This window comes from Stutzerimonas frequens (genome assembly GCF_024448335.1).
In the GTDB taxonomy this organism is placed as follows: domain Bacteria; phylum Pseudomonadota; class Gammaproteobacteria; order Pseudomonadales; family Pseudomonadaceae; genus Stutzerimonas; species Stutzerimonas frequens.
In genome coordinates this window covers 390,409-441,409 of record NZ_JAMOHM010000001.1, presented here as the reverse complement: position 1 = coordinate 441,409, position 51,001 = coordinate 390,409, and the positions used below count along the sequence as shown (strand labels likewise).

Here is a 51,001-nt window from a genome sequence, read left to right as displayed (position 1 = left end):
TCGAGCACGATATGCTCGAAGCGCGTCGGGCTCGCCTGCAGCAGGCTGTCCAGCAGATCACCGGCGACGCTGGTGCGCAGCTCGAGCAGCGCCTGATCCAGCCGCTCCTGTGGGCTGCTGGTGGCAATTTCTGCCTGGGTGATCAGCGCTTGTGTGTCGCTGCTCTCATCCAGCGAGGCGGCGTCCGGCGCCGGCTTCAGCTTCACGCTCATGTAGCTCATCGCCAGATGCTTGACCTGCTCTGGGCTCAGCGGTGCCGGGTTGCTTTGCGCGAAGGCAAGTCCGTCGCCCGTCAGTTTCCAGTAGCCATGCTTGGCGCTGTTGGAAAAGCCGGCGCGCTTGAGGCGGTCATGCGCCCAGCCTGCACGGTTCTTGTAGGTGGCCTGGCCGCTGTTGGTGGTTTCCTGCCGCTGCGCCTCGCTCAGGCCCAATGCCTGGGCAGCCGCTTCGTGGGCCTCGCTCGCCGTGGCGCCCTCCGGGTGGGCGGCGAGAAAACGCAGGATGGGTTCGATGAACTGATCGTAGGTCGGCACGGACATGGTTCGTTTTCTTCCTGATGAAGTGGCTTAGCTCAGCGCAGCGGCCCGGCGACCGCGTTTGGCCTTGGGCGCAGCGGCGCGTTGGGCCTTGATGCGTTCCAGCAGCACGCTGGCCGGTTCATCGTTGGGGTCCTGGGGTACCAATTCGCCGCGGAAGGCTTTGGCGAGGATGCTCTGGGTTAGGCGGTCGATGCGCGCCTGGGCGGCTTTGAGGCGGGCTTCGAGTTGGTCGGCGAAGGCGAAGAGCTGTTCGACGCGACGGACGATTTCGGTTTGTTCCTCAAGCGAGGGAAGGCTGATCTCAAAACTCTTCAGGAACCCGAGATTGATTCGAGGCCGCGTTGCACCATGCACCGCTTCTCTGATCTGGCGATAAGTACGCCTTGCAGCCAACGCATACATTACGAAAACAGGACTTGCAGCCGTTTTATCTATGCGAAGACAGAAACAATCCGCCTTGTTGATGAAGACCTCTCCGCTTTCAGGCAGCTGACAGACCCTTATTTCCTCATCCACAAACGAAGAGAAAAGAATATCTCCTGGCGCAAGCTTGTTTTTGGAAAGCTCTTTGAATTTCTCGAGGCTTATGAACGTGTTCTTCTCAGCAATGAAATTTAGGTGGCCGATATTTTCTAACCGCACCACCCGAACGCCCTCGCTCGTATAGTCATCAGACTTAAGCTTGGAGCCAAATGGACCATCGAATGCGGCGCGGCATACTGAGTCGAGGGCAGTCCTGTCCCAATTTGAGCCCACGCCGTGAGTGCTGCGCCATTCATCCGTCAACCGCCCGGAAACGGCGGCGGCGAGGACTGATTGGCGGAAGCGTTTGAGCAGAGCGGGGATGCCGTCGATGCGGGCTTTCAGGGTATCGACCTGGGCCAGCAGTTCGTCGAGCTTGGCGGCAATGCGGGCTTGTTCGGCGATTGGCGGGATAGGTAGAACAATCTCTCCCAGCTTTCCTCTGGAAATTCTTTTTCGTGTGGTTCCCGAAGAGTTCAGCTCAATTTCTCGTCGGACGGGGGATGAATTTAAAAAGTGCATGAGCCACTTGTTTGAAATTCCAGTCTCCCCGACACGAAAAACGGCAACATCAACTACCGTCAGGCATCGCTGAGGCATAGCAGGCATCAGGCAAGCCCGCCCTAAGGGATCGGGCATTCGGGCGATCAGCACATCGCCCTCTTTTATCTCTGTGCAGTTAAGGCTGGAAAACTTTTCGTCATTTACAAAGCGGGACGATTTGTTGACAAAGAAACCGTCGCCAATATCAGCGAGCTGTAGCAACCTGTTTGAGCCATCGGGATCTTGGTCTTTACTCTCAACCCAGTCCCCATCCGAAAAAAGGCCACCAGCACCAAGCAGTTCATTCAGCGTCGCCGCTGCCCACCCCTCCGGCAACTCACTCATCCCCATTCTCCTGAGCGACCGCCAACCCCATCACCTCTGCCATCAACTGCTTCTGCGCCACCACTTCATCGCCGGCGCCCAGCGCCTTCATCAGTTCTTCCAGCTCATGCAGCGCCTCGGTCAGTTCGGCCATGGCTTCGCCGGCGAGCACGTCCGGGGCGGGGAGGTCGGCGGCGTCGAGGCTGCCTTCGTCCTTGAGCCAGCTGATATCCAGCGAGTCGCCGCGTTCGAGGATCTGCTCACGGGTAAAGCAGCGGAAGCGGCTGGTTTCACCGATGCCCTCGACGTTCTCGGCGCGCGGGCTGCCGCCGTGCGGGTCCTCGCCATAGGCGTCTTCGAACGGCTTGAGGTGGGTGGGGCCGAACGGGGTACGCTTGCCGAAGCTGGGCATGTTGCTGCGCAGGTCGTAGATCCATACGCGCCTGGTGCAGCGCTCTTCCTGGCGTGGGTTGTCGGCCGTGCCTTTCTGGAAGAACAACACGTTAGTCTTCACGCCCTGGGCGTAGAAGATGCCAGTGGGCAGGCGCAGGATGGTGTGCAGGTTGCACTTGTCCATCAGGTCGCGGCGCACCTCGGTGCCGACGCCGGCCTCGAACAGAACGTTGTCCGGCAGCACCACGGCGGCCCGCCCGCCGGGCTTGAGGCCGCGGTAGATGTGCTGGAGAAAGGCCAGCTGCTTGTTGCTGGTCTTGTAGGTGAGGTCGTCGCGGGTCGGCCCGCCGCCGCCCTTGGCGGTGCCGAATGGCGGGTTGGAGAGGATGATGTCCACCTTTGGCAGCCCCGCGCCGGTCTGGCCGAGGGCGTTGCCCAGGTGCACCACGCCCTCGGCGTCGCCTTCCATGCCGTGCAACAGGCAGTTCATCAGCGCTAGGCGGCGGGTGCCGGGCACCAGCTCGACGCCCACGTAGGCCTCGGTGCGCTGGAAGCGGCGGGCCTTGTCGTCGAGATCGTAGAGGTCGTCGGTGTGCTGCTTGATGTAGGCGTCGGCGGCGATGAGAAAGCCTGCGGTGCCGGCGGCCGGGTCCTGAATGGTCTCGCCCGGCTGCGGCTTGATGCAGCGGATGATGCTGTCGATCAGGGGGCGCGGGGTGAAGTACTGGCCGGCACCGGATTTGGTCTCGCTGGCGTTCTTTTCCAGCAGGCCTTCGTAGAGGTCGCCGAGGCCGTCCTCGCGGGCGCTGAACCAGTCGATGCCGTCGAGGCTCTTGATCAGCTGCTCGAGGTGGCGCGGCTCCTTCAGGCGCGTCTGCGCATCGGCGTATATGGCGGCGATCAGCGGGTCCGGGTTCTTGCCCAGGTCGAGCAACATCTGCTTGTAATGGTCGAGCAGGGTGAGCCCGGACTTGCCAGCCAGGTCCGGCCAGCGCGCGCCCTCGGGCAGCTTGTGGCCGAAGCTGTCGTTGTTCAGCACCTGCTCGTATTCCATCTTGATGAACAGCAGCAGCACCAGCTCGGTGACGTAGTCGCTGTAGTTGATGCCGTCGTCGCGCAGGACGTCGCAGAGGTTCCAGAGCTTCTGGACGATATCGGAGTTGGTCATGGGGCTTCCTGGCCAGAAATAAAAAACCCGCACGATTTGTGCGTGGCTGCCGGGGCAGTCAGAGGCATGGCGGGTATGTGCTGGCGAGGGTATTGCCAGGTAGGAGGTTTGGCAAGTTGCGGGCCGGTGCAGCATGGCTCCGACGTGAGCGCCCTGGCTTAGGGACTCAGCAACGCCGTGCGCAACGAGACAATCGAAAGATTGCCGGTGGCATCCAGCACCGGGCGGGGAAACGGCACAGCATAGGCGGCCGCGTCAGTGTGCCGGCCGGCCAGGCGGGGATGCAGGCGGGCCTTGAGCTGCCGGCTGGTTTCGTGACCGCGCACCGGCTCGCCCAGCGTCTCCAGCAGGGCTCCCTCCAGGCACTGCGGTTGCCATAGGATGATTTCATAACCAGCCGCTGCTGCCCGCTTGCGCTCGGCATCGCTGGGCGGTAGATCGGCATCCAGCAGGAAGAGGCGTCGGTCGTAATCCTTGTTCTTGTGCGCACGGATGGCATGGGTGATCACATTGCCGGGCGAGCCTCCATCACCGGGCTCGACCTTGACGCTCAGGCCACTGTTGCGCGGGCAGTACAGCTCCTTCATATGGCTGATGAAAGCCCAGTCGTCGGCCCTTCTCCCACCACCAATAGGGTGCTGCGCATGACGCTGCGCCGTCCCTTGCGCGCTGTCCTGCTCATAGCTCCGGTACCCCGCCCAGCGCACCGGCCATGTATTTGGCGTACAAATTATCGTCAGCTCGCAGCCCCTGTACTTCATCCAGCCGCCAGGCCTCGGAGCGCTGGTCACGCTTTTCGCACAGATAGAGCTGGTGCTTCTGCAGATGATTGAGCAACTCCGGGGTGTGGCAGGTGAAGATTAACTGGGCCTGATGCGGATTGCTGTGTTCGAAGCGGAACCAGTCGAGAATCCGTGGCATCAGGTGGGGGTGCAGGTCGTTGTCGATTTCGTCGATCACGGCGAGGCCGCCATACTCCAGCGCGGTCAGCAGCCGCTCGAGCAGTACGAAGGCCGACTGGGTGCCGCTGGACTCCTCGAAGAAGCTCAGCTCGAAGGTCCGCCCATCATTGCTGTGGTGCTGGCCGAAGGGCATGTAGATCTGGGCGCTCTTGCCATCCTCCGTGGTGATATCCAGCGGGCGGATATCGACACCGGACAGTCCTAGATCCAGTCCGGGCATGGCCGCGACCATGCGGGCCTTGATGACCGGAGAGCGTTCGTAGCTCTCGGCCGAACTGAACAGCGCCCCCTGCTGGAAGTGATGGCGGCCCGTGCTGGCGACGTTGCTCACCACACGACGGAAGTACTCGATGAAGGGGCGGGCTTCCTTGATGTCGTAGCTGTACGCGGCCGCCAGCAACGAGGCATTGCTGCGCAGCCCCTGGGCCTGGGACTTCGGGAACGGAAAGCCCTTCTGCTTGAAGGTGAAGCCATCCCCCGAGCGCTCGCGGCGGAACAGGTAGCTGAACTGGCTGCTGGTTCTGGCCAGTAGAACCTCGCTCACCACTCGCCCGCCATTCATCGTCAACTGATAGCGGTGTTCGACCCCTTGCAGGAGGAAGTCGACTTCCAAGCGGGTGTCCTCGTCCGCGCGCAGCAGATGAGGAGAATAGACGATGCCGGCATCTGGATCGCCCTGCAGGAAGGAGTCGCAGATGAACCATTTAAGGAAGGCCAGCGGCTTGATGAGCTGTGTCTTGCCCGAGCCGTTGGCGCCTACCACGGCGATCACCTTGTTCAGGCGGTAGCCCGCCAGCTCGATATCAAAGCCGGAAGGGGTGGGCTTCTTGCCGAGAGAGAAGTCGACCTGCGCTTCATCGGCGAAGCTGTAGAAGTTGGAGAACCGCAGCGACTTGATCATATTTTCTGGACTTCAACAAAATTTTGTTGATTCTTAGCTTGTTTGCTGATTCTTGCAAACTGAATTTACCAGCGCGGTCTCTGACATGTGGTCCTGCTAGAGCGCTTGTGCTATCGGGCTAATCATGCTTTCAGTGTCCGCGGTCCTGGAGCAGCGGACACTCCCTCCACCAAAGACGGCATGGTGTTCAGCCACCCGAGCACCGATTACGCCTTTCACCCCACCTGCGGCCAAAGGTTGTCATTCAACGCCTCCAGAACCACAGCGAGATGCCCACCAAGCATCTTGTCCAACCGGGTGCTGCCGCCGTCGTTCCTGAACGCCTCGCCGATCTGCTTTTCGTCGATCACGACCTCATGCACTAGCTGCTTGGCCAGGCGCTCCAGCCACTTGCGCTGAACTGGTGTCCATTGCTGCAGGGCGTAGATCTTCTCCATGGCCTTGGCCACGCGTTGCTCGAACGGCAGCAGGGCTTCGCCAAGCGCGGCGCGGCGGATGAAGCCGACGATGCTGGCGGCGATTTCCTGGTTGGTCTGGTTGCGCCATGCGCTTTGCAGATTCACTTCGCTATAGCCATGCCCATCGAGCAGCAGGCGCACTTCGCGCAGCTGTTCGCGGGTCAGGTCCTGCGGGCGGTTGACCACCACGCCGAGGGCCACCGACTGGTTGAGCTGGTTCCGGATGAAATCGTTGAAGCTTTCCAGGTAGTCGGCGGGCTTCTGGTTGGCGCCGTAGTTCTGCTCGCGGACCATCAGCTCGTCCGTGTGAGTGGAGATCACCGGGTAGTTTTCCGAGCCGAGCAGGGCATTGACGGTGGCAAGCTGGTCGAGCAGCTGGCTGTGCTGACGGATGAACTGCGCGGCCTGCTGCGGGCCGAGCCCGTGCAGGTGCTGGTGCAGTTTGTCTGGTGCCACTCCCCACGTGTTTTCCAGCTCGTCGAGTTTGCTCTTGAGGGTCGGTTTGCTCTCGGCCTTGTGGCTGGCCTTGCGCAGGATGCGCATCACCCGCTGGCTGAGCTGGTCGAGCACATCATGGGCATGACTGCTGTCGGGCTGGCTGCCGGGCGCGTCGAGGCTGGCGGGATTGGTCAGCTCGCTGACCAGCTGTTCCAGGCTGATGCTCGGGTCTTTCACCAGCGGCTTCATGGTGCCCACCGGTTCGAGGCTGGCGTACAGGTCGACCGGGTCGTAAATCCGGAACACGGTCTTGCCGATCTCGTCGCAGCGACGCGTGGCACGGCCCTTCATCTGTTCATAGAGGATGCGCGAGCGTACCCGGCGCATGAACACCAGGTGGCAGATGCGTGGCACATCGATGCCGGTGGTGAGCAGGTCGACGGTGATGGCGATGCTCGGGTAGCGCTCGTTCTTGTACTGGCGGATCAGCTGTTCGACCTTGTCGCTCTGCCCGGTGATGATCTGCACGGCGGCCTGGTTGTAGTCATCGCCGTGAACGTCTTTGAAGGCTTCGTCGAGCAGGTTCTTCACGCGCTCGGCGTGGGCCTGGTTGACGCAGAAGATCATGGCTTTCTCATCGCCTGAAGGGTCCAGCTCCTGGGCCAGCTGCGCGCAGATCACCTTGTCGAAACCGGCTGTAATCACGCGGCGGTTGAAGGACTCGATCTCGAAGTCGAGCTCGTCCTCCAGCTCGGCCACGTCCACCTCGCCAGTGGCGGTATCGATGATGCTGACGCTCTCGCCCTTGGCGAAGTGAATGCCGTTCTGGCTGAGCAGGGTCTGGTAGCGGATCGGCGGTTCGTGATCGATCAGCCAGTCGTCGGCCACCGCTTCGCGATAGCTGTAGGTGAAGATCGGCGCGCCGAACACTTCGCTGGTGTGCTTGGCCGGCGTGGCGGTAAGGCCGATGCGGCAGGCGTCGAAGTAATCGAGCACACGGCGGTACTGCGAGAGGTACTGGCTGTGGTCGCGCACCGCCAGCTCACCTTCAGTCATTTCCTGGTCGAGGGTGTAACCGCGGTGAGCTTCGTCGACGATGATGCAGTCGAAGGCGTCGATGGGTGGCGGGTTGTCTGACTGGAAGATGCGCCGGACCATGGCCTGCACGGTGGCGACCTGAACGCGCGTTTCGGCCTCGGCGGCCATGTCGCCCAGCTCCTTGATGTCGTAGATCTGCGCGAGCGTATGGTTCTGCTCGAGCGTCGCTTCGTTGAACGCCTCGATGGCCTGCTGACCCAAGGCGCTGCGGTCGACCAGAAAGAGGATACGGCGGAAGCGTTCGGCCTTCAGCAGGCGGTACATCAGGCCGATGATGGTGCGCGTCTTGCCGGTGCCGGTGGCCATGGCCAGCAGGCATTGGCGGCGGTTGTCGGCGAGCGCCTGCTCGACGGCGCGAATGGCGTTTTCCTGATAGTCGCGCAGCTTGAGATAGGCGAAGCCTTCCTGTTGAAGCATCGCCTCGGCCGCTTCACGGCTGCGTTTGAGCAGGTCGAGCAGCCCATCCGGCCGATGGAAGTCCTGCAGTGGGCGGCGCAGGTTCGTGGGGCTGCGCAGGTCGCGGAACCAGATGCCGGATAGCTCGGCGAGCTGCTTGATGTAGGGCCTGCCATTGCAGGCGAAGGCGAACGGGACCTGGAAATATCCACCCTGGCCGTCGGTCCAGCCCGGCTCTTGCCCGGCGGGTTGCAGGTCAGCAGTGATGATCAGCTGGCGCGAATAGCGCTCGGCCTGTGGGATGCGGTCGGCAATGTTGATGCGCTTGCGCTTGGCTTCGACGATGGCGACCGGAGTGAGCCCGGCGAACAGCACGTAGTCGGCGTTTTCTTTCGGCTTGCTGGTTGGCCATTCGGCGATGGCCCTGTTCTTGCCCTTCTCCGGGCGAGCGCCCTTGCTATAGGTGAGGTCGAGCGAGTCGGCCTGCCATCCGGCATCGTTGAGCTGCTGGTCGATGAGGATGCGGGTGAGGTCTTCGTTGAGGTCGAACTGGCTGCTGGCCTGCTGCGTCTTGCGGGTGACTTGCTCGGCGGCTAGTGGCTGATTCTCCAGTTGCTTCTGCAGCGTCTGCAGGCGCACCTCGAACTCGGCGCGGGCGCTGGCCAGTTCCGCTTCACGCTCCCGGGCGATCTGCTCGTAGACGCGCGCTTCCTCATTCATCTCACCGGCGAGGCTGGCTTGCTCCGCCTTTTCCCGTGCCAGCAGTTCTGCCAGCTGGTGGTTGCTCTCCAACTGCTGACGACTATCGCCCAGCTCGGCACGCAGCTTCTCGATCTGCGCTTGCAACTCGCGCAGCGGAGCACTGGGGTCGGCAGGGGTTATGAACGGGCCCGGTTTGAAGCTGCTGCCGGCGCTTCCGAACGACTGGTGATACCAGATGGCGAGCGCCCGGGCGACCTTCAGCCCATCCAGAGCTTCGCGATGCTGAGTGCGGAACTGGTGAGTGGCCTTGTTGCCCTCGATGCGCAGGGTGTGGAACAGATTGCGAATGTTGCCGTCGAGCTGGATCTCGCGGCTCAGTCGGTAGAGCAGGTCGGATTGGGAGATGGTGGCGTCCAGCTCGATGCCTGCCCGTGCCGCCAGATCCTGCGCCAGTGCCTCGCCGAGTTGGCGCAGCTTGATCAGCGTGGTATTGGGGTCGCTTGCGAAGACGCGCTCGGCGCTGCTGGCTAGCTGAAGGAAGACCGGGTCGTGTTCCTTGAGAAAGTCGAAGTTACTGCTCTCGGCCATGGTCCATCCCTTGAAATCATCCATCCCAGCCATCCTGGATCGGCTATTCGTCAATGGATGATGCCAGAGCAGGCACGGAGGTTGAACCGGGGCCGGGATCTGCACTGCTTCGAGGCTAGCTTAAGCTCGGCAGAAACGAAAAAGGCCCGCATTTCTGCGAGCCTTTAAATCGTGGTGCCGGCACCAGGAGTGTAATCTGACGGATACAGGCTCTATAAATATGGACTTCAGTGAGTGTCACAAAGTAGAAGGGTACTCAAATAGGTACTCATCAAAGTCCCGCAAGCTCTATACCGACGCCGCCCACCCTTGAGCGCCAACCCCTATTGCCGAGGCTCTTTAACGTTTGAGTCAAGCCACCGTCTACAGAGGATTCAGCAAGCAGTAGCGGATCAGTGCCTGTTCGACGCTCTGCTTCTGCCTGATGACCAGCTCAACCGCGATGTCGGAATCATAAATCTCATAGAAGACTCGATAACCGTCAGTATTAAGTTCGCGGTATTGGATGATTCCCAGCTCGCTCGCCTGCTGGCTGACTGGGTAGCCCATTGGAGTGGACCTTAGCTTGTCTGTGATGACATCTACCAGCGAGTTGACTTTCGCAAGGGCGGCTTCTGTGCCTTGGTAAACGGCCAGATGGTGAATCTGGTCTTCGATGCTTTGGGAAGCGGAATCAGTGAAGCGTACGTCGAATGTTGTCATTTATTCTCCTAGTTAGTGTTGGGCAAACCTCCTGGCCAGGCGGGCCTTCAGTTCGTCAGCGGAGCAGTGCTTGCCTTGGGCGTACTCGCGAGAACCAATTGCGAGCAGTTTCACCAGGGCGATGGCTTCGTCGCGGCGCTTACGGTCGGCGTAAGACTCCACGACATAGGCTGGTACACCGTTCTGCGTGACGACCATGGGCTCATCGAGATCCAGATCGGCAGCGTGTCGTTTCAAATAGCTAATCGTTTCAACCCTCATGAGTTGAACCTCCTCACTTGTGGCGGCGCAGGCCAGCTGCGACGCCTAAACGCCCGCACATGCGGGCACATCCATATCAAACAGACGGATTAAACCGTCACGACCTAGTATAGCCTAAATTCAGACCAAATCAAGACCTTTCTTGGATCATGCTTATAGTTGCATGTCAATTAATTTGTTTTGCCTGGCAAGGTCCTGTGATTCTCCTTGCCAAAGCCTACCGCTCGTCAGATAGCTAGGCGCATTCAGGGCTTATCCAAGGGCTATCCCACGCCCCTTAAGAATCCCGCGAGCACAAAGAGCACATTTGAGTAAGACGAGAACGCGAGGACGCAGAGCACAATAAAAATTTACAAGGCACTGTTTTAAAAGGCTTTAGTTTCATAAGTGTGCGTGATTTGGCGCAACACATGTGAGTGTATACATGCTTTATCACGAATTTTGTAGATGTAAGTAATGGGCTTGGCCTATACGAATAAGGTGTCTGAGATGCCTTAATCTAATCATTGCGACCTCTCAATTTTTCGCCGAGACTGGCCTCAACAGCAATGATTCACGAGCAGGTTCCCATATGGCGAATGGAAAGCAGTCCTCGGCAAAGCGCATGAAAATGGCCGAGCGTGCCCAACAGTTGATGAATGTCCACTTCCCAGGCTGCGCGGCTCCATGGGTGTGGCACCGCAAGACAAATGATGGCTACACCACTGTTCCACGTACCTTGCCGATTGCCATGCAAGCGATCGACATGCAGTCGAAAGGCCAGCCAGCGGGGCACACCTTGTTCTGCTTGTGGGCTCGCTCTCCCGATCATCCGGTGATCACCATCGAGAACCCCTCGACGTTCGCCGCCGAGGCCGGATTCCTTGGTGAGCGGGCTGTCGATACTTGGCGCCGGCGGATGAAAAGGCTGCGTGAACTGAACTTCATCCAGACGAAACCCGGCGCATCCGGCGAATTCCACTATGTCCTGCTCATGAATCCCAACGCAGCGCTTGAGTGGATGAAGGCCTCTGGTTTGATCCAGGAAGGTCTATATGGCCGCTTCATTGACCGTCTAATCGAGGTCGGTGCCTTCGGCGAGATCGAGGCCGTTCGACAGTTCTGGGAAGCTCAGCGCGCTGCCCAGGCCGCCGCGACTGCTGCAACACCTACAACATCGACAGCAACAACCACGCCGGCCAAGGCCGAGGCCTAGAGGGGGAAGTAAAAATGTTCAAAAGAAGAGTATGCGGGCATCTGATGCAGGCTTGCCCATCAGGTGCCCCAAAATAGAAGGCCCATGACCAGATCGAGCTACGAAGTCTTAACCTGGTCAGGGCCGTGGCAAACCATCAACCACTGCTGAGTGAGGCTGCGAACCAAGCTCAGCGACCATAGTGTAGCAATGAAAGAGACCCGCCTTGAAAGCGGGTCTCCTTTCTTTACCAACAGGAGCAGTACCTATGCAACTGCACGAAGCAGATGTTGTTTTTGAGGCGTATTCCCTGCAGGACGCCAACAAGGCCATCAAGGATGGCTGGAAGCTGCTCGCGATCACTTCGGTAACCAATCCGCAGACGTCGCCGCAGTTCACCTGTGTCTGCTACGTCCTGGGCAAGAAGAGTCCAGGTCGAGCAACATCAGTCCCGCTCAATATGTAAGCCGCCGACTGCGCATAACGGAGAGAAAGTTAAATAGACCCCCACAGCAAAGCCCGCTCTGGCGGGCTTTTTGCTGCGCCCTGGCTACCAGAACCCTACCATCGGCAGCACTGCTGGTTTTACGCAGTGCCTGACCATACGCCGAGGATGCTCCGTGTACGAACCCCTGAAAGACTCCGCGGCGATCACCGCCGCCAATCAGTTCTTCGATGACCTGGTCGCCCTGGCCGATCCCGACAACCAGTTGCCCCTGCTACGCCCCCAGGTCGAGGAATACCGCTGGGAGACTCTGAACCACAGCCGCCATCCGATGACGCGCAATCAGCTGAACGGCTTCCTCGGTGGGCTGGTGGTCGCCGGAACACTGTCGCCGGAACAGGGCCACGCACTGAGCCAGCGCCTCAACCAAGGACACTCTGCCGGCTGGCTATAGTGCTCCGCTAACGACTTGAACAGAGGTGCCTGATGGCCACGATGGACTTGGATACCCGCGCCGCCCTTGAACGCCTGATCGCTGTCGCCCAGGGCGAAACCGGCCAAAGCCGCCACGTTGCCGACCTGCTGTTGGCCTGGCTCAACACCTGCGAAAGCGGAGGGTTCGACCCCACCAGCTTATGGGCCATCGATGACGCCCTGGTCGCCGACAGCCTGCGCCTGATCACCTGGGTCGCTCGTAACAGGGCGTACCCGGACGAGCTGGGTTATGGCGATACGTTCGAGGCGCTCTGGCAGCAGTGGCGCGCTCACACTCCGCTTCTATAGACGGCTCAATCATGCGTAAAGCCATCGACCAGGACACCCTGCAAGCGCTGATCGAGACCGGCGCCGCCCGTGAATTCCGGGCCACACGTGGGCCAGGCGGGGATGGCTGGACACTAGCCACACGCCTCGGCGCCACCTGGCTACCCGTGCGCTCACGGCGTGAACCCGTGCGCATCTGGGCCAGCCTGACCGCCGTGGAGCGTTTCGCTTCCGGGATTGGGATTCGAGAATTCAGCGTCGAGCTGTAAGCCGCAGGGGCTGTCATCCTGGATTTTCGCGTCCGCGAAAAAAACACAGCGCAGCTCGACCTCGGGCTGGTGGCACGGAAAAAAGGTACTTCGCCTTTCCGCAGGTTGTAACGTGGCCCGCTACAGGGTGCAGATAGAGCGCCTTCTCGATCACGTCTTCATCATCCTCAACACACCACTTGGGTTTTCCCGGTGGCATGTTTTTTTGGAAATGGCAGCTTCTGGCACGCGCAAACGCACCAGAACATGGCCAACGCACGGACGGCACCAACGCCATTTACCGTGATAAAGATCAGGAGAGAAACGATGAAGAATGTACGGATCGAGCTGAAATGGGAGTGGAAACTGGAGGGCGCTTGGGGAGCCACCATCGTCATGGTGGCGCTGCTGCAACTCCCCCATCTGCCACTGTGGTTTGGATTGATCTAGCTACGGCAGGCGAGTGCCATTGGGCACTCGCCGCTCACAAGGAAGGTTGCTGTCAGGGCGTCATGGGTTCCCAGCCATCTTACGGGCGTAGTGACGATCACTGAGGTCCTTTTGGGGGTCTGCCTTGGCCCAACGCACCGGCTTACTACAGTCGATGCAGGTCAGTACGTTTTTGTCAGCGCTGAGGGTGTACAGATTCGTGTCGGAATCTGCGCCGATCTTCAAGCCAGCATCTGTCACCTCAAACCCGGGAGTCTCGTACCCCAGGCGATCCATACTTTCGAACTTGAACGACCAGACCCTGATCTGTTTCTCGCGCCAGATACCCATGATGGTCAACGGATCGTGCTTCGTGGTGCGTTGATAGACCCAATCGCCTTCATAAGGCGTCAGCTTCGGGGCTTCTGATTTCCTGCGTGCCTGCTCTAGAGCCTCCTTCTGCATTTTCTCCAGTTCGGCATTTAATGCTTCCTGGTTCTTGCGGGCTTGCTCTTTGAGCATCTGATCTACGTCATACGGCCCCTCAGGGTCATATTTCCAAACATGCTCATCCGTTCTCATGCCGAGTACCTTGCAGTTAAGGCAGTCAAGGCTTCGTTCATCGACGTTACGGCGCATCACAAGGCGGGTAGAGCTGTTCACGGCATCAAGAAGAAGCTTTTCATCTTTTACCGATGCCTTCATTTTTCCGAGCGGTTTGATACCGTCTTTTCCGAGGTCTCCAAAGAGTTCTGCTTCATCACCATGAACATTGAGAACCATGGTCCCGTTCATGCTGGAATCTTTGAATCGGTAAGCCCCAGTGAAGTCCTCTCCGCCGCAGCCAGAAAGGAAAGTTCCAGTGACAACGGCTGCAGCAAACTTAAGCATCGTACGCATAGCGTCCTTCCATTGGTTTTCTATCGCCTTTCGGCAGGCTGGGATTTGCATCTGCAAATTGGCGTCATTTTGCCACCATTCATTAAGCTGACGCACACCCCTTGCGATTGAGCTGCTCAATGAAAAGCGCGGCGCAGCATTCATCCAGCCATAGCAGTACCGGCATCCAGTACAGACGCAGAATGTTGCCGTCTCTGCCGATGAGCACAGGTCGCGCCTCGGAGGCTGCCCACTGCATGCCAGGGAATAGGCAGCTGACAACCATCAATTCATCCAGGTCAGCCTGCATCATCGTCATGCCCCTCCCGCTGCTCCAGCCACTCCACCACGCCCAACAGGGCAGCCGCCAAAAAGATGAGTAAGCCGATAGCCCACAGCGGTACCACTCGATAAGAGCCCAGCCAGAACCCTCCACCAAAACACATAAAACCCACCAGCAACCTTCCCATAACGAAAACCTCTGCTCATGACAGCTGGAACGCTACCCCGAGGGAGACGCGTGTCATCGAGCAGTCAGGAAAAATCGTCGGTTGCCGTACTGGGAATTGAGGGCGTCGCGCGATACCAGGGAGAACGGCCGTGGTACCCAGAAGAAACGCGACTACGCGAAGATGAATGACGGTTATTTCTCAGTGGTTTTTGTGGGTTTATCAGTGGCCGGGGAGAGCAGGTCTAGGGGGTAGCAAAGGTTTGACGGTGCATATTCAGCGCCGGGTCAGTGGGAATGCAGAATTCGACAGCGTCATTCCTGAGCGCCGCAAATGCCGACCACAGGAAAACGTGGGGTTGCTGAGGGTTTTATGAGTTTTTCTGGTAGGGGTTGGGCCGTGCCGACGTGCCCCACTCACGTGACGTCATCGCCGGCACCAGGACGGTCGGCGCCGTCCCTCTTGCCCGAAACTAGATACTTGGTGTGGTAGGCGGGGTTGGCTTCTTGGGCGGATTAAGCGACTGCGACCCCTTTGCGTTCGCTCCACCTAGCCTTCTGTTTCGAGAGCCTGCCGGAGTGAATTGCGTCATAACTATACGTGTTGGCGATGGAGCCCTGCTAGTACCTGCGACACCAGCAGAATTTCGAGAAGCGGTCTGTCCGCCTGACTCGCTACCTGGGCTACGCCGGCTCACATTGGCTGCGCCTCCCATTCGGCCCAGACGCCCTACCAACATGGCCATCCCAACAGCCTTAGATACGAAGGCACCCGCCTCACTGGCTGTCGCAACCGCCCCCGACAAACTCCCGGTCAACCCGCTCAGCGAAACGCCCAGCATGCTGCCGGTGATCCACGTTGCGAAACCAAGGACGCCCGTAGCCAGTCCCGTCATCATCCCGCGCAACGCGTCGTAGTCAGCTCCAGCCCCCGTCCACCCGCTGGCTGCGCCGGCCTGACCAACCGCTACAGCAGCCATGACCATGGACGCCCCAAAATTCACAATCTGGGCCACCATCACCCCAACCACAGGCAGCAATAGAAGCGCCAGCCACTGAGCGATTATCTGCCCTCCCCGCAACGGAACTAGTAGCAGGAACAACGGCGCAAGTAACAGAACAATCCAGAAAACCCAAGCCGCCAAAATTACGTACCCAGGTAGAAGCGTCTGCAGATCGAGCCAGCCTTTGAAATTTTTGAACATTTGAGCGCTGGCCAGAATGCCCCCGGCTACCTCACTTCCCTCAGCCGAAAGGTCGGTTGTGTGCTGTAGCGACCGAGCCATAAACCTCTGCCAGGCAACCGCCGTACTAACCGCACCAACCTCTGCACTAACGCGCTGGCCACCCGCGATGACCTCACCCGACTCGCGCAGCGCTTGGTAGGCCTGCTCAGCTCCGAGCTGGGCCACCCGATAGGCCTCGACGCAGCTGGAGGGCTGAAAATGGATTTCCTCGAATTCGGCGGGGGCGACCACGACACGTTTCTGGCTAGGTATCAGGCTGATCGGCAAGTACGTAGGCTGAGCCTCCGATTTGCCCGAGAATTTAGCGGCCCAAAAGTCCTGCGCCGGGAGCTTGTAGCGTCCTCCCATGAACGGTCCGACGTGTTCGAGCATACGCAGGCCTTCCTCACGCCTGGTCTGCATGGCTCGTTGATCCAACACCCGCTCCAATCCTTTGCGGGCTTCACCGCCTCCCAGGAAATACGTGGCCCAACCACCGGACACAAATGTCCAGGAAGCAGAGAGAGCCGTACGCGCCTGGGAAATCAGGCTAATTTCCTGATCTGGAATGCCCAGTCCGCCCCCGCCGAGCAATCCAATGGAATGCAGGGCCTCGATCTTGGTGGCACGCTCTGGTCCAGTCAGATTGTTGGTGTGGGGAACACAGCTGGCGTTGTAGTCGCGTATGAGCTGAGCCAGATCACTGCCGGCAAACACGTCTGCCGATCGCCCAACGATATCGTCAATCGCAGCCTGAGCCGGCACGATTGTCCCTGCCGCCGAGTGCGTATTCAGCACCGGCTCAATAAGAGACTGGAAAATTCTGTGCGCCGACATGACAAATTTGAGCGTCAGCGCCTGAGCCTCCACCATCTGCACAGTGGCGCCGCTGGGGAGCTGGACCGCCGCAGGCTTCATGAGATACGGCAGCACCAACGCGAAAATCAGAAGCCCGCCAGCCAGGACACCAGCAATTCCCTCGCGAACCCGCAGGGCAATCAAAAAACACCACGCAAAACCCACCACAACTATTAGTGCCGTACTGAACTGGTGTAGCACCATAAACACCGGCTCGGTGGCAGCAATGATCGTTAATGCAGCGCTATCCCACAGCGCAAAAACCCAGTTGAATCCCGCGAAATTTTCTGCCGTCGCAGTGCTCATCACTGACCTGCCCGACGCCATAGGCGCGCACGCAGACCGAGGAGGAGGCGGGTCAGAATCATAGGCACCCACAGCCACAACATGATCACCCCCACACTGCCCAGGATATGGCCTAGTGGTAGGGCGAGGATCGAGCGCTCAGCCTCTGCTCGTGCGTATTGCTCCAGAACTCTAGCTGTGTAGCCGTCATTCATGGCTGCTGCGGCGATATGGATCATTCCAATAGCGAGCAACACCGCAGCGGTGCGGAATGTCCACAGTGACGCTCTAGGCAACCTCTCATGGAGCCAGTCCAATCCGATGGTGATTTGGTCGATCTTCATAGTGGGCTCCCCCCAATTGACTCACACCCACCGAGCCTAACGGCCACCCGCCTGCGCCTCCACTGAACTCCATGCACTTGCAACAACTCCTCATTTCGCCTGTTGGGAGTTGAGGAGTTGTGGGTGGTCGTGACGCCCACTCTCTTTTCTGAGCCGAAGGCCAGAAAAGAGAGTGGGCCGCAGCAACTGCATCAGGTTCGGTTGAACGGGGCTCGCGGCTTCTCGAAAAATGATCGCTGCAGGTGAAGGAAATTTTTCGCGCACGACTGATGAGCCCGGCAGGGCGAAACTCGCTAGAACCGAGTCTCGTGCTAAGGGTTGTTCGTTTCTCTGGAGCAACCGCCCTCTAGCTATCTGCGTCATCGCAGACGCGAAAGGGTCAACGTGGGTTGAGGCTGTCATCAGCCTGGCCTGCAACAACAGACCAAGGGCGTCCGTTCCAACGCCCCTGGGTCGTTGGATGGATAGGTTCCAATCAACGATGGAGGTGGTTCAAACGCTCGGCTTGGGATCTCGGATCGAGCGGGATGTAGTGATGATGATCCACACGGAGCGCTTAGCGCTTCCCGCCCAAGGGTGTGGCCTGCCAGCGGGGGCAGACAGTGGTCGTGGGTGCAAACCGCACTCGCCTCACTGGCACATACCACGTAACGGCCAGGAGGATTGGAGTCCTGGAGCGCACGTTGCGAAACCGTAGTAGCCGCATCGAGGTGCGAGCTTGCGTTATTGGAGCCTCGACGCGTTCTTCATCGCTGCACGCTTGAGCATTGCTCGCGGCTCGATGATGACGCGACAGGGTTAGCCAGACCGCAAGTCCTTATCAACGATGCAAAACCAGCCCAGCAGGCTGGCCGGAACCCAGATCGGGTTGTCCGCCCTCTAGGGGTGTCCTGTGTGCCAGAAATGGTGCTCAAGGCAGCAAGTTCGCTTTCACGTATCTCCATACGCGCACTTCCCCCAAATCAGAGACACCAGGAGCAGTTATGGCCGGCTGGAAATCTTCACTGGCATCTGTGCTCAAGGAGCACAACGGTATCAAGGCATCAGATGGGACAGTCGCCAGTCACGAGACGCAGCACAAGCGCGCAACCGTCCTCTACCAGGCGTTCACAGACCTGAGAGAGATGGGCTACAAGCTGGGCGATGTCAGGCAGCTCAAAGGCCGCCATGTAGAAGCACTGACCAAGCACTGGCTGAGCAAGGGGCTTTCCTCCTCGACTCTGCAGAATCGCCTTTCCACCCTGAGGACATTTGCCTCCTGGATTGGCAAGGAGGGCATGGTCGAGAGCGCTGAGCGCTATTTCCCGAATCATGAGGCCGCCAGAACGTCGATTAACACCCAGGACAAGGGTTGGGAGGCAAACGGCGTGAGCGTTACGAAAAAGCTCGATGACCTACGCTCCCTGGATGAACGTGTCGCGCTCCAGGTGGAGCTGCAGCTTCGGTTTGGTCTCCGGGTCAAGGAGTCGGTCATGCTGCGCCCTCATCTGGCGGACAAGGGCAGCTATCTGGCCGTCAGCATCGGCACAAAAGGCGGCAGGGATCGTACGGTGCCGATTGATACACCAGAACGACGAGAGCTGATTGACCGAGCTAAAACCTTTGCTGATCGCCGTACGGCAAGCACGGCCGATCCAAGCAAGTCGTTGAAACAGGCGCTTGGACACTACAGCCGAATTGTTGCCAAGGCAGGGCTGACCAAAGCTCAGCTTGGCGTGACTTCACATGGTCTGCGTCATGCGTTCGCCAACGAGCGCTATGCCCACTATTCGGGTAGTCGCTCCCCTGTTGAGGGAGGGAATCTCAGAGCCCAGAACTGGGAGCTGGATCGCTTTGCACGCCTAGCCGTTGTCGAAGAGCTGGGGCATTCCCGTGAGGACGTGTCCACGCATTACCTTGGGCGATGAGGATGGCTTCCCTTGGAAATTGGTTTTTCAAACTTAGGATGTCGAGGTGCGCTTATTTTGAATCCGAACACTGACCCCAGCTGGATCAGCAGTTGCTTGCTGTTCGTGATCGGCGCGCTCCTGATAGCGAATGCTTTACTGGTGCTACTGCTTATCGAAGGGAAAAAAGCGAGATCGCGGATCGAGGCCACGCTGGAGGCCAGTGTGGCTCGACAAAAGGCCCTGATTCGGGAGCACCGTGATGAGGCAGAGGTAATCGAACAACAACATCTAGAGAAGCTGGCCGCGACAGAAAGAAACCATCGCTACGAGATGGACAATCTCCGGGGAATTCTCTCCATTGCTGATCAGGATCGTGATGAGGCTCTGAGCGCTGTGTCTAGAGCCCAAGCGCGCAGCAAGTCCATGCAGAGCAGGATCGATCAGCTAAACGTATTGATGGAATCTTGGGCGGTCGGCACCGATGAAACAGCTGTAGCGGTGAGACATGCCCTCCGGGCAGAACGCACCACCGCAGTGAATTAGACCCGATCAGCATGCGACTAAAGCCGCTAGATGTTCGCAGCCAGACGGCTAGCGATTAAATATGATTAAAAACAGATTACTGGCTCTAGCAAAAATCCCTGCACAGCAGATTCCTTCTGGGCTGCAGGCCGATATCAATGCCTCATGTTTGGAGTGCAGGAACGGTATCTACAGGGGTGCTGGAACGGTATCTCCGGAGTGCTGGAACGGTAGTCGGGGGGGCTAGAACGGCATCACGGGGGGGCTGGAACGGTATCAGCGCTTACTGGTCAGGTGCCGCCGCTGAGATGGGCTAGGAGTGGTTTTGACTCGTACCAGGCTCCCCTCTATTGAATAGCTAAAAGGCTGCCCTGCTGCGTCGCGTGCTTCTTCCACAGAGTCCAGTGCCCGGCGCAAGTCTTTTTTGAAGTCAGATAAGGAGGTTGCTCGGCTTCCACATAGCCGATGTAAAGTTTCGATCCTCATATCGTATGGTCTTGCGTGCGACGCATAGAAGCCATGCAGCCATTGCGCAAGCGGTCGTCCATGCAGCTCTTGCCGGACAGCCCAATCTACATCAGTGAACTGGTCAGCAAGAAACAGGACGCGGAGATTGGGGTTCAATCGAATGACATAAGTCCGCGTCTCATGATCACGGTAGACCTCGTGAATCAGGCTGCCCTCATACGAATGCTCGCCTACTCGAACTTGTAAGGCGGTCGCGCTCATCCTGCTGAGGTGCCGATCTAAGATCGCTCGGTTCTTTCCTGTATCGGTTTTGCCAAGTTCTTTTAACAGTCGGTAGGCGGTTACCCGACACTCTGATCCTAGTTCTTGCGTTCGAGCCAAGTGCAGTACAGTTTCCCAGACATCCAAATCACCCTGATCAAGTAGGGCTCCAGTATAAATTATGCTGATTCCGCCGAGAGCGTTAATCTTTACTCGTTCAAAGTATGGGCGGTATCCCTTACTGACTGCTCCAAACAGTGCTGAACGAAGAGCAACGTTCGGGGTGCGCCGAACTGAGTCTGGCCAGTTCGGCAGTAAGCTACGAAAATTCTCGACCTCAATCTCTTGTGATTTAGTGCGAGAGCGCTTTTGGTTTTCTTCTAGTCTGTCAAAAATGCGACTAGGGAGTGGCATATTTGCAGGCATCGTTAACGAACGGATGCGCTGATTTTTTCTGCTACCCAGGCATGCACCTGCTCGGCAGGCCATGCCACAGAGTTCGCGCCGAGCGAAATACCCGTAGGGAACTCGCCCGCCCGAATCATTCGATAGATTTGAGATTTGCTCAGCCCCACCAGTGCACAGACACTGGGAAGGCGAAGCAGCAGGGGGGAGACAGGTTGACTAGCCATCTGGACGGCGCTCCTTGGGACCGGATTAGATGGCTAGGGATTCAATGACACCTCAAGCGAGGAGTCATGGGAATTCCCGAATTCTCATGGGTTTTCCCGAGTTTTTTGCTATGAGATTTCAATCGTTATCATTGGATTTGGGGCGCATATATCTTCTCAGCGTTTTAGGGTCGCAGCGCATTTCGACGCCAGCATCCTTTGCTAGCAAAATAATGTGGTTGTACCGATCAAAATTAATTCGCGGCGGATTGTTGAGGAGAGCGACACCGCGTTTGATGTCTCGGAGACGGTCTTTGTCTTGTTTCGTGAGTGGTGCCTCTGAGTGAGCCTTATCAACCGCTTTAATCAAATCAAGTAATCCATTTGTGATTCTGCTAACGGTTGCTAGCTCATTCTCTTTAAGTGTCGGTTCTTTGTTTTTCTTGCTGGCTCGTTTGCTTGTGCCCCCGCTCAATATATAGGGTGGGGGTTGAGTACCTGCATCCAAGATCCAATTGCCAAGAGCGATTCTAGATAAGTATATAAAATTTATCGGGATGTTTTTGCCTGTGGAATCGCTTTCGCAATATGAGCGAATTGAATAATTGTCATGGTTGGATAGCGGGTCGCTGAAAAGGTTTAAATATTCTAATAGCCCTTCAAAAAAAAGCTTGTAAGTCCTGATTGATCGTTGTGGTCCGTCAGGTCGACCGACCCAAAATATATTGCTGGGAAGAGCAACTTTCCCCTGGCGCACGCTGTACTCTAAGAATAATTCATTAAACAGCTCATGCAGAATGTGTGCAGCTTCCTGATCATCTATTTCGTAGTAACCAGCGCACTCCTTCACCAGATCAGATATACGAATTACATCATCATTCATACAGCGTGCTCCCGTCTGTCGGCGGAAAATACGGTGCTGTTGCAAGGCAAAGCATCCAAATGATCGGCATACCACTGAAGCATTTCTCGCCGTCCCTCCAGATACTGGGCATGATTGTAGGTGCCGCGAATACTGTTCTTGTCCACATGCGCCAACTGGGTTTCTACCCACTCGCTGGGATAGCCCTGCTCGTGCAGAGTGGTGGACATCGTGTGACGGAATCCATGACCTGTGGCGCGCCCGTCGTAGCCAGAGCGCTTCAGTAGTTGGTTGATGGCGGCCTCGCTCATTGGCTTTGCTGGATCGATACGGCCAGGAAACGCGAGCGTGTAGCCACCAGTGATGCTTTCCAGCTCACGCAGTGCTGCCACCGCCTGCTTGGAGAGTGGGATCAGGTGAGCGCGGCGCATCTTCATGCGCTCAGCGGGAATCAGCCAGAGCGCTTTATCGAGGTCAAACTCCGACCAAGGAGCCCCCCTCAGTTCAGCCGTTCGTACCCCCGTAAGAATCAAAAGGCGAGTGGCAACCTTGACGGTGTCGTTACCTGGGCAGGCCTGGATGGAGCGCAACAGCTCCGGAAGCTCTGTAATGGGCAAGAAGGGATAGTGTTTTGAGGTAGGCGTCTGTAATGCGCCACCAATATCCGCTATTGGGTTGTACTCAGCTCGGCCAGTAGCGATTGCATATCGGTACACCTCTTGGCAGCGCTGGCGCGTCTTGCGTAGGACCTCAAGCGCTCCCCGTGCCTCGATCCTGCGGAAGACTTGCAGCCATTGCATTGGCTTGATGGTGGCGAGGGGCAGGCTTCCCACTTGGGGGAAGATGTCACGCTCGAAGGCTTCCAAAACGTCGCTGGAGTATCCCGCCGACCATCGAGGTGCTTTGTGCTGATGCCATTCCAGCGCCAGTGCCTTGAAGGTATTAGCTCGGGCTATTGCCGCCTGCGCTCTCTTGGTCTCACGTTCAAGCCCTGGATGTTTGCCTTGTGCTACGAGTTGGCGTGCCTCAGAGGCCAGCTGGCGGGCTTGTGCCAGTGTCACCTTGTCGAAGGTGCCCAGGGAAATGTGGGACTGCTTACCGTCCAGGCGGAAGCGGAATCGCCAGGATTTTCCTCCAGCGGCACGAATCCACAGAAATAATCCGCCTCCATCGGCAAGGCCGTAATCCTTGTCGCGTGGCGCGGCGTTCTTCACCTGCAGGACGGTCAGTGGCATCAGTCGAGTACCCAAAGATTATTGAACCAATCAAAGGTACTTGTGTGGGTACTCAAATGGCAAGCGCTTGGATGGCACTTGATGGCACTGCATGAAACAAAAAGCCCGCACTAGGCGGGCTTTTTGGGGTGTTCACGACACTGCTTGGCACTGCATGAAACGTTTTGATGGTGCCGGCACCAGGAGTCGAACCCGGGACCTACTGATTACAAGAAAACCCTTTTCGGGTTGCTGGTCAGGCACTTAGGTGCGGGCTTGTTACGTAAGCGCAGCGCTAGCGGCCGGATTCCTTGCGGAGCCCGGCGCGCTTGTTACGCAGGTTTCGTGGGATCAGAGAGCGGAGGGGGCGACCTTCGGGACGCTCAGGTCGTAGATGTCGAGCATGGACTCGTCGCGGTGGCCGCTGGCTTCCTGCTTGTCGGCCCGGGTACCAGGGGTGTCGGTGATGCCGCGGCGCTTGAGGTCGTGCAGGCCGAAGCGCTGCTCCGCCGTGATGACGCCGGCCGCGATCGCGTTACGCATGAAGCGGTTCCAGGCGGTGTCCAGGCCGGACTTGCCCAGCGGCCCGCCGTGGTCGGCGGTGATGATGAAGCGCTTCTCCGGGAGGACTGGCACCGCTGTGCCCCGGGCTTTCCACACCTGGGCGCGTCGCGCCTTCGCGGCATCCCAGGCGGCGCGCAGGCGCGGCGTCCAGGTGACCACGTTGTCGCGGCTGCCCTTGCGCCGGTTGGTGAGGATGCCCTCGGGCAGCTCGTTGGCGTCGGTGAGGGTGACGACCTCGATGCCGCGCAGCCGGCACAGGTAGGCAAGCTCCATGACGTAGCTCAGGTGTGGCGGCACCGCATCTTTCTGCCCGCGTTTCAGCTGGCCCAGCTCGCGGGCGCGGTCGATCAGGCGTTGCATCACTTCGAGCGACGGCAGGCGGCGCTGCTTGCGCTCTACCGGCGCCTCGATGCCCATGGCGGGGTTGCTGTCCAGATAGCCGCGGTTACGGCCCCACTGCATCACCAGCCGCAGGTACCGCAGCGCGTGTGCCGCCTTCGACGGCGTGCCCTCGTCGGCGATCCGATCGATGAGCCGCTGGATCAGAGCAGGGGTGAACTTGCGCACGGCCAGCTCGCCGAGGGGCTTGCCGAGCTTGGTGGGGATGTTGACCAGGACGTCGCGCGACCAGCTGTAGCTCTCCTGGGTCTTGGGAGCCAGCCGCTTGAACTTGGCGCTGTCGTGGTACTCGCGGCACAGGAAGTTGAGGCTTTCCCGGTCGACGCCGTTGCGCACTTCCATGATGCGGTGCAGCTCGCCGAGCGTGGCTGTGCTGTTGGCGATGTTCTGCCGGCGCTGCCGGCCGGCTTCGTCGCGGTGCAGGGTGTACCAGCTGCCTTTGCCGCGGTGATCAAAGAAAACGGCCGCTGGGATAGCGGCCTGATCAATGTGCGGTGGGATGTGGGGGTTGTGCTTCCTCGATCGCCTCATAGGATATCGACGCCGTACTGCTCCTGGTTGCCGGCTTTCAGCCCGCCGGCCTGGTTGATCAGATCCACGGTGGTCCACGGCCCAGTGCGGCCGCGGAACAGGCGGATGCCCTGCTCGTGCAGGGCCCGCTCCACGTCGGCCCGGCGGGCGTAGCCGGTGATGCGCTTGAGGTCGTCGAAGGTCAACACGCTGGAGGCTTCGCTCATGGGCGGGCCTCCAGTTTACTGCTGCTGGCCGGTGGCCATCGCCGAGAATTGGGGCTCCGGCCTTCTCGCCTCGGTCCGCTAGCCATGCCGCCCTCCCAGCCACTCGCTACGGCAAGCCCATTGCCGGCGCATCTCCTCGATCAGCTTTGCGGCGCCGGCGGCGCCTCGATGTTTGGCGATCAGCGCGGTGAGTTCGGTGATGCGCTCTGCCGTGGTGTAGCCCTTGCGAAGCCAAGTTCTGGCCTCGCATTCCAGCCTGATCTGGCTGCTGTCTTGCTCAGGCATTTGCCACCTCCTCCAGCGGCAGCCCCCTTGAGTGCAGCGCGTTCATGCAAGCCGGGTTCAGCCACAGACATTCGGTGCGGGTATCGCCGCCCCGGCCGGCACTGATGCGAGCCGAGGTGGTGTTCATCGCCCAGCCCTCGAGGCGCTCGGCATATAGGTCGCTGGGGTAGCCGCTCAGCACGACCATGCCCTGCAGCGTGCTCAGCATGTCGAGCAGCTCGGCGTGCTGTCCGTTGTCCAGTTCGTGCCGGTAGTAACGCCCCTTCTGCGCGCCCCGCACGCGGGTGTCGTGCATATAGGGCGGGTCTACATAGTGCAGCGCCTGCGGTGAGTCGTGCGCGAGCATGATGTCGATCGCCGGGCGGTTCTCGATCAGCACGCCTGCAAGGCGCTGGCCGAAGGTGGCCAGCTGTTCAGGGTAGCGCGCCCACAGTTGCTGCGCGGTGCCGTACTGGCGGTAGCAGTCGATGCGGAAGCCCGTGGTTCCCTTGCTGGCTCCGGCAGAGCCGAAGCCCATCTGGGCGCGGATGATGGTGCGTCGCGCGCGCTCTACCGGCTCGTCTGTGAAGATCCAGGACTGCTCGAACTCTTCTCGAGCATAGGGCGTCAGCACCAGGAGCTCTGTCAACGCTTCGCGCATGCTGCTGTTCTGCAGTACGCGGAACAGGTTGACGATGTCGCCGTCGAGGTCGTTGTAGACCTCGCCATGACTGCGCGGCTTCTGCATCAGTACGCCGGCGGCGCCGCCGAAAGGCTCGACGTATACCAGGTGTGGCGGAAAGTGCTCGATCACCCAGGGTGCCAGGCGAAACTTGCCGCCGTGGTAGCGGATGACGGGCGCCGTGATGGTCATGCCGTCACCTCCTTCGACTGCGCTTCCCCAGGATGCACGAACAACTCCACTCCATCGCGCAGCAGATCCCGCTGGGTCTCGCGCAGCAGCGCCGGATCTAGGCCCAGCTTGCGGGCCATGGCTTCGGCGGCCTGCCAGGCGCTGATGGTATTGCTGGCGGTACGTTTCTCGCCGCGCACGGTGGCCACGTAGGTGCCGGTGGTGAAACGGGTGCGGATTTCAACGGGCATAACGGCGGCCTCCCTGGGCTTTCTTGGCGGTGAGGTTGCCCATGTAGCTGGCCCACTCTTCCTGCTTGCGCTGCTGGCGGATGCGGCTGCAGGCAGCATGCTTGCGGGTGGAGCGGGCCTTGTTGCAGATGTCGCAGATGCTGGGCAGGTCCAGCCGGTGGCTGGACATGGTCGGGCGTGCCCGGGTAGTGCTAGCCTTCGCTCCGCTGGCTTCCTGGGGGTTCACTTGCATGGTGCTTCTCCTTGGGGTCGGTCTGGCCCTGGTGAGTTGCCGCTCACCGGGGCCTTCTTGTTTCTGGGGGGTGGGTTACCGAACGCGGATCTTCTTGCCGTCCTGGAGGACGTACAGATTCACGTCCTCGAGGCGGTACTGCCCGCCGACGCCTCCTTTCACCGAGTAGCCGTCCGTGTCGAACACGATGCGCACCTTGAACGGGTAGCCGTAGCCCTGGGTGCGGCACCACTCGGCCTGGTGGGCGTACTTGCTGGACTTCTTGATCTCGGCGTAGAGCTGCTGGCCTTCCTTGCGGCCGTGCGGACCATGCGCGGCCTCGAATGCCTCCCATGCGCGCTGGGTCAGGGCATCAGCAAATGCGTTGTCCTGGTCGTTGCGCTCGACCGGCCAGCCCTTCTCCTTGGCCAGATCCTCGAAGGTGAACAGCAGGTCGAGGTCTCGAAGCTTTTCGCTCACTTGCATGGTGCTGTTCCTCAGTTCGCCACAACGGCGTGGATGGTCAGTTCGGACGGCAGCCGCCGCTGCAGGGCTGTCAGGCGATCGATCTGCTCCTCGCTGCACTCGTCGATGCAGATGACCCTGGCGCCGCGGCCGATGCGGTGGCGCACGAGCAGCTCCAGGTCGGCAAGGTCGTAGGCGTTGCCGTGGATGATCTGGTGCTCGTCCTGCCCGGCCTCGCGGGCTTTCTGCCGCAGGCGGATGGTCTTGCCGGTCATCGGGGCGCCGCGTTCTACGTTCAGTTGCATGGTGCTTCTCCTTGGTAAGGCCCAGGCGTTGCCGCGCCTGGGCGTTGGGGTTAGCGGGCCGCCAGGGCCAGCAGGTTGGGGGCGAGGTAGCCGGCCGCGAGCAGTACCGCCAGGGTCACGCCGCTGCCCAGCAGGGTGAGCAGGGTTTCGCGGCGGCTGGGGCTGTAGAGGTCGTCGTTGTCGTTCATTGGCATGGTGCTTCTCCTTGGGTTGGTACCGGCGTTGCCGCGCCGGCGGGTTAAACGAGCTGGAACAGCCAGCAACGGACGGTCTTGGCGTTGTTCAGCCCGTCGGTGGCGATGTTCGAGTTGATCGGTTTGTTGGTCTCGATGAACTTCGGCGACTTGCTGGTCTTGAGCAGGCGCTTGAGCTCGCTGAGGTTCGGGAGCTGCTGCCGCTTGTTGGCCGCCATCTCGACGAACTCGTTGAGGTTGATGGCGAAGAAGGCCGACTTGCGGGAGTGGTTCAGCCGGCCGCCGGGTTCGTTCAGAGGGCCGTTGAGGAACTCGACCATGTCCCAGAATTCGCGCACGAGCGGGTGGTCAGCGTTGATGGCCTGCTGCCGCTCCTGTGCCATGCGCTCCACCTCGGCGTGCACCTGGGCCGCGCGCTCATCGCTGAGCGGCACGACCAGCTGCAGGGCGTCCACCAGGCTGCGCAGCTGGGCGTGGTTCTTGGCGATCCGCACGGTGCGGATGCCCGGCAGGGCCAGCAGCTGCTGCTCGTAGCCGGAGGTGCGTTCGTCCAGGAGCTTCATCACCTGCGCCTCGGGCTTCAGCGCCTTGACCATGAAGCCGCTGAGCTGCTCGACCGGCATGCGCTCCAGGCGCTCGGCGTGGAGCTTGGTTTCCGGGGTCTGGTGCTCGCGGGTCAGGTGCACATGGCCCAGGCGCTGGAGGATCGGCTCGGAGGCGTTGACGGCGTTGTTCTGCGCGATCAGCAGGGCACCGCGGAACGGCGGTTCGCGGGTGTCGTTGCCGTTGTTCTTCACACCGGTGGAGCGAACGCTGCGGCCGTTGTAGGCGGTCTTGAGTTCGTCCCAGTCGAAGTGTTTAACCGGCGCGCCTTCCTTCTGCTCGCGCTCGGACTCGATCAGCACCACCGGCAGGTTGCCCACCTGGGCGAAGTTGCGCGCGCGGCTGGCCGGGGTCGCCTTGGACGGGTCGAAGCCTTCGTATTCGGTGCGGCCGGTGAGTTTCCAGAGCAGCTCCACCAGCGTGGTCTTGCCCGCGCCGGCCTCGCCGATCAGCTCCAGGAACAGGTAGGACTTGTGCAGCTGGCGGATCTGCTCGGCGTACAGCGCGCCCAGCCACCAGGCCAGCACCACCGCGCCGCGCACGCCAAAGCAGCGCCAGAACAGGTCGAACCACGCTTCGTCGTAGTCGGCCAGGTTGGCGTTGATGTGCAGCACCGGTGACAGGCTCTGCGACTTGATGCTCAGGGAGCCGACGTCGAAGAAATCTTCCTCGTTGAGCTTGTGCACCTTGCCGCCGGCGATCGCCAGATCGTTGAACACATAGACGCCGTGCTCGCGGGTGTAGCCGATCCAGTCGATGGTGTTGACGGTCTTGAGGCTGTCGAGCTGGTAGCCAAGCATGCGCTCCAGCTGCTGCGGCGTGCCGGTGAACATGGCCCCGTTGCAGACGTTGAGCAGGCGCTTCTTGAACTCCGGCGCCGAGGCGATCTGCGCCGCGGTAAAGGTGCTCTTGATGGTGGGCGCTTCGGGCCGCTCGACGCGGAAGTAGTACCAGGCCTCGTCGGTCACCTCGTTGCGCATGTAATACAGCGCGTCGAAGTAGCAGTTGGCGATGCGCACCACGGCGGCGCTCTGGCGCAAGGCCTTGTCCCGGCGCTGCTTGTCGTTGAGCAGCTGGTCGTCATGGTGCTCGGAGCCGTCAAGCTCGCGGGCGGTGCGCTCGTACTTCTCCATGTCCAGGTTGAACCAGTACAGGCGCGAGCGGTAGGTGAAGTGGAATTCCTTGCGCTCGTCCCATTCGTACATGAGCAGGCCCTTTTCCTCGGCCGACTCGGCCAGCAGCAGGGCGCCCTGGTGGCGGGCCTCGGCCAAGTCCAGCTCGATGCGCTTGGCGCGCTCCTCGTCGCCGTCGATGAAGGCCCAGCGCTGGTGCAGGTCGTTCCAGTCGACCTTCTTGGCGCCGCGCTGCGGGATGACAGCCGCCTCGCACTTGAAGCCCAGGGCGCGGGCCTCCTTCGCCCAGCGGCGCATGTTGGCCTTGGCGACCGGCTCGTTATCCAGCGCCCAGACCAGGCGCGGCAGGCGCTTGTCCGCTTCGTGGCATGCGTTCTTGAGCGCCTTGAGCGATTGCTCGGGCAGCGGCGCGCTGCTCATCATCGAGACGGCAGGGACGTCGTGGTGCAGCAGTGCAATGGCGTCGAAGATGCCCTCGACGATGTACAGCTCCTCGACCTCGACCAGGTTGAGCGACGGCGGGCACCACCAGACGCCCTTGTAGCTTTCGCCCGGTTTGAAGCGGGCCTTCTGCTTGCCGAAGCGCTCCGGCCGGTCGATCAGCCGTTCCCAGTAGCCGCCCTTTTCCAGCGGGAAGCGCACGGTGGCGCTGCCGGCGTTGATGTCGCGGCTCCAGTAGTTCTCCTGGCTGTACCAGCCGGCGATCAGCTCCAGGCGAAAGCCGCGGGCGAACTGCAGGTAGGCGCTGGCGGTGGCCATCGGGTCCTGGGCGGTCGCTGGGGCGGTCTTGCTCCAGTCGTTGAACAGATCGTCGTACAGCTCTTTCACGTGGACGCGGTGGCCACACTTCTCCGGACGTCCGCAGATCAGCATCCAAGGCGAGTCGTGGAAGGTGTAGAGGGTTTTCTTGCCGCAGTTGTGCGCCGGGCATTTGCCCTTGCGCATGTAGTTGGTGCCGCCCATGTGCTGGAGGCCGAAGTCGCGCTCGATGCGGCGCAGCACCTCGGCCCGTAGGGTTTCTTTCATCTGCATGGTGTGGCTGGCCTTACTGGTTGGCGCCGAGGGCGGCTTTCAGCGCCCCGATGGTGCGTTTGTGGCCGGCGAGGGCCGGGTAGTCATCGAGGATGCGGCGGCTGCGCAGGAACTCCGGCACGGTGCGGTAGCGATCGTCGTACCAGTGCTCGGTCAGGCCACGGCGCAGCTCGCAGCGCAGGCTGCTGAGCAGGGCCTCGGCTACGGGCTTGGGCATGTCCAGCTGGATGGCAATGGCTTGTTGCATGGCGGCAACCTCGAATTTCGGGTGCAACTTCCCCAAACCCGCTGGCAGGCGGGTCTGGGTAACGGTGATTCAGGGGGTAGTGGTCAGTGCGCGGCTGCTGCAGCCGGCAGTGCCGCGGGTGGCTGCAGGCGCAGCGGCAGATAGCGGGTGGGGATGAAGGCCCGTTCCCCGGTGCGTACCAGCACCAGGCACAGCCGGGTCTCATCACCGAGGCCGCGATCGATACCCACGCGGGAGGAGAGTTCGGTCATCGCCAGATGGACCAGCCGCGGCGCCATGAACGCAGGCACGTCCAGGCCTTGAACCAAATAGCGGCACGCGCGGTCGTACAGGCGCTCATCGTCGGCAAGGTGCTCATCCTGATGGCGCAGGAGGTAGGCCTTGGCGGCGGCCTGCATGCTGCTGCGGTAATCCTTGGCAGAGGGTTCGCGGTTCATGCGTGTGCTTCCTTGAGTGGCTGATCGAACAGATCGGGTTGATCGGATGCAGGCCGGCTGTCACGCAACGCCTGCATTTTCGCCACGGATGGCGCAATCGGCAGCACCACCCTCGGCTTGTCCATGCCCGAGGTATTGATCTGGTAGTCCCAGCTCATCGAGCCCGTGAGCACCAAGCCGCAGGCCAGATTCATGCACTGGCCATAGATGGTGCGGAATGTCGGTGTTTGCCCCTCGGAGTTGCGAATGCGCATCCGCTCTCCGCACGCTGGGCATACCAGCTTGTAAACGCTCAAATCCCTTCCCCCTCGGCCGTGGCAGCGGCCGTACAGCACTTATTTTTTGTCGTTGCAGGTATGCAGAACGATGACTGCTGCTATCTCCGCGTGGCGGGCGGAGACGTAGCGGCGGTGGGCATCGAGGATGGCGTTGGCTTCGCCTTCGTCGATCGCTCCGTCCTCCAGGGCCTTGGCGATGATCAGGTCCACCCGGCCGCGGCGCTTCGCGGTATCCACGGCGCGGTGGTAGAGCTCCATGTTGTCCAACTCTTCGGCAGCCGGCAGCGGGACGAACACACCGCCGTATTGAGCAGCGATGTACGCGGGCAGGTAGGCCGTGCCGATCTGCTGTTCGAGCAGCAGGATCTGCTCGTCAGTCAGCGGGCGGTGGCCGGCGCTCTCATAGGCGTGGTTGTCGAACTTCTTGATTTCCAGGCCCAGGCGGGCCGCGGCGCAGTCACGGCCGCCGGGGTAAGCGGCGATGATGGCGCTGACCACCTTGCGCCGACTGTCGAGGATCGCGTGCTTCATCTTCTCGTTTCTCGCCTTGGGGTTTGCCATTACTTTGGAATCACTGCGAAGTCAGTCTTGCGGCGCCCGTAACGCGGCGCGTCGCCGGCTACTACGCCTTCCTTGATGCCGAGCAGTACGGCGGCGCGGTGGGCTTCACCGCGCAGGCACTTCTTCTGCCCGTTGAGCACGGCGTAAACCGTGGACGGGGTGATGTCGTTCTGTTCGGCCCATTCCTTGGCGGTCAGGCCGAGCTTGCTGAGGCGTTCACGCGCAGCGTTGCGCGCTTGCTCGCTGGGGTATCCGTTCGGCATAGTTCAAATTCGTGTGATTTCGTGTGATGTGAAGCGGATATTGGTTCAGTTATTTGAACCTGTCAATGCTTGAGGTTCAAAAATATGACCATTGGCGAGCGGCTGAAGGAAGAACGGTCGCGCCTGAAACTCAGCCAAACCGATCTCGGTGCGATCGGCGGCGTGGGCAAGACGACGCAGATCAACTACGAAAAGGAAGCGGGTAGCCCGGACGGCAGGTACTTGGCCGCGGTGGCGGCAGCCGGCGTTGACGTGCTGTACGTGATCACTGGAGAACGCAAGCCGCAGCCTGCTGACAGCATCAGCGCGCGAGAAGCGAAGCTGCTGGGCTTCTTCCGTCAGTTGCCCGAGGGCGAGCAGGCCAACCTGGTGCGCACAGCCTCTGCCTTGGCTGCCACTCTCGAGCACTAGCGAGGCGCTGCTATGCCACTGCACCTGGATGACGATCCCGAGTTCGGCGCCCGCCTGCAGGAAGAGCGCGAGCGCCTCGGCCTTGCGGTTCATGAGCTCGGCCACCTGGCCGGCAAGCCCGTAAATATCCAGAAGCGCTACGAGAAGGGCACCTCCACCATTCCCATCCGCTACCTGCAGGCCCTCGCCCTGCGCACCGACATTGACCTGCTGTATGTGATCAAGGGAAAGCGGAGCGCGCCTGGTGACTGAAGCCGAACTCTTCCAGCACTACGAGAAGCTCTACTTCCATGAGCAGCAGCGGAAGGAGCAGATATTCAGCCGGTTGAGCATCCCCTTGGCCGTGATGGTGGCCTTGGTGGGCTTCTACGCAGTGATCATTGCCACGGACTACAAGAAGCTGGAAGGGTGCGCGGCTTTTGCCTTCGGCTTCTGTGCGGCCTGTTCTGCGGAGTTATCGATCATCGGCGCCTACTTCTTCACGGATGCCCTGCTCGGAAAGATGGACCAAGCGCTATCGACCCCGAACAGTCTGGAGGCCTGGCGCCGCGATCTGCAGGCATATTACGCGGGAGAGACGGATGCCGACCGGCTCGTTGCCGACTCCATCCGAAGCGCTCTGTATGCCGATTACATGAACTGTGCGTCCCTGACGACAGTGAACAACGACCGCAAGTCATCGAGCCTGTACTACTGCAATATGGCGCTGATCTTTTCCTCTGCCACCGCTCTGGTGGCCTATGCTGTCGCCAAGTTCCCCAGCCTATAGGAGACGAAATGAGCCAGAAGCCGCCACCACCACCTCCGCCGCCAACGCGCAACGTGCGGGGTGATGTTCGTCCGCCACCACCACCACCACCTCCTCCGGCCCCGCCGATCAGTCGGAAGCCATGAAACGAAGCCCGACCCTGCGTCGGGCTTTTTGTGCTTTTGCTGTGGGCGAAGGTCGCAATTCAGGCGAGCCGGGCGAACCTACCGTTATGGTCAACACTTACTGCCATTAACGGAGTATGCAGATGAGTTGCGAGGTAGCTGTTGCGGTTGCGTCAGAGGTCAACGGGGCGAGCGTGCCCGAGTCTGTGGCGCTGACGGCCGAGGAATGGATGATTGTCCGGTTCTACCGTGGCCTTGATGAGCATGACCAAGCCTGGATGCGGCGGATGCTCTCTGCCCTGGCGGTGCGACCGAAACCTGACTGACATGAGAAGGCCCCTTTACGGGGCCTTTTGCGCTTCCTGCAACCGCTTCCACTCCCGATCGACTGCCCGCTGGGCATTGGCCTTGCTCGCGTAGAGGTGCGTCAGGCGCTTGGGCTTGGTCTGGTCGCCGGCGGTGAGTTTCTTCTGCTCGCCCGTTTTCTCCTCGCGGTACCAGGCGACGACGCCGGTGTAGTCGCCGTCGTGGTCGGCCAGTAGATCCACGTCATCGCCATCGGGCAGCTTGGATTCCAGCTCCAGGCTGGTGGTGTAGCTGTCCGGCGTGAAGCTGTGGCGCAGGTTGCCGCCCAGCCAGACGATGGCCGAGATCTCGGCCTTGATGCCGAGCAGGCTGTAGGTCTGGTCGGGGGTTAGCTCCGGGCGCCCCTTGGCCAGCATGTAGCTGAGCGTGGCGGTACCGCGCTGCAGGCGGCCCCACTCGGCGCGGGCCGCGCGCAGGGCGCTAGCCTGGTCGGTGTAGCTGTGGCGCAGCTCTTTGAGGTTGTCGCCGCCGCCGGCGATGGCCTCCTTCTTCTCCGCGCTGTTGATCTCGTAGTAGTACGCCTTGACGCCGGTGTAGCTGTCGCGGTCGGCCTGCAGGAAGCGGTGCTGGTCGCCGTCGGCCCGGGTGAGGGTGACGTGCGGCAGGCTCAGGCCGCTGGCGGTGGTGCTCTTGCCGGCCGGCATGAACAGCAGGCGCCCGGCCTTCACGGTGCTGATGGCGTCGTGTTGCAGGCCCAGGCGGCTGAGCAGGTTGGCGTCGCTCTCGTTGGCCTGGTCCAAGTGCAGCAGCTCGATGGCCGCCAGGATCGGGCTGACGATGGGGGCGAGGCCATGGGCGGAGGCGATCGAGGCGATGATCGCGCCCAGGGTGGCACCGTCCCAGCTGCGTTCGCGCTTGACCTTGAGGCCGCCGCGCAGGTCCGCGCTGCGGGCGCGGATGCTGAGCACGTCCGGCGCGCCGCTGTGTTCGGTCTCGTCGACGGTGTAGCTGCCCTTGTCGACCAGGCCGGTATCGCTCCAGCCCAGCCAGAGGCGCACGGTGGCGCCCCGGGGCGGGATGGCCAGCAGGCCGTCGTGGTCGCTGAGGGTGATGTCGAGCTGGTCGGCCTCCATGCCGCGGTTGTCGGTCAGCTCGATGCTGACCAGGCGCTGCTCGATGTCGAGGGTGATGTCGCGACCGTTGACCACCACGCGGCAGATCGGCTTGGGATAGGACGTCGCCTCGCGGTAGCGGTTGGCCGCGTCACCGAGCAGCGCGCCGGCTTGGCTGAGCAGGCTCACAGCAACCCCCGCAGGATGCCGCCGACGCTGCCGGTGAGGCTGCCCAGCAGATCGACGCGGCCGTCGTCGATGCGGCCCAGCTTGAGGTTGAACTCGATGCGGCGCGCGGCACCGTCACGGAAGAACAGCGTGCGCGTCTCGCTGAGCGATTCGATCACCCACAGACCGAAGATCCGGCCGTCGCCTTGCACCAGGGGCCAGGCCTTGCCGGTGTCGGCCATCATGCGCAGGGTGTCGAGGCTGAGCGGGCTGCCAACCAGGCCGGGCAGCAGCACGCCGGGCAGGGTGATGCTGTCCTCGCCGCGCCCGAGGTACTGGCGCGCCGGGTTGGTACCGATGCGGCTGGTGGAACCGTGGCGCCAGTCCGTCTGCCGTTGGAACTCCTGATAGGCCAGGGTCTCCAGGCTGAACACGAACATGCCGAGGGCCATCATCATGGGGTGTTACTCCTGGTCGCCAAAGGCCGAGCGCACGCGGGCAGCCTTGCCGCGCTCGCGCTCGTCCAGCAGCTGGTTGAACATCTGGCGCAGGCCTGCGGTGTCGGTACCGGGCGCCGCGTGGATGGTGATCTGGTAGGTGTCGCCCTGGACGACCATGGGCGCGCTGCTCGCCGCGGCGGATAGCGGAGGGCGGTTGTCCATGGCCATTGCCGGGCCGCTCATGCCGAAGCTGACGGCCCCGGCTGCTGCCAGTTGCTTGGCCATGGCGGTGACCGCGCCCAGCGGGCCGCCCTGGCCACCCACCAGCCCCTGCTCCAGGCCCTGCATGGTGAAGCCGCCCAGCTCGGCGAACACGCGCGACGGCGAGTGGATGCCGAGCTTCTCCTTGAACCAGCCAACGGTGCTGTCGCCAACGCCGCTGATCGCGGCCTTGACGGCGCCGAGCTTGTTCTTGATGCCGTTGACCAGCCCGTCCAGGAGCATGCCGCCGAAGTCGGAGAACTTGGCTGGCAGCTCAACGCCGAAGTAGCCCATCAGGCCGGCGAAGGCCCGGTAGAACAGCCCCTGCGGGGAGAAGTTGAGGATCAGCGTGGCGATGCCGGTGAGGCCGCCAGCGAAGCCCTGCTTGATCTCCGCCCACAGGCCCAGGAAGAACGCCTTGACCGGCTCCCAGTTGCGATAGATCAGGTAGGCCGAGGCCGCGATGGCGGTCACCGCCAGGCCGATGGGGTTCATCATCAGCGCGCGACCGATGAACAGGATCGCCTTGCCCACCATTGGCAGCACGGCCTTGCCCAGGTTGAGCAGAACGGTACCCAGGCTCGCGCCCTTGATGCCGAACAGCGTCAGCGCATAGCGCGCCATGGCGAACGGGCCGAGGAAGCTGGCCAGGCCCAGGGTGACGGCGCCGAACCCAGCGGCCAGCGCTGCCACGCCGGCCACTGTCTTGATGATCTGCCCGGCGAGTTCCGGGTTGGCCTTGACCCAGTCGGTCACGCGGCCGATCACGCTGTTGAAGCTCTCGAACAGCTCCACCAGCGTGGGGCGCAGGGTCTCGCCCAGGGTGGCCGAGAGGTTGAAGGCCCGGTTCTTGGCCATGTCCATGCGCGCCGATATCAATTCCGCGCGGATGTCCGCTTCGCGTTGCATGGAGCCCGAGCCGGCGGTGGAGTTGGCCATGTCCAGCTGACGGCGGTACTCGCCGATGTTCTGGGCCAGCTTGGCGGCGTCGTCGCCGAACTCCTTGCCGAACAGCTGCGTCGTGACGCCGAGCTGCTCGGCCTTGGGCAGCTTGTTGATGGCGTCCAGGACCTGCTGCAGCGTGCCCGTCGCGTTCTCCGCCATACCGCTCTGCAGCGCCTCGGCCTCGAGCCCGAGCGCCTTGAGCCCGGCCTGGAAGCGCTTGGGCTGCTGTGTGGCGATCGCCAGCTCGCGGATCATCGCGTTGGTGGCGGTGCCGGCCACCTCGGCGGTGGCGCCCAGGGTGAGAAAGGTCGAGCCCAGGGCGGCGGCGTCCTTGTAGCTCATGCCCACCGAGGCGGTGACGCCCGCGGTGCGTTGCAGCACCTCGATGATGTCCGCCCCCTTCGACTTGGCGTTGTCGTCCAGGTAGTTGATGGCGTCGCCCAGCTGGCTGACGTTCTGGATCGGGATCTTGTACAGGTCGGCGATGCGCGCGAGGTTCTCGCCGATCTGGTCGGCCGGCAGCTCGAACGCGGTGGCGGCATTGGCGGCCACCTCGGCGAACGCCAGCAGGTTGTCCTTGCCGGACACGCCCATGCGCGCCGCGCCTTCCACCAGGGCGGCGATTTCGGTGGTGGCCATGGGGATGCGCTCGGCCATGGCCTTGATGGCGTCTGCCATCTCGAAGTAGGTGCTGGTGAGCTGCCCGTTGCCGTCGCGGGCGCCTTCCACCTGCTTGGCCACGCCCGCCATGGCGTCCTCGAAGCCCATGTAGCTCTGCACGGTGCTGAGCACCGGCACGCCCATGGCGGCCCCTGCCGCGGCGGAGCCTGCACCGGCGCCGGCCATGCTGCCGGCGAGCTGCTGGGTCTTGTCGTACTGAGCCCGGGCCATCGCGAGCTGCTTGGTCTGCGCGGTCAGGCGCTGCATGCGCCGGCCCTGCTCGGTGATGGTCTGGTTGGTCTGTTCGATGCGTTGGCGCAGGTCGCGCTCGTGCTGGCTCAGGTTGCGCGTGCTGATGCCGGCGGCGCCGAGCTTGTTGCGCAGGCCTTGGAGCTGCACCTGCTGCTCCTGGTGCTGCCGCTTGAGGGCGGTGGCTTCGCGGATGGCGCCCTTGAGGTCGCGGGTCATCTGCCGGGTGGGCACGCCAGTGGCAGCCAGGTCCCTGCCGAGGGCCTTCACACGCTCGCGGGCCGCCTGCAGGGCGGTTTCGGTCTGCTCGCTCGCCGCGCGCAGGGTGCGCCAGCTGCTGACGTCGCGCTGCTGCGCTTGCAGGGTCTTGAGCTGGTCGCGGGAGTCCTTGAGGGCGCGGCCGAGGCCGACGCTCCCCTGGGTGATGGCGCGGATCGGCCGGGTGGCTCGGTCAATGGCCTGGAGGATCACCTCCATCTTCAAGTCATTGGCCATGCTTCAGCTCCCAGCGTGTTCTGGCCCGCTCGCGCCATTCGATCAGATCAGAAAGGGCCAGCGGGTCCATGTCCGCCGGCGCCCAGTGAAAGACCACGGCCAGGTCGGCCATGGCGTCTTCTACGCAACGAGGGCAGCTTCCTTCGCCGATTTCTGCAGCAAAAAACCGGACACCGCGACACCGCAGGCCATCAGGTCGGCCGGGTCCATGGCGCCGATCTCGTGATCGGTCAGGCTGGGGGTGCTGATGCGCGGCAGCACCTTGCGCAGCGCGAGGACGTCCATCTGCACCAGATCGACCAGGGTGACGCCGCGCAGCTCGCCGCTCATGGGCTTGCGCAGGGTGATGCTGTCGTGGGTGGTCTCGCCGCGCTTGATGGGGGTGTCGAGCGGGATGACGGTCTCATTGGGGTTCTTGGCCTTTTCGGCGGTGGTCTCGGTGGTTTCCATGGGGTTGCTCCTTGGGTGCGTTGGGGCCGCCAGCAGCGGCGCTGCTGACGGATTGCGGAAAGGGGGGCGCTGGCTGTGCACGGCTTAGATGCCGAGGGCCCTGCGGTGCTCGGCGAGCAGGTCGACGCCGTTGACGGTGTAGACAAAGTTGAGCAGGTCGATCTCGACCAGGACTTCGCCGTCGACGCTGAGCTTGTAGTAGGTCAGGACGGTGGTGATCTTGTGCTCGGTGTCTTCGCCTGGCTCGGCGTCGCCGAAGTCGATCTCCTCATGCCGCCCGCGGGCGACGATTTCCACGGCGCTGACTTCGCCGGTGTCGTCACGCTGCACCGATCCGGTGAAGCGCAGCTGTACGCCGTCGACCCTGGTGGCGCCGAACTGGCGCACGGCGATCAGGTCCCAGCCGCCTAGCGTCCACTCCAGCTGCAGGCCGTCGTCGCTGTGGCCGAGGTCGACCTTGACCGGGCCATCCATGCCGCCGCCCCGGTAGGCCTCCAGCTTGCGGCCGAGAACCGGCAGGGTGAGGGACTTGGCAATGCCGAGGTAGCTGTTGCCGTCGTTGAACAGGTTGAGGTGCTTGAGCTTCTTGGGCAGGGCCATGGTCGGGCTCTCCTACGGCGCGGCCTGGGCCGCGCAGGTAAATGGGGGTCAGGCGTTGACGGCGGCGGCGAACTGGACCAGGTGGCGGTCGGTGATGCGCTGGCGCAGCAGCAGGTTTTCCAGGGGCGGTACCGGGGTGTAGTCGTAGTCCAGGTAGAGCTTGCCGGCCTTGAGGGTGTCCTTGTCGTTGGCGGCCTCGTCGTACCAGCACTCGAAGCCGAGCAGGTAGCCCAGGCGGACCAACTCGCGGCCCTTGGCGTTGATGCCTTCGACGATGTCGCGCACCAGGGAGGGGTGCATGGGCTTGTCCACCGCCCAGAAGTGCGCCTCGGCCATGGTGTCCGCGAGGACCTGCGCCGAGCGGGTGTAGTTCTCGAAGGCGAACAGCGGGTCAGCCGAGCAGGTGCGCGAGCCCCAGAAGCGGAAGCCGTCACGGCGGATCAGCGTGGTGACCTCGTCGGCGTTGAGCAGGCCGGCGTCGGTGGCGGGGTTCTGCAGGTCGAAGTAGATGTCCTTGCTCAGGCCCGACACGCCGTTGACCGGCACGTTGGAGAGGGTCTTGTGCCAGCCGACCTGCTCATCCAGCTTGGCGCGCAGGCCCAGGGCGCGAGCGATGGCGCTGGCCGGTGCGTTGGCGTTCGCCACGGTGTCCCAGGAGACGAAGTCCGGCCAGATGAGCATCAGCTCACGCGCACCGAAACCGGCGCGGTAGGCGATAGCATCGCTGACGGTCTCGCAGCCGTAAGCGTTGGCGTAGGCGAAGCCGCGCAGCTTCTCGGCGATCGATACCAGCTCGGTGGTGACCGGCAGCGAATCGAGACCAGGCACGCCGAGGATGCGCGGCTTGACGCCGAGTTGGGCCTCAGCAGCCAGCAGTGCCTTCATGCCCTGGTATTCGCCAGTGGCGCTCACGCCGCCGATGATCTTGCTGACCTGGTCAGCTTCCTTCGCGGCATCGTCGACGCCTTCGCCATCAGCCACACGCACCACGACGGTGACGGGCGACGCCTGGTCGGCGATGGCGTCCAGGCTGCGCGCCAGGGTGCCCAGCTCGCCGGCGGAACCGGAGGCGGTGAGCACGTCGGTGAGCAGTACCGGCTTGTTGAGGGGGAACTTGACCGCATCGGCATCCGACGCGGTGCAGACCATGCCCACCACGGCGGTGGAAACGGTGCGAATGGGGCGGGTGCCTTCGTTGATTTCGAGGACGCGGACGCCGTGATGGTAATCGGTGGCCATGGGGTTGAGGCTCCTGGGCGAGTGCCGGATCAGTGAGCCTTGAGGGTGACGCGCGCGCGCAAGGGGCGCACGCGGCGGGCCGTGTAGCGGTGGGGGTTACAGCACGGACAAGAAAAAGCCCCGACTGGCGGGGCTGGTTCTGACCATTGCGAGGTGGTGCTCGGGATGGTCAGGCGTTGTTGCCGATCCCAGCCACGGCGGCCTCGATGGCGGCGATGGTTTCGGCGGCGATGTCTTCGGCCTGTTCCTGGTTGCCGGCGGCCATGGCGGCGCGGATGAGCTCCTTGGCTTGCAGGCGAGTGGTGCGCAGTTGCACCAAGGCAGCAGTGTATTGCGCGGCCTCGGCCAGGATGCTGTCGGCGGCCTGTTGGGCTGTGCGGCCGCTGATGGCCCATGCGGCGACCATGGGGGGCACGTCGCCCTGGTAGCCGGCGGCAGCGAACTGCTCGGCCTCGACGCGGGCGCGGTCGTACTCCACGGCGCGCAGGGGGTCACCGGCTACGGCACGGCGGGCACGGTCGGCGGCGGTGTCTACGCGCTTGCAGAGCAGCTCCAGGCTGGGCGGGGCGGGCTGTTGCAGGTAGGGCTGGCCTTGTTCGTCGCAGGCGATGTCGCGGCCCTTGGAGTTGCCCTCCAGCAGCTCCTGGTACTTCTCCTCGGTGATGGCCACGGCGGTGGCGGGGATGTCCGTGTGGAAGTCCGCGTCGTAGAAGCCGGCGGTGGCGGGGTCGTAGTACAGCTGCATGGTCGGCTCCTTAGTTGCCAATGGCCCAGGCCGAGGCGGCGAGGCTGACGGCGGTGTCTGAGTTGGCGTAGTAGGTCACGCCGGTCTTGCTGGGGGTGTCGTGGCCAAAGGCTTGCACGGCGCTGCCGTTGCCGACGGAGCGGTCGGTGATCTGTACGCCGAAGCATTCGTTGGGGAAGGCCAGCGGGAAGGTCCAGGTGCCGGAGGTGGCGTTGCCGCTGAGGGTCGTCCACTGGAACAGGAAGCCGCTAGGGAGCCTGATGCGGCCACTGGTACCGAAGGAATAGGTGAAGGCGTTGACGATGGTGGACGAGTTGTAGACCTCGCTCCAGTCATTCCACGCGCCTGTGCCCTTGGTGCGCATGAACATGACATTTGAGGTGGTGCGCCAGGCGACCTGCAGGTAGTTCGAGGTGTTGCCCTTGATGGTGAGCAGCACGCCGTTGTTGCCGAAGGGGGCATTAGCGGCGCCAGAGAAGAAGGAGATAGAGGTGGTGAGCACGGTGTCCAGGTCGCTCGTGCCGACGTTGACGGCCACGGCACCCAGGCCGATTGCGGTGAGGGCGGCCTGGATGAAGGCGGTGGTGGCGAGTTGGGTGTTGTCGGTACCGAGGGCTGCCGTTGGGCCTGTTGGCACGCCAGTGAGGCCGGGCGAGTTGAGCGGGGCGGCACCGAGGGTGGCCAGGGCGGCAGCCGCGTTGGCATCGCCCAGCAGGGTGCGGGCGAAGGCGGTGAGGTCGCTGGTGGCGAAGGTATCCGAACCGGTGGCGTAGATCAGTTTGTTGGCGGTGGTTGCCAGCCCCGCCAAGGCGGTAAGGGTGGCGTCCAGGGGTTGGGCGCCGAGTGTGGTGCGCGCTTCGGCCGCACTGGCATCGCCCAGTAGGGTGCGGGCGAAGGCAGTGAGGTCGGTGGTGGCGAAGGTGTCCGCCCCGGTGGCGTAGATCAGTTTGTTGGCGGCGGTGACCAGGCCAGCCAGGGCGGTAAGGGTGGCGTCGAGCGGCTGCTTTTCGTCCTGCAGCTTTTTGCCCATGGCGGCGGTGAGCGCCTGGGTCTGGCTGCTGCTGGTGAGGGTGTTGACCAGCTGCACCAGGCCGGCACGCACCAGGCTGGCGGTGAGTGAGGCGAGGCCTGCCGGGGTGACAGCGCGGGCGCCGTCGGTGCCGGTTTGGGTTTCCAGGGCGGTGGCCAGCTCGACCACGCCTTGCACCTCGGTGGTGGCGGGCGGGTTGATGAAGGTGATGTCGCCGAAGGTGAGGCTGGTGGCGTCCAGGCTCTCCAGGATGATGTCGGTGGCCAGCAGCAGGGTGGAGGCGCCGGCCTTCTGGATGATCCAGCCGGCGGCGGCGAGCTGGGAGTAGACGGCAATGAGGGTGCCGCTGCTGCTGTAGAGGCCAAACTCGCCGACGTTGTAGGCGTCTGCGCCTTCGTCTTTGATCATGACGTGGATGGTGTCGTCGGCCACGGCCAGGCCGGCGATGGTGGCCAGGCGTTTGACCTCGGCCTGCAGGGTGAGCTGCTCTTTGTCTGGCGTGTACTGGCCGGTACCGACGCCGACTTCGCTGATGACGACGGGGCCGGTGCCGGTGTTCTGGGCGTTGATGATTTCTGCCCGGCCGGCGTCTGTGATGGTGATGTTGAGCGGCATCAGGTGGCCTCTGTGAGTTGCAGTCTGCGATAGATCACGGGGCGAGCGGCGCCTTGCAGGCCGAGCCCGCCGGTGGCCGACAGGCCGAGGGTGAGGGTGAAGTGCGAGCGCACGGGCTTGGTGCGCTCGATCTCCTTGATGATGTCTTGCTGGTAGGCGGCGGTATTGGGTACGCCGGCGCCAAGGGTGAGCACGACCTCGAAGGTGTGCGGGGTGCCCATTGGGCTCAGCTGCCACCATTCGCGCAGCGCCAGGCCGCTCCCGAACGAGCTGACCACGTCGCGCACGGATTTGGCGGTGCCTTTGCGCCGCTGGATTTCTACCGCTGCCTTGATGCGCGCACGTTTTACGCTGAGCGGCCAGTAGGGTTGCCAGTTGTCCAGGGACAGGGACCAGGCCAGCCAGGGCAGCAGGCTTTCGGGGCAGGTGTCGGGGTTCCACAGCTCGCGCAGGGGCACCGGCAGGCCGGCGAGACGCGCGGTGGCTTGCTCCACGGCGCGCTCGGCAGCGCTGGCGTTGGGCGGCAGCAGGCTGGGCACGTTACTCATCCAGGCCCCCGTCGGTAAGGCTTATGGCGGAGCAGTAGGAGGCGCTCTGGCGGTCGACCACCAAGTTGGCGGTTGGCGTGGTCAGCTCCACGCGCTGCACGCCGGGTTGGTGCAGGGCTGCGTAGATGCCGGAAATGGTCACGTCCAGGCCCAGGCGGTGCTGGCCGGTGGTGTAGGCCTCGATGGCGGCCTGGGCGTTGGCCATGATCACGGCGCGATCGGGGCCGGCGTAGAAGTGCAGGGTGGCTTCTACCTGGTAGTCGAGGATGGTGGCGCCCTGAACGGTGACGAAGTCGGTGAGCGGGCGAACGCTCTCATCGGTGAGGGCTGCGTCGACGGTGGCTAGCAGTTCGGGGCTGGCCGTGCCATCGGCCTCGCGGGACAGCACGGTGATGAGCACCTCGCCAGGCTCTGGGCTGATGGCGCTGGCGTCGAGCACCAGGCCGTCGGCGCTGAGGGCATGGAACACATAAGCGCCCTCGGGGCCGGCGGTGCTGAGGCCCTCCAGGGAGAGCTGGATGCGGTAGCGGTAGTCGTCGTCGCTTTCGTAGACCGCTGCCACGGGCGGGACGGCGACCAGATTGGCCGGGGTGATGAGTAGGCGGGTGACGCCGAACAGGCTGCCGAGGTTCTCCAGATCGGTGCCGGTTGAGTAGGGCAGCATGACGGCGCGGGCGGCGTCGTTGACGCGCTGGCGTAGCACGGTTTCGCGGTAGGCGGCGACCTGCAGGATTTTGATGACCGGTTCGGACTCCAGCAGGGCGTCGAAATCGGGCATGCGCTCGATGAAGTCGGCCAGCATGGCGGCGTAGACCTGCTCGAAGTCGAGCTCTTCGATGACCTTGGGGGCGGCTACCAGGGCGAGGTTGATGGCGGTGAATTGGCTCATGCCAGTGCTCCCAGCTGTAGCGGCACGCGCAGGTTGAGCGGCTCGTTGCTGTCGGTGATGGTGCCTTCCAGGTCGAGCACGGCGGCGCCAGGCTGGTCGCCCAGGCTGAGCTGCACGCGGCTCAGGCGCAGGCGCGGCTCCCAGCGCATGAGGGCCATGGCGGTGGCGGCGTAGGCCTGCAGGCGGGTGGCGCCGTTGTGGGGCCAGTCGATCAGGTCGGGCAGGTTGCTGCCGTACTCGCGGCGCATGACTCGGCTGCCGATGGGGGTGGTGAGGATGTCGGCAATCGACTGCACCAGGTGCTGGCGGTCGGTGATGGTGCGGCCGGTGGCGACGTTCATGCCGGTCATGGGACGGGCACTCCGGTCTGGCTCGGGCCGGTCTGCACGCCAGTGTGCTTGTGTCCGATGAAGCTGATGGCGCTGGGGCCGGCGACCACGTCTTCGCTGACGGTGACGAGGCCGGTGATGTTGACATCGCCGAGGATGGTGATGCCGCCAGTGGCCTGCAGTTCGGCCTGGCCACCGTCCGGCAGGATGGCCAGCAGACGCTTGGCGATGCTGTCGTACTCGATAACGGCGCCGTCGCGGTAGGTGCGGCGGTGCAGGCCTTCGCGGTCGCCGTTGGCCGGGATCAGGTCAGAGAAAAGGCCTGTCAGCGCCACGCCCTGGGCGAGGTTGCCGGATGGGCTCAGCAGCACCACCTGCTCGCCGACGGTGGGCGGGTCCCACTCGCGGTCGGCACCGGCGCGCAGGTTCAACCAGGGGCGCCAGGCGGTGGTGATGTTACCGCTTTTAACCTGGACGCGAGGCGGCTGCATCTGGACCGCTTCGATGGTACCGAAGCGGACGATGTTTTCGAGCAGGCGGGCAAGGTCGGCAATGTTCATGCCGCTGATGCTGCAGCTCGCGCGCGCGGGGCGCACGGTGCTGAGCCTGTAGCGCGGGGTGCTACAGGGTGAGGTCAGCGGGTGAGGTGTTCCAGGAGCTGGTCGCGGATCAATTCCAGGTCGGCAGGTGTGAAGCCAAGCAACTCGCGGCGCTCGTACTGCACGTCGGCTTGGCCGCGCTCGGGGCGGTCGCGCAGGCCGTACTGGTGAACGCGGGCGATGCGCGCCACGCGGCCCATGAAGCCAATGGCGATGGCGTCCGGGGTGCCCTGTAGCTTGAGGTGCTTGGCCTGGCGCAGCTTGGTGAACATCTGCCGCTTGATGCGGCCCCTCTTGGCGCGCAGCTGGCGGGGTTTGCGCGGGGCAAAGGCGCTGCCGTCCGGGTTGCGCTGGGCGGCGACGCGCTGCTGCTGGCTGCGGCGCAGTTCGCGGCCGATCTGCTGGTTGAGCTGGCGGCGGGCACCGGGCTCCAGCTTGGCGAGCAGGGCGCCGGCCCAGTCTTCGAGGGCGCGCAGGTTGTCAGCCATGGCGCACCGGATGCGGGCTGGAGATGTCGCCGCCGTCCTGGGCGGTGCTCTGCCACTCGGCCAGCAGCATGCCATCGGCGAACAGCTGCCAGGTGCCCGCTTCCAGGAAGGGCTCCAGCTGGGGTTCGTCTGGATGGGTGACGTCAAGGGCGCCTGTTGCCTGCTTTTTGACGATGACGCGTTCGGTCAGCGGCAACTTGATAGAGAGGTCGACCTTGCTGTTGTCCAAGACGTCAGCCTCGAAGGCGATGGCGGTCTTGCCCTTCTCCTGGTTGGCCAGCAGTTCGTGCTGGTTGACCATGACCCAGGCGAGGAGGGGGATAGCGACGGCATCTGGGTGCCCGGCGAAGTCGGTAAGGATGACGTTGAGGGTGTAGCTGTACTCGAACGACAGCCCATGGGCGGCGGTGCTGCGGATGGTGCCGTTGTCGATGAACACCAGCAGACGGTCGGGGTTTTTGTGCAGCTCGGGCACGGCGGCGAGCAGGTGGGCGCGCAGGGAGTTGGGCTTGTTCATCGCTGGGTGCTTCGTGCGTTGTGGTCGACGATGATGTCCACCTTGGCGGCACATTCGCCCCAGGCGGCCATGAGGTAGTCGGTGTCGTCGCTGAGTTCGCCGTTACTGCCCGGCGCCGCCGGGGCCAGCGTGCAGCGCGTCACGACCGGACAGCCACTGACGGTAACCTGCGGCTCCGGTGATGGCGGGGCGCTTGTGCAGGCGGCGAGCAGCATCAGGCAAAGGCTGAGCAGCCCAAGTCGCATGGGTTGGGTCTTCACGGCGGCGTTCCTTCTTCTTGAGCTGATCGGTGGCCTGGGCCTGGCGTAGGTCGCTGAGCGTCTGCTGCAGGGCGAGCTGGTCGAGGCGCTGGGTGGCGACCTCGCCGGTGAGGCGGGCGATGGTGGCGGCCTGGCGAGTGTTGCGTTGCTGGGCGGTTTGCAGGTGCTCGGTGGCGAGATCGGCCTGCGCCTGCGCGGTGTCGATGCGCTGTTGCTGCATCCAGATCAGCAGGCAGAGCGCGCCGACCAGGGCGAGACCGTAGGCGAGTTGGCGGGCGGTGGTCATGCCGCGCGCTCCTGCTCGCCGGCGAACTGCGCATAGGCCCGGGCGAGCTTCACGTCATAGAAGTTGCGGGCGTAGTTCGGGCCGTTGTAGCGGCGGGCGAACTCGGCCCATTTCTTACCCTTGAGTGCCTTGTGCAGGGCGGGGTCGGTTTCGATGAAGGTGACGAAGGCGTCGAGCTGGGCGGCCTCGCTCAGGGCCATGGTGTCCGCGAAGTGCTGGGCATCCAGGTAGCCGAGGCGCTGCCAGTGGTAGCCCATGATCTGGAACAGACCCCAGCTGGCGGACTCGAGCGCGGCGGTGGCGTGGATCTGCTGCGCCTGGGCGAGACGCTGATGCTCGGCGGTACCGCCGATGTAGCCGCCGGACTTGCGGTTGACCAGGGCGGGATGCTTGGCGGCCAGTGCGTCCGCCTGTGCGGCGCTGACGCCATGGGCCTGCAGGCGCTCGAACATCACGTGCCGCTCGAACAGGATCACCGGGCGTCCGTTGCTGGCGAAGCCCTCGCCGCGGCTCTCCACCTGGTTGACTGCCATGACGCTGGCCAGCGGTACGCCGAGGCGGTCGGCGGCCTGCTGGAGGTCCTGCCGCTTGAGGTAGCGCGAGGTGTCGTAGCCGTTGAGCGCAGCCATTGTCTTCGGGCCCGCGACGCCATCGTCCACCAGACCGGCGCGGCGCTGGTAGGCGGCCACGGCGCGCTCGGTCTGCTCGCCGAAGTCGCCGTCCACGGCTACAGCGAAGCCGGCCAGCGTGAGTGAGGCCTGCAGGTTGCGCACGGCGAGGCCGCGCGAGCCGATGATCAGGAGTTCGCTCATACGCTTTCCACCTTACGCTCGAACAGGCGCTTGGCTCCGGCGCGAACGCCCTCTGCGCCGATCAGGCCGATGATGCCGCCAAAGAACGGGGCGTATTCCTGCGGAATGCCAAACAGCGCCAGACCATTGCTGGCAGCCAGGGTGATCAAGCCGCAGACGACTGACTCGATGGCGATGCGGCGCAGCGATCCGCCGCCAAGCATCAGCCGCGAGCCGGCGATGGCAGCGGACAGGCCTGCCGCATACAGGATCGGGTAATTCTCCTGGAGCCATGTGGCGAGCCAGGCCATTTCGGGACGGTCATGCATGCGTTTCATTCCACTGTCCGCTGGGCGTGAGGGTGTTGATGTGCTGGACCACTTCGCCCAGCTGAGCCGGGCTGTAGCGTTGCGGCATGGGGAAGCCGAGCGCGGCGGCGCAGAACTCGCTGCAGAACCAGCGACGCCGGCTATGCAGCCCGACCGGCAGCAGCTGGCTGCCGAACAGGCCGAAGAAGTCGTAGCCCTGACCGGCGTTGGCGCGGAACACACGGGCGATCTGGCGATAGTCAGCCCAGGGCAGCGGGATGAGGTCCCAGTGTTCGAGGTTCAGCTCGATGTGCTTGGCGCGCACGCCACCGTCCATGGCCGAGGCGGACAACCAGCGGCCATCGGCCAGGACCAGTTCGCAATGGCTGTACTTGGAGCGCGTCCAGAGGCGGACCAGGCGGTTGAACAGCGTGCCGCGACCCTTGTAGAGGGCGAGGTAGATCAGTCCCATAGGTTCACCACTTGGCGTTGTTCGGCTTGCGGGGCGGCATCCGGCAGGGTGACGGCGGTGCCGTGGGGAATTACGGGGCCGAGATCGGCGAGACCGGGGTTGGCGTCGAGGACGGCCTCGGTGACTCCAGCGGTGCGGCCGTAGTACCGCCAGCAGATGGCGTCGACGGTGTCGCCCTGGTTGGCGATCACGGTGGTCATCAGAGCAGCTCCACCGTGGTGTGGCTGATGCCGAGGATGCTGCGCAGGGCGTGGCGCGCGTCGCGGCGCAGCTCGTCGATGTTGGTGCTGTCCTCGGTGGCCTTCTGCTCGCCGCTGTTGGTGGCGTCGAAGCTGCGGTAGCGCTCGACCAGTTCGGCGGTGGCGCGGCAGTAGATGGTGCGGCGGTAGAGGTGCAGCAGCTGGCTTTCGCCCTTGATCTGAGGTGCCGGCACGTCGGACAGGGTGAGGTGGCCCTCTTCAGTACGGGCGCGGCGGTATAGGTCGAGTTCGCGGTTGGCCTCGATCATGGCGTTGATCGCGGCAACCTCGATGCGCTCGGGGGTGACGCTGGCGTCCAGGCGCATGGCGGCGCGCAGGTCGAGGCAATCGATCGCCGGCCAGAAGGCGTCGTTCTCGATCATGTGTTCTGCGGTGGTGGTGCCGGTGGCGATAAATCCGCTCATGCCTATCGCTCGAATGGGTCGGCGGTGGTCGGGACTTCACGACTAGGCCAAGGAGAAAACCTGTCGATCCGCCCCGAGCCGCCGGGTGCGTGGGGACGCTCAGTTAGCGGAGGGTTCGCCGGTGCCGGTGCTGGCATCCGGAGCGCCCTGGTCGGCTTCGGCGCCCTTGGCCTGGTCGGGCTGGGGCTGATCGTCTGCCGGGGGCTCGTCGGTACCGGTATCGGTAGGCGCACTTTCCGCGTGTTTCTTGAGGAGGCGCTCGGCGCGCTCCAGATCCTTCTTGCCACCGCAGCTGTTGTGCAGCTCGATGGCGCGTTTGAGCAGGTCGATGCCGAACTGCAGCCAGGCCCGTTCGTCCTGGGTGAGCGCTTCGGCGTCGTAGTTGAGATGGGCCAACTGGGCGCGTCCTTGGGCGAGAACCAGCTTCGCGCGGGCCTCGTCTGGCATGTCCTGGTCGGCGGTGAGCTCGGCGGTGCGGTTGAGGGTCACCAGCGGGAAGGTTTTGCCGGCCTTCTGGGCGTTGAGCGCGGCAGTGGCGACTTCCTCGGCTACCAGGCAGCCGGTGGTGCGGTTGAAGCGATCCGGCATCACCAGCTGGTGGCGCAGCACGTACTCGGCGATCTGCAGGCCGCCGTCGAAGTCGCTGGCGTCGAAACGCCAGACCATGACGGTGACCAGCACGTCGTCCTGGGCGCCTTGGCCTGCCGCGAGTACGCCCTCGATGTAGGGGACGTAATCCGGCAGCAGCTCGGCCTTGAGCTTCGCCTTGCCTTCCGTGGACTGCACCTGCTTGAGGCGGAACTGGTCTTGCTGCAGCTTGGCCAGCATCACCTCATAGCCGGTAGCGCCATCCATTAGCGCGGCGGGGGCGGCGGCTGCCGCCTCCTGGGCTGCGCGCTTGCGCAGCTGGTTACGTTGGGCAAGGGTCAGGCTCATGGCTTAGACCTTCTCTACGTTTTCAACCAGGGCGACCAGGCCGAGGTCTTCCACGACGTAGGCGTCGTTGGAGGACTGGTAGTCTGCGATGCGGTCGTACTCCGGCTCGTCCTTGAGGTGGCGGCGGCGGGCGCCTTCCTGCCAGTAGATCGACAGGTTGCTCAGGGTGGTGACCAGCACGGTGCCATCCGGGAAGTAGGGGGCGTCGACGATCGGCAGGCCGCCCAGCCGGGCGCGGGTGACGATCTCCTGTGCGGCGTTCTCTTCCTGGTTGGAGGTGGCGCCTTTCTCGACCGCGGCCAGCAACTTCTCGTGCATCAGGTTGCGCGAGACGATGACGATCAGGTCAGGGTGGCTGCGGTGCCACGGGTCCAGCATCTGGACGGCATCGAAGACCAGACCATCGAGGGTCTTGTAGTCGCCGGCGGCGCCGACGGTGACCTTGCCAACGGTGGCGCCTTCGTCGAGCACGCGATCCGGAGCCTTGGTGCGAATCTTCTGCAGCCAGCCGATGTTGACGTCCTGGCGCAGCGGGTAGGTTGCCGCGTTGGTGGCCGCGGCGGCGGAGACGCCGTTCCAGCCGATCATCAGGCGGTCAAGGGCCTGCCGCTGGGCGATGGCCGCAGTGAGGCGGGTCTGGAAGTCCGGGAATTTGGCCCAGGCATCGAGCAGCACGTAACGGAAGGCGCTGTCGAAGTTGGTCTGCTTGCAGGTGTAGTCGTCCTTGGACAGAGCCTGATGCTCGCCAGGGTTACGGCGGTTGCCGCCTGCGGTGTCGGTACGGCTGGCGATCGGGCCGTTGACGCCCAGCAGCAGGGCCTCGCCCGACTGCTCCATGACGCCGATGACGTTGATGCGGCCGAGCAGCGCGGTGGATTCCTGGATGGCAGTCTCGAGGTTCTGCTGCACGCTGGGCTCGACGTTGAACTTGACGGCGGCGCTGTCGACGCCGTTCAGCTTGGCTACCTGTGCCAGGTAGCCGTTGTAGGCGATTCGGGTTTCGTTACGCATGGTGTGCTCCGAGTGGGCGCTGGTGATGGGTCAGAACTTGGCCAAGGCTTTGCCGTCGCCGCCGGTGGCGGGCGGGCGCTGCTGTTGGCTGTGGTCCTCGGTATCGCTGAGGCGCGTGACCAGGTCGGTCAGCTCGGTTTCGAGCTTGTCGACCTTGGCGCTCAGCTCCTGGCGAGCCGTCTGTTCTGCGGTGAAGGCTTCGCCCTGCTCCTGAGCGTGCGAGGCGAGGGCCTCAACCGCTTCGGTCAGCTCGGAGAACTGGGCGTCGTCCTTGACAGCTTTATCCTTGCTCTTGCCGAGGGCTTCCATCACACGGGAGAACAGGCCGGCGACCTTGCTCTCGCTGTCGGTGACTTCCTCGAATTCGAGGGCAACTTCGATGGCCTCGGAGAACAGGTTTTCCGGGTCATTCTTCCGTGCCTTGAGGGGGTTGGCGTCGGGGTGCTGGGCGCTGAAGGTGAGCATCTCGGTACCCAGGCTGGCCGGGGTATCGGTAACGGCGATGCCGTCCAGGTAGGCGCGACCGGTGTCGGCGAACTTCGGGCGGATCTCGATGCTGGTGAAGATCTTCTGCCGTGCCTTGTTCA

66 protein-coding genes and 2 pseudogenes (2 of these 68 running past the window's edge) are annotated in these 51,001 nt (G+C 62.8%); 12 read left to right on the top strand and 56 right to left on the bottom strand.

The features are described 5' to 3' along the window. The 8 genes from NAO55_RS02195 to NAO55_RS02160 all read right to left on the bottom strand — a co-directional run. Positions 1-539, bottom strand: partial view of a restriction endonuclease gene (locus NAO55_RS02195; RefSeq protein ID WP_061339128.1) — the 5' portion only. Its footprint begins 397 nt before the window's first position; the window shows 539 of its 936 coding nt (coding positions 1-539); the start codon lies at positions 537-539; the stop codon falls past the left edge of the window. 27 nt (positions 540-566) lie between these two features. Continuing rightward, positions 567-1,949, bottom strand: a complete 1,383-nt coding sequence (locus NAO55_RS02190) for a restriction endonuclease subunit S (RefSeq protein ID WP_146030720.1) — start codon at positions 1,947-1,949, stop codon at positions 567-569. Further along, positions 1,942-3,489: a class I SAM-dependent DNA methyltransferase gene (locus NAO55_RS02185; RefSeq protein WP_102839339.1), complete on the bottom strand. Its 1,548-nt coding sequence runs from the start codon at positions 3,487-3,489 to the stop codon at positions 1,942-1,944. Before NAO55_RS02185 ends, NAO55_RS02190 begins: the two co-directional genes overlap by 8 nt. A 158-nt stretch (positions 3,490-3,647) precedes the next feature. Beyond that, entirely contained in the window at positions 3,648-4,076 is a 429-nt protein-coding gene (locus NAO55_RS02180; RefSeq protein ID WP_232244576.1) for a hypothetical protein, read from the bottom strand. Between the two features lie 91 nt (positions 4,077-4,167). Beyond that, positions 4,168-5,352 carry an AAA family ATPase gene (locus tag NAO55_RS02175; protein ID WP_102839340.1) on the bottom strand — a complete coding sequence of 395 codons (1,185 nt, stop codon included), beginning with the start codon at positions 5,350-5,352 and terminating at the stop codon, positions 4,168-4,170. A gap of 215 nt (positions 5,353-5,567) precedes the next feature. Then, entirely contained in the window at positions 5,568-9,032 is a 3,465-nt protein-coding gene (gene hsdR, locus NAO55_RS02170) for a type I restriction-modification system endonuclease (protein WP_146030726.1), read from the bottom strand. Between the two features lie 363 nt (positions 9,033-9,395). After that, positions 9,396-9,734: a type II toxin-antitoxin system RelE/ParE family toxin gene (locus NAO55_RS02165; protein ID WP_102839342.1), complete on the bottom strand. Its 339-nt coding sequence runs from the start codon at positions 9,732-9,734 to the stop codon at positions 9,396-9,398. A 12-nt stretch (positions 9,735-9,746) separates the two neighbouring features. Further along, positions 9,747-9,995 carry a type II toxin-antitoxin system Phd/YefM family antitoxin gene (locus NAO55_RS02160; RefSeq protein ID WP_102839343.1) on the bottom strand — a complete coding sequence of 83 codons (249 nt, stop codon included), beginning with the start codon at positions 9,993-9,995 and terminating at the stop codon, positions 9,747-9,749. 571 nt (positions 9,996-10,566) lie between these two features. Here NAO55_RS02160 and NAO55_RS02155 point away from each other — a divergent pair. From NAO55_RS02155 to NAO55_RS02130, 6 genes are all read left to right on the top strand, one after another. After that, the gene (locus tag NAO55_RS02155; RefSeq protein WP_232244577.1) at positions 10,567-11,190 is read left to right on the top strand and encodes a hypothetical protein; all 624 of its coding nucleotides are present in this window, start codon (positions 10,567-10,569) and stop codon (positions 11,188-11,190) included. A 247-nt stretch (positions 11,191-11,437) separates the two neighbouring features. Next, the gene (locus NAO55_RS02150; RefSeq protein WP_102839344.1) at positions 11,438-11,635 is read left to right on the top strand and encodes a hypothetical protein; all 198 of its coding nucleotides are present in this window, start codon (positions 11,438-11,440) and stop codon (positions 11,633-11,635) included. A 154-nt stretch (positions 11,636-11,789) separates the two neighbouring features. After that, positions 11,790-12,068 (top strand): hypothetical protein, encoded by a 279-nt coding sequence (locus tag NAO55_RS02145; RefSeq protein WP_102839345.1) that lies wholly within the window; start codon positions 11,790-11,792, stop codon positions 12,066-12,068. 32 nt (positions 12,069-12,100) lie between these two features. Continuing rightward, positions 12,101-12,397: a DUF7673 family protein gene (locus NAO55_RS02140; RefSeq protein WP_102839346.1), complete on the top strand. Its 297-nt coding sequence runs from the start codon at positions 12,101-12,103 to the stop codon at positions 12,395-12,397. 11 nt (positions 12,398-12,408) lie between these two features. Further along, the gene (locus NAO55_RS02135; protein WP_102839347.1) at positions 12,409-12,645 is read left to right on the top strand and encodes a hypothetical protein; all 237 of its coding nucleotides are present in this window, start codon (positions 12,409-12,411) and stop codon (positions 12,643-12,645) included. 306 nt (positions 12,646-12,951) lie between these two features. Then, entirely contained in the window at positions 12,952-13,074 is a 123-nt protein-coding gene (locus NAO55_RS02130) for a hypothetical protein (RefSeq protein ID WP_256069998.1), read from the top strand. A gap of 60 nt (positions 13,075-13,134) precedes the next feature. On the opposite strand, the gene NAO55_RS02125 is transcribed toward NAO55_RS02130, so the two are convergent. From NAO55_RS02125 to NAO55_RS02110, 4 genes are all read right to left on the bottom strand, one after another. Further along, positions 13,135-13,953, bottom strand: coding sequence for a hypothetical protein (locus NAO55_RS02125; protein WP_102839348.1), 819 nt, complete (start codon positions 13,951-13,953; stop codon positions 13,135-13,137). An 82-nt stretch (positions 13,954-14,035) separates the two neighbouring features. Next, entirely contained in the window at positions 14,036-14,251 is a 216-nt protein-coding gene (locus NAO55_RS02120; protein WP_146030721.1) for a hypothetical protein, read from the bottom strand. Between the two features lie 602 nt (positions 14,252-14,853). Further along, entirely contained in the window at positions 14,854-16,770 is a 1,917-nt protein-coding gene (locus tag NAO55_RS02115) for a hypothetical protein (RefSeq protein WP_102839350.1), read from the bottom strand. Beyond that, positions 16,770-17,093 carry a hypothetical protein gene (locus tag NAO55_RS02110; RefSeq protein WP_102839351.1) on the bottom strand — a complete coding sequence of 108 codons (324 nt, stop codon included), beginning with the start codon at positions 17,091-17,093 and terminating at the stop codon, positions 16,770-16,772. The genes NAO55_RS02115 and NAO55_RS02110 overlap by 1 nt, the downstream gene beginning before the upstream one ends. Before the next feature lie 983 nt (positions 17,094-18,076). On the opposite strand from NAO55_RS02110, the gene NAO55_RS02105 reads away from it, so the two are divergent. Then, positions 18,077-19,000 (top strand): phage integrase N-terminal domain-containing protein, encoded by a 924-nt coding sequence (locus tag NAO55_RS02105; RefSeq protein WP_102839352.1) that lies wholly within the window; start codon positions 18,077-18,079, stop codon positions 18,998-19,000. 12 nt (positions 19,001-19,012) lie between these two features. After that, positions 19,013-19,525, top strand: a complete 513-nt coding sequence (locus NAO55_RS02100) for a hypothetical protein (RefSeq protein WP_146030722.1) — start codon at positions 19,013-19,015, stop codon at positions 19,523-19,525. A 255-nt stretch (positions 19,526-19,780) separates the two neighbouring features. Here the strand turns inward: NAO55_RS02100 and trfA are convergent, their stop codons facing one another. From trfA to NAO55_RS02005, 19 genes are all read right to left on the bottom strand, one after another. After that, positions 19,781-20,647 carry a plasmid replication initiator TrfA gene (gene trfA / locus NAO55_RS02095; protein WP_232244590.1) on the bottom strand — a complete coding sequence of 289 codons (867 nt, stop codon included), beginning with the start codon at positions 20,645-20,647 and terminating at the stop codon, positions 19,781-19,783. Between the two features lie 14 nt (positions 20,648-20,661). Further along, positions 20,662-20,865, bottom strand: a complete 204-nt coding sequence (locus NAO55_RS02090) for a helix-turn-helix transcriptional regulator (RefSeq protein WP_102839355.1) — start codon at positions 20,863-20,865, stop codon at positions 20,662-20,664. A 118-nt stretch (positions 20,866-20,983) separates the two neighbouring features. Further along, complete coding sequence (locus tag NAO55_RS02085; RefSeq protein WP_146030723.1) at positions 20,984-21,727, bottom strand: hypothetical protein; 744 nt, start codon at positions 21,725-21,727, stop codon at positions 20,984-20,986. Next, complete coding sequence (locus NAO55_RS02080) at positions 21,724-22,941, bottom strand: tyrosine-type recombinase/integrase (protein WP_102839356.1); 1,218 nt, start codon at positions 22,939-22,941, stop codon at positions 21,724-21,726. The genes NAO55_RS02085 and NAO55_RS02080 overlap by 4 nt, the downstream gene beginning before the upstream one ends. Positions 22,942-23,271: 330 nt before the next feature. Next, positions 23,272-24,414: a site-specific integrase gene (locus NAO55_RS02075; RefSeq protein WP_102839357.1), complete on the bottom strand. Its 1,143-nt coding sequence runs from the start codon at positions 24,412-24,414 to the stop codon at positions 23,272-23,274. Beyond that, positions 24,411-24,620: a DUF4224 domain-containing protein gene (locus NAO55_RS02070; RefSeq protein ID WP_045158069.1), complete on the bottom strand. Its 210-nt coding sequence runs from the start codon at positions 24,618-24,620 to the stop codon at positions 24,411-24,413. The genes NAO55_RS02075 and NAO55_RS02070 overlap by 4 nt, the downstream gene beginning before the upstream one ends. 78 nt (positions 24,621-24,698) lie before the next feature. Next, the gene (locus tag NAO55_RS02065; RefSeq protein WP_102839358.1) at positions 24,699-24,905 is read right to left on the bottom strand and encodes a DUF7696 family protein; all 207 of its coding nucleotides are present in this window, start codon (positions 24,903-24,905) and stop codon (positions 24,699-24,701) included. Then, the gene (locus NAO55_RS02060) at positions 24,898-25,758 is read right to left on the bottom strand and encodes a DNA adenine methylase (RefSeq protein ID WP_102839359.1); all 861 of its coding nucleotides are present in this window, start codon (positions 25,756-25,758) and stop codon (positions 24,898-24,900) included. Before NAO55_RS02060 ends, NAO55_RS02065 begins: the two co-directional genes overlap by 8 nt. Beyond that, the gene (locus NAO55_RS02055; protein WP_102839360.1) at positions 25,755-25,988 is read right to left on the bottom strand and encodes a hypothetical protein; all 234 of its coding nucleotides are present in this window, start codon (positions 25,986-25,988) and stop codon (positions 25,755-25,757) included. The genes NAO55_RS02060 and NAO55_RS02055 overlap by 4 nt, the downstream gene beginning before the upstream one ends. Further along, positions 25,978-26,220, bottom strand: coding sequence for a hypothetical protein (locus tag NAO55_RS02050; protein WP_102839361.1), 243 nt, complete (start codon positions 26,218-26,220; stop codon positions 25,978-25,980). Before NAO55_RS02050 ends, NAO55_RS02055 begins: the two co-directional genes overlap by 11 nt. Positions 26,221-26,295: 75 nt before the next feature. Next, on the bottom strand, positions 26,296-26,685 hold the full coding sequence (locus NAO55_RS02045; RefSeq protein ID WP_102839362.1) for a hypothetical protein: 390 nt from the start codon (positions 26,683-26,685) through the stop codon (positions 26,296-26,298). Between the two features lie 11 nt (positions 26,686-26,696). Next, the gene (locus NAO55_RS02040) at positions 26,697-26,969 is read right to left on the bottom strand and encodes a hypothetical protein (RefSeq protein WP_102839363.1); all 273 of its coding nucleotides are present in this window, start codon (positions 26,967-26,969) and stop codon (positions 26,697-26,699) included. 50 nt (positions 26,970-27,019) lie between these two features. Next, the gene (locus tag NAO55_RS02035) at positions 27,020-27,163 is read right to left on the bottom strand and encodes a hypothetical protein (protein ID WP_155397245.1); all 144 of its coding nucleotides are present in this window, start codon (positions 27,161-27,163) and stop codon (positions 27,020-27,022) included. Between the two features lie 44 nt (positions 27,164-27,207). Further along, positions 27,208-29,925 carry a toprim domain-containing protein gene (locus NAO55_RS02030; RefSeq protein WP_180981622.1) on the bottom strand — a complete coding sequence of 906 codons (2,718 nt, stop codon included), beginning with the start codon at positions 29,923-29,925 and terminating at the stop codon, positions 27,208-27,210. Positions 29,926-29,944: 19 nt separating this feature from the next. After that, positions 29,945-30,178, bottom strand: coding sequence for a hypothetical protein (locus NAO55_RS02025; RefSeq protein WP_033996905.1), 234 nt, complete (start codon positions 30,176-30,178; stop codon positions 29,945-29,947). 83 nt (positions 30,179-30,261) lie between these two features. Beyond that, positions 30,262-30,615 (bottom strand): hypothetical protein, encoded by a 354-nt coding sequence (locus tag NAO55_RS02020; protein WP_102839365.1) that lies wholly within the window; start codon positions 30,613-30,615, stop codon positions 30,262-30,264. Continuing rightward, on the bottom strand, positions 30,612-30,950 hold the full coding sequence (locus tag NAO55_RS02015; RefSeq protein ID WP_369806271.1) for an ogr/Delta-like zinc finger family protein: 339 nt from the start codon (positions 30,948-30,950) through the stop codon (positions 30,612-30,614). The genes NAO55_RS02020 and NAO55_RS02015 overlap by 4 nt, the downstream gene beginning before the upstream one ends. Continuing rightward, on the bottom strand, positions 30,951-31,424 hold the full coding sequence (locus NAO55_RS02010; protein WP_180981612.1) for a YmfL family putative regulatory protein: 474 nt from the start codon (positions 31,422-31,424) through the stop codon (positions 30,951-30,953). Positions 31,425-31,453: 29 nt separating this feature from the next. Next, positions 31,454-31,717, bottom strand: a complete 264-nt coding sequence (locus NAO55_RS02005) for a DNA-binding protein (RefSeq protein ID WP_102839366.1) — start codon at positions 31,715-31,717, stop codon at positions 31,454-31,456. An 84-nt stretch (positions 31,718-31,801) separates the two neighbouring features. On the opposite strand from NAO55_RS02005, the gene NAO55_RS02000 reads away from it, so the two are divergent. From NAO55_RS02000 to NAO55_RS01985, 4 genes are all read left to right on the top strand, one after another. After that, positions 31,802-32,128, top strand: coding sequence for a transcriptional regulator (locus NAO55_RS02000; protein WP_102839367.1), 327 nt, complete (start codon positions 31,802-31,804; stop codon positions 32,126-32,128). Between the two features lie 12 nt (positions 32,129-32,140). Further along, complete coding sequence (locus NAO55_RS01995; protein WP_102839368.1) at positions 32,141-32,380, top strand: helix-turn-helix domain-containing protein; 240 nt, start codon at positions 32,141-32,143, stop codon at positions 32,378-32,380. Next, the gene (locus NAO55_RS01990; protein WP_102839369.1) at positions 32,373-32,897 is read left to right on the top strand and encodes a hypothetical protein; all 525 of its coding nucleotides are present in this window, start codon (positions 32,373-32,375) and stop codon (positions 32,895-32,897) included. The genes NAO55_RS01995 and NAO55_RS01990 overlap by 8 nt, the downstream gene beginning before the upstream one ends. Before the next feature lie 247 nt (positions 32,898-33,144). Beyond that, positions 33,145-33,327 (top strand): hypothetical protein, encoded by a 183-nt coding sequence (locus NAO55_RS01985; protein WP_102839370.1) that lies wholly within the window; start codon positions 33,145-33,147, stop codon positions 33,325-33,327. Between the two features lie 15 nt (positions 33,328-33,342). On the opposite strand, the gene NAO55_RS01980 is transcribed toward NAO55_RS01985, so the two are convergent. The 25 genes and pseudogenes from NAO55_RS01980 to NAO55_RS01855 form a co-directional block, all read right to left on the bottom strand. Beyond that, a complete protein-coding gene (locus tag NAO55_RS01980; RefSeq protein ID WP_102839371.1) occupies positions 33,343-34,608 on the bottom strand; it encodes a phage late control D family protein in 1,266 nt (421 codons plus the stop codon). Continuing rightward, complete coding sequence (locus NAO55_RS01975) at positions 34,605-35,045, bottom strand: phage tail protein (protein WP_033996919.1); 441 nt, start codon at positions 35,043-35,045, stop codon at positions 34,605-34,607. The genes NAO55_RS01980 and NAO55_RS01975 overlap by 4 nt, the downstream gene beginning before the upstream one ends. Before the next feature lie 6 nt (positions 35,046-35,051). Beyond that, a complete protein-coding gene (locus NAO55_RS01970; RefSeq protein ID WP_102839372.1) occupies positions 35,052-37,637 on the bottom strand; it encodes a phage tail tape measure protein in 2,586 nt (861 codons plus the stop codon). Further along, complete coding sequence (locus NAO55_RS01965) at positions 37,627-37,749, bottom strand: GpE family phage tail protein (protein ID WP_045158054.1); 123 nt, start codon at positions 37,747-37,749, stop codon at positions 37,627-37,629. Before NAO55_RS01965 ends, NAO55_RS01970 begins: the two co-directional genes overlap by 11 nt. 8 nt (positions 37,750-37,757) lie before the next feature. Next, complete coding sequence (locus tag NAO55_RS01960) at positions 37,758-38,087, bottom strand: phage tail assembly protein (protein WP_102839373.1); 330 nt, start codon at positions 38,085-38,087, stop codon at positions 37,758-37,760. 84 nt (positions 38,088-38,171) lie between these two features. Further along, on the bottom strand, positions 38,172-38,687 hold the full coding sequence (locus NAO55_RS01955) for a phage major tail tube protein (protein WP_102839374.1): 516 nt from the start codon (positions 38,685-38,687) through the stop codon (positions 38,172-38,174). Between the two features lie 48 nt (positions 38,688-38,735). Next, entirely contained in the window at positions 38,736-39,926 is a 1,191-nt protein-coding gene (locus tag NAO55_RS01950) for a phage tail sheath protein (protein ID WP_102839375.1), read from the bottom strand. 169 nt (positions 39,927-40,095) lie between these two features. Beyond that, on the bottom strand, positions 40,096-40,671 hold the full coding sequence (locus NAO55_RS01945) for a phage tail protein (RefSeq protein ID WP_102839376.1): 576 nt from the start codon (positions 40,669-40,671) through the stop codon (positions 40,096-40,098). A 10-nt stretch (positions 40,672-40,681) separates the two neighbouring features. After that, a complete protein-coding gene (locus NAO55_RS20895) occupies positions 40,682-42,316 on the bottom strand; it encodes a gp53-like domain-containing protein (protein WP_102839377.1) in 1,635 nt (544 codons plus the stop codon). Further along, entirely contained in the window at positions 42,316-42,864 is a 549-nt protein-coding gene (locus NAO55_RS01930; protein WP_102839378.1) for a phage tail protein I, read from the bottom strand. Before NAO55_RS01930 ends, NAO55_RS20895 begins: the two co-directional genes overlap by 1 nt. Next, positions 42,857-43,753 carry a baseplate assembly protein gene (locus tag NAO55_RS01925; protein WP_102839379.1) on the bottom strand — a complete coding sequence of 299 codons (897 nt, stop codon included), beginning with the start codon at positions 43,751-43,753 and terminating at the stop codon, positions 42,857-42,859. Before NAO55_RS01925 ends, NAO55_RS01930 begins: the two co-directional genes overlap by 8 nt. Beyond that, complete coding sequence (locus tag NAO55_RS01920; protein ID WP_102839380.1) at positions 43,750-44,103, bottom strand: GPW/gp25 family protein; 354 nt, start codon at positions 44,101-44,103, stop codon at positions 43,750-43,752. Before NAO55_RS01920 ends, NAO55_RS01925 begins: the two co-directional genes overlap by 4 nt. Continuing rightward, positions 44,100-44,642: a phage baseplate assembly protein V gene (locus NAO55_RS01915; RefSeq protein ID WP_102839676.1), complete on the bottom strand. Its 543-nt coding sequence runs from the start codon at positions 44,640-44,642 to the stop codon at positions 44,100-44,102. The genes NAO55_RS01920 and NAO55_RS01915 overlap by 4 nt, the downstream gene beginning before the upstream one ends. 74 nt (positions 44,643-44,716) lie before the next feature. Further along, positions 44,717-45,169, bottom strand: coding sequence for a phage virion morphogenesis protein (locus NAO55_RS01910; protein WP_102839381.1), 453 nt, complete (start codon positions 45,167-45,169; stop codon positions 44,717-44,719). Beyond that, positions 45,162-45,686 (bottom strand): phage tail protein, encoded by a 525-nt coding sequence (locus tag NAO55_RS01905; protein ID WP_102839382.1) that lies wholly within the window; start codon positions 45,684-45,686, stop codon positions 45,162-45,164. The genes NAO55_RS01910 and NAO55_RS01905 overlap by 8 nt, the downstream gene beginning before the upstream one ends. Then, a pseudogene (gene lysC / locus NAO55_RS01900) lies at positions 45,683-45,874 on the bottom strand (Rz1-like lysis system protein LysC); the annotation flags it as partial. The pseudogene lysC and the gene NAO55_RS01905, both read right to left, overlap by 4 nt. Beyond that, a complete protein-coding gene (lysB, locus tag NAO55_RS01895) occupies positions 45,789-46,232 on the bottom strand; it encodes an Rz-like lysis system protein LysB (protein WP_102839383.1) in 444 nt (147 codons plus the stop codon). The gene lysB and the pseudogene lysC, both read right to left, overlap by 86 nt. Further along, entirely contained in the window at positions 46,229-47,044 is an 816-nt protein-coding gene (locus tag NAO55_RS01890; protein ID WP_102839384.1) for an N-acetylmuramidase domain-containing protein, read from the bottom strand. Before NAO55_RS01890 ends, lysB begins: the two co-directional genes overlap by 4 nt. Then, a complete protein-coding gene (locus NAO55_RS01885; protein WP_176698477.1) occupies positions 47,041-47,361 on the bottom strand; it encodes a phage holin, lambda family in 321 nt (106 codons plus the stop codon). Before NAO55_RS01885 ends, NAO55_RS01890 begins: the two co-directional genes overlap by 4 nt. Then, positions 47,345-47,803: a hypothetical protein gene (locus tag NAO55_RS01880; protein ID WP_197932488.1), complete on the bottom strand. Its 459-nt coding sequence runs from the start codon at positions 47,801-47,803 to the stop codon at positions 47,345-47,347. The genes NAO55_RS01885 and NAO55_RS01880 overlap by 17 nt, the downstream gene beginning before the upstream one ends. Next, positions 47,794-48,003, bottom strand: a complete 210-nt coding sequence (locus NAO55_RS01875) for a tail protein X (protein WP_045158032.1) — start codon at positions 48,001-48,003, stop codon at positions 47,794-47,796. Before NAO55_RS01875 ends, NAO55_RS01880 begins: the two co-directional genes overlap by 10 nt. After that, the gene (locus NAO55_RS01870; protein ID WP_102839385.1) at positions 48,003-48,467 is read right to left on the bottom strand and encodes a head completion/stabilization protein; all 465 of its coding nucleotides are present in this window, start codon (positions 48,465-48,467) and stop codon (positions 48,003-48,005) included. The genes NAO55_RS01875 and NAO55_RS01870 overlap by 1 nt, the downstream gene beginning before the upstream one ends. Before the next feature lie 228 nt (positions 48,468-48,695). Then, positions 48,696-49,403: pseudogene (gene gpM, locus NAO55_RS01865) on the bottom strand (phage terminase small subunit); the annotation flags it as partial. Positions 49,404-49,406: 3 nt separating this feature from the next. Then, on the bottom strand, positions 49,407-50,414 hold the full coding sequence (locus tag NAO55_RS01860; protein ID WP_102839387.1) for a phage major capsid protein, P2 family: 1,008 nt from the start codon (positions 50,412-50,414) through the stop codon (positions 49,407-49,409). Between the two features lie 30 nt (positions 50,415-50,444). Further along, positions 50,445-51,001, bottom strand: the 3' portion of a protein-coding gene (locus NAO55_RS01855) for a GPO family capsid scaffolding protein (RefSeq protein ID WP_102839388.1). Its footprint extends 304 nt past the window's final position; the window shows 557 of its 861 coding nt (coding positions 305-861); the start codon falls outside the window, past its right edge — the gene reads right to left on this strand; the stop codon is at positions 50,445-50,447.

What these genes read in the sequence shown, in the direction of transcription:
- NAO55_RS02185 (WP_102839339.1), bottom strand. Translation starts at nt 3,489, where the DNA reads ATGACCAACTCCGATATCGTCCAGAAGCTCTGGAACCTCTGCGACGTC.
- NAO55_RS02160 (WP_102839343.1), bottom strand. Translation starts at nt 9,995, where the DNA reads ATGAGGGTTGAAACGATTAGCTATTTGAAACGACACGCTGCCGATCTG.
- NAO55_RS02000 (WP_102839367.1), top strand. Translation starts at nt 31,802, where the DNA reads ATGACCATTGGCGAGCGGCTGAAGGAAGAACGGTCGCGCCTGAAACTC.
- NAO55_RS02005 (WP_102839366.1), bottom strand. Translation starts at nt 31,717, where the DNA reads ATGCCGAACGGATACCCCAGCGAGCAAGCGCGCAACGCTGCGCGTGAA.
- NAO55_RS20895 (WP_102839377.1), bottom strand. Translation starts at nt 42,316, where the DNA reads ATGCCGCTCAACATCACCATCACAGACGCCGGCCGGGCAGAAATCATC.
- NAO55_RS02075 (WP_102839357.1), bottom strand. Translation starts at nt 24,414, where the DNA reads ATGAGGCGATCGAGGAAGCACAACCCCCACATCCCACCGCACATTGAT.
- NAO55_RS02180 (WP_232244576.1), bottom strand. Translation starts at nt 4,076, where the DNA reads ATGAAGGAGCTGTACTGCCCGCGCAACAGTGGCCTGAGCGTCAAGGTC.
- NAO55_RS01890 (WP_102839384.1), bottom strand. Translation starts at nt 47,044, where the DNA reads ATGAGCGAACTCCTGATCATCGGCTCGCGCGGCCTCGCCGTGCGCAAC.
- NAO55_RS01905 (WP_102839382.1), bottom strand. Translation starts at nt 45,686, where the DNA reads ATGAACAAGCCCAACTCCCTGCGCGCCCACCTGCTCGCCGCCGTGCCC.
- NAO55_RS01970 (WP_102839372.1), bottom strand. Translation starts at nt 37,637, where the DNA reads ATGGCCAATGACTTGAAGATGGAGGTGATCCTCCAGGCCATTGACCGA.
- NAO55_RS02155 (WP_232244577.1), top strand. Translation starts at nt 10,567, where the DNA reads ATGGCGAATGGAAAGCAGTCCTCGGCAAAGCGCATGAAAATGGCCGAG.
- NAO55_RS02085 (WP_146030723.1), bottom strand. Translation starts at nt 21,727, where the DNA reads ATGAATGATGATGTAATTCGTATATCTGATCTGGTGAAGGAGTGCGCT.
- NAO55_RS02130 (WP_256069998.1), top strand. Translation starts at nt 12,952, where the DNA reads ATGAAGAATGTACGGATCGAGCTGAAATGGGAGTGGAAACTGGAGGGC.
- NAO55_RS02080 (WP_102839356.1), bottom strand. Translation starts at nt 22,941, where the DNA reads ATGCCACTGACCGTCCTGCAGGTGAAGAACGCCGCGCCACGCGACAAG.
- NAO55_RS02110 (WP_102839351.1), bottom strand. Translation starts at nt 17,093, where the DNA reads ATGAAGATCGACCAAATCACCATCGGATTGGACTGGCTCCATGAGAGG.
- NAO55_RS01880 (WP_197932488.1), bottom strand. Translation starts at nt 47,803, where the DNA reads ATGGGACTGATCTACCTCGCCCTCTACAAGGGTCGCGGCACGCTGTTC.
- NAO55_RS02090 (WP_102839355.1), bottom strand. Translation starts at nt 20,865, where the DNA reads ATGGCTAGTCAACCTGTCTCCCCCCTGCTGCTTCGCCTTCCCAGTGTC.
- NAO55_RS01975 (WP_033996919.1), bottom strand. Translation starts at nt 35,045, where the DNA reads ATGATGATGGCCCTCGGCATGTTCGTGTTCAGCCTGGAGACCCTGGCC.
- NAO55_RS02165 (WP_102839342.1), bottom strand. Translation starts at nt 9,734, where the DNA reads ATGACAACATTCGACGTACGCTTCACTGATTCCGCTTCCCAAAGCATC.
- NAO55_RS01985 (WP_102839370.1), top strand. Translation starts at nt 33,145, where the DNA reads ATGAGTTGCGAGGTAGCTGTTGCGGTTGCGTCAGAGGTCAACGGGGCG.
- NAO55_RS01950 (WP_102839375.1), bottom strand. Translation starts at nt 39,926, where the DNA reads ATGGCCACCGATTACCATCACGGCGTCCGCGTCCTCGAAATCAACGAA.
- NAO55_RS01930 (WP_102839378.1), bottom strand. Translation starts at nt 42,864, where the DNA reads ATGAGTAACGTGCCCAGCCTGCTGCCGCCCAACGCCAGCGCTGCCGAG.
- NAO55_RS02040 (WP_102839363.1), bottom strand. Translation starts at nt 26,969, where the DNA reads ATGCAACTGAACGTAGAACGCGGCGCCCCGATGACCGGCAAGACCATC.
- NAO55_RS01875 (WP_045158032.1), bottom strand. Translation starts at nt 48,003, where the DNA reads ATGACCACCGTGATCGCCAACCAGGGCGACACCGTCGACGCCATCTGC.
- NAO55_RS01915 (WP_102839676.1), bottom strand. Translation starts at nt 44,642, where the DNA reads ATGAACATTGCCGACCTTGCCCGCCTGCTCGAAAACATCGTCCGCTTC.
- NAO55_RS02115 (WP_102839350.1), bottom strand. Translation starts at nt 16,770, where the DNA reads ATGAGCACTGCGACGGCAGAAAATTTCGCGGGATTCAACTGGGTTTTT.
- NAO55_RS02035 (WP_155397245.1), bottom strand. Translation starts at nt 27,163, where the DNA reads ATGCCAATGAACGACAACGACGACCTCTACAGCCCCAGCCGCCGCGAA.
- NAO55_RS02150 (WP_102839344.1), top strand. Translation starts at nt 11,438, where the DNA reads ATGCAACTGCACGAAGCAGATGTTGTTTTTGAGGCGTATTCCCTGCAG.
- NAO55_RS02135 (WP_102839347.1), top strand. Translation starts at nt 12,409, where the DNA reads ATGCGTAAAGCCATCGACCAGGACACCCTGCAAGCGCTGATCGAGACC.
- NAO55_RS02175 (WP_102839340.1), bottom strand. Translation starts at nt 5,352, where the DNA reads ATGATCAAGTCGCTGCGGTTCTCCAACTTCTACAGCTTCGCCGATGAA.
- NAO55_RS02045 (WP_102839362.1), bottom strand. Translation starts at nt 26,685, where the DNA reads ATGCAAGTGAGCGAAAAGCTTCGAGACCTCGACCTGCTGTTCACCTTC.
- NAO55_RS02125 (WP_102839348.1), bottom strand. Translation starts at nt 13,953, where the DNA reads ATGCGTACGATGCTTAAGTTTGCTGCAGCCGTTGTCACTGGAACTTTC.
- NAO55_RS02105 (WP_102839352.1), top strand. Translation starts at nt 18,077, where the DNA reads ATGGCCGGCTGGAAATCTTCACTGGCATCTGTGCTCAAGGAGCACAAC.
- hsdR (WP_146030726.1), bottom strand. Translation starts at nt 9,032, where the DNA reads ATGGCCGAGAGCAGTAACTTCGACTTTCTCAAGGAACACGACCCGGTC.
- NAO55_RS02120 (WP_146030721.1), bottom strand. Translation starts at nt 14,251, where the DNA reads ATGACGATGATGCAGGCTGACCTGGATGAATTGATGGTTGTCAGCTGC.
- NAO55_RS02055 (WP_102839360.1), bottom strand. Translation starts at nt 25,988, where the DNA reads ATGCCCGTTGAAATCCGCACCCGTTTCACCACCGGCACCTACGTGGCC.
- NAO55_RS01955 (WP_102839374.1), bottom strand. Translation starts at nt 38,687, where the DNA reads ATGGCCCTGCCCAAGAAGCTCAAGCACCTCAACCTGTTCAACGACGGC.
- NAO55_RS01965 (WP_045158054.1), bottom strand. Translation starts at nt 37,749, where the DNA reads ATGGCCGACCTGGCCGTGGTCTTTCACTGGGCGCCGGCGGACATGGAC.
- NAO55_RS02060 (WP_102839359.1), bottom strand. Translation starts at nt 25,758, where the DNA reads ATGACCATCACGGCGCCCGTCATCCGCTACCACGGCGGCAAGTTTCGC.
- NAO55_RS02065 (WP_102839358.1), bottom strand. Translation starts at nt 24,905, where the DNA reads ATGCCTGAGCAAGACAGCAGCCAGATCAGGCTGGAATGCGAGGCCAGA.
- NAO55_RS01885 (WP_176698477.1), bottom strand. Translation starts at nt 47,361, where the DNA reads ATGAAACGCATGCATGACCGTCCCGAAATGGCCTGGCTCGCCACATGG.
- NAO55_RS01920 (WP_102839380.1), bottom strand. Translation starts at nt 44,103, where the DNA reads ATGACCGGCATGAACGTCGCCACCGGCCGCACCATCACCGACCGCCAG.
- NAO55_RS02140 (WP_102839346.1), top strand. Translation starts at nt 12,101, where the DNA reads ATGGCCACGATGGACTTGGATACCCGCGCCGCCCTTGAACGCCTGATC.
- NAO55_RS02050 (WP_102839361.1), bottom strand. Translation starts at nt 26,220, where the DNA reads ATGCAAGTGAACCCCCAGGAAGCCAGCGGAGCGAAGGCTAGCACTACC.
- NAO55_RS02030 (WP_180981622.1), bottom strand. Translation starts at nt 29,925, where the DNA reads ATGAAAGAAACCCTACGGGCCGAGGTGCTGCGCCGCATCGAGCGCGAC.
- NAO55_RS02020 (WP_102839365.1), bottom strand. Translation starts at nt 30,615, where the DNA reads ATGAACCGCGAACCCTCTGCCAAGGATTACCGCAGCAGCATGCAGGCC.
- NAO55_RS02010 (WP_180981612.1), bottom strand. Translation starts at nt 31,424, where the DNA reads ATGAAGCACGCGATCCTCGACAGTCGGCGCAAGGTGGTCAGCGCCATC.
- trfA (WP_232244590.1), bottom strand. Translation starts at nt 20,647, where the DNA reads ATGCCACTCCCTAGTCGCATTTTTGACAGACTAGAAGAAAACCAAAAG.
- lysB (WP_102839383.1), bottom strand. Translation starts at nt 46,232, where the DNA reads ATGACCACCGCCCGCCAACTCGCCTACGGTCTCGCCCTGGTCGGCGCG.
- NAO55_RS02025 (WP_033996905.1), bottom strand. Translation starts at nt 30,178, where the DNA reads ATGCAACAAGCCATTGCCATCCAGCTGGACATGCCCAAGCCCGTAGCC.
- NAO55_RS01925 (WP_102839379.1), bottom strand. Translation starts at nt 43,753, where the DNA reads ATGAGCCAATTCACCGCCATCAACCTCGCCCTGGTAGCCGCCCCCAAG.
- NAO55_RS01870 (WP_102839385.1), bottom strand. Translation starts at nt 48,467, where the DNA reads ATGAGCGGATTTATCGCCACCGGCACCACCACCGCAGAACACATGATC.
- NAO55_RS01960 (WP_102839373.1), bottom strand. Translation starts at nt 38,087, where the DNA reads ATGGAAACCACCGAGACCACCGCCGAAAAGGCCAAGAACCCCAATGAG.
- NAO55_RS01995 (WP_102839368.1), top strand. Translation starts at nt 32,141, where the DNA reads ATGCCACTGCACCTGGATGACGATCCCGAGTTCGGCGCCCGCCTGCAG.
- NAO55_RS01860 (WP_102839387.1), bottom strand. Translation starts at nt 50,414, where the DNA reads ATGCGTAACGAAACCCGAATCGCCTACAACGGCTACCTGGCACAGGTA.
- NAO55_RS02070 (WP_045158069.1), bottom strand. Translation starts at nt 24,620, where the DNA reads ATGAGCGAAGCCTCCAGCGTGTTGACCTTCGACGACCTCAAGCGCATC.
- NAO55_RS02190 (WP_146030720.1), bottom strand. Translation starts at nt 1,949, where the DNA reads ATGAGTGAGTTGCCGGAGGGGTGGGCAGCGGCGACGCTGAATGAACTG.
- NAO55_RS01945 (WP_102839376.1), bottom strand. Translation starts at nt 40,671, where the DNA reads ATGCAGCTGTACTACGACCCCGCCACCGCCGGCTTCTACGACGCGGAC.
- NAO55_RS01910 (WP_102839381.1), bottom strand. Translation starts at nt 45,169, where the DNA reads ATGGCTGACAACCTGCGCGCCCTCGAAGACTGGGCCGGCGCCCTGCTC.